This window comes from Streptomyces sp. NPDC059248 (assembly GCF_042753905.1).
Lineage (GTDB): Bacteria > Actinomycetota > Actinomycetes > Streptomycetales > Streptomycetaceae > Streptomyces.
The window spans coordinates 57,672-114,960 of the sequence record NZ_JBHYZV010000007.1 but is presented as its reverse complement, the minus strand read 5'-3'; the positions used below and the strand labels follow the sequence as shown (position 1 = coordinate 114,960).

Below are 57,289 nucleotides of genomic sequence, written 5' to 3'. Positions count from 1 at the left end.
CCAGGAGTCAACGTGCCGCGATCCCCCCTTTCCCTCCTTTCCTCCCCTTCCCCCCTTTTGGCCCACCCCCGCGCCGCCGCCCTGATACGGCGCGCGGCGGCCGGCGCCGTTTCGGCGGCGCTCGCCGCGGGCCTGGTGGCGACCGCTCCTCCGGCCGCCGCCGCGGACGGCGCGCCCGCCACCCCCGCCGGGACCCCGGGCCTGGACGTGCTCACGTACAACGCGTTCCTCTTCAGCAAGGCCCTGTACCCCAACTGGGGTCAGGACCACCGCGCCCGGGAGATCGCAGCGGCGCCGTTCTTCCGGGGCCAGGACGTGGTCGTGGTCCAGGAGGCGTTCGACAACGCGTCGTCGGATCTGCTGCGGAACCGGGCGGCGGCGGAGTATCCGTACCAGACCCCGGTCCTGGGCCGGAGCCGCGCCGGCTGGGACGCGACGGGCGGCGCCTACTCCGCCACCACACCCGAGGACGGCGGAGTCACGGTCCTCAGCAAGTGGCCGGTCGTCCGCAAGGAGCAGTACGTCTACCGGGACGCATGCGGCGGGGACTGGTTCTCCAACAAAGGCTTCGTCTATACGGTCCTGGACGTGAACGGCTCCCGGGTCCATGTGGTGGGCACCCACGCCCAGTCCACGGACCCGGGGTGCGCCTCCGGCGAGGCGGCGACGGTACGGGCCCGGCAGTTCCGGGAGCTGGACGCCTTCCTCGACGCCAAGGGCATTCCCGCGTCGGAGCAGGTCCTGGTCGCGGGCGACCTGAACGTGGACCGGCACTCCGCCGAGTACGCCGCGATGCTCACCGACGCGGGCCTGGTGGCGGAGGACCGAAGGACCGGCCACCGGTACTCCTTCGACACCCGGGAGAACTCGATCGCGGCGGAGCGCTACCCGTCCGACCCGCGCGAGGATCTCGACCATGTACTGCACCGGGCCGGACACGCCCGGCCCGCCGAGTGGACCAACGAGGTCGTCGCGGAGCGCACCGCGCCGTGGAACGTCCGGAGCTGGGGGCGGACGTACACGTACACCCATCTGTCGGACCACTATCCGGTGATCGGCTCCGGACGTTAGAGGCACGTCCGGGCGGCTCGTCGCCCGCGTCCGGGCCGCCCGCGCGGGCGACGGACCGTCAGCACCCCGGCGCCCGCGGCTTCCCGCGAGCCCCATCCGCACCTCCACGCGCCCTTGTCGACATGACAGGACCATGTCACATTGATCCGGCGGCCCGGGCCGGGTCCGGTCCACACTGCTCTTCGCAAACCCCCACATTTCATCCGAGGACCACTGCGAAGGAGACTCCCCCATGAGACGCACTCTCGGCGCGCGGATCGTTCTGTCCCTCCTGCTGGCGCTGCCCGCCGCGGGCGTCGGAGCCGGTTCCGCCGCCGCGGAACCCGTACCGTCGCCGGGCCCCGGAGTCGCCGCCGGGGCCGCCGTCTACGCCCTCGACGCCCGGCTGGAGGGGGCGTTGGGCGACCGCGGCGCGGGTTCGTACCTCGACAGGAGTACGGGAGAGCTGGTCGTCGCCGTGACAGACGGCGCCGCCGCCGACGAGGTCCGCGCCTCGGGTGCGCGGGCCCGGATCGTCGAGCGGTCCACGGCGCAGCTGGAGGACGCGATGGGCGTCCTGGAGGCGCGGGCGAAGATCCCCGGCACGTCGTGGGGTATCGATCCCTCGGCCAATCAGGTCGTCGTGGAGGCCGATCAGTCGCTCGGCGTCCGGTCGCTGAACCGGCTGAAGGCGGTCGCGGCGAGCCTCGGCGACGCCGTGCGCGTCGAGCGCGTCCCCGGGGTGTTCACCCAGGAGGTCACCGGCGGGGACGCGATCTACGGCGGCGGCTACCGCTGTTCGGCGGCGTTCAACGTGGTCGCGGGGAACACCCGCTACTTCCTCACCGCGGGCCACTGCACCAATGTGGCCGGCTCGTGGTCCGCGTCCTCGGGCGGGGCGCAGATCGGGGTGCGCGAGGGCACCAGCTTCCCCACCAACGACTACGGGATCGTCCGGTACACCGGTTCCGACGTCCCGCCGGGCACGGTCAACCTCTACAACGGCGGCTACCAGGACATCACCTCGGCCGCCGACGCCATCGTGGGCCAGTCCCTCCAGAAGAGCGGCTCCACGACCCGGGTGACCAGCGGGACCGTCACGGCCGTGAATGTGACCGTCAACTACAGCGACGGCCCGGTGTACAACATGGTCCGTACGACCGCGTGCTCCGCGGGCGGCGACAGCGGCGGGGCGCACTTCGCCGGCGCGACGGCGCTGGGCATCCACTCGGGCAGCTCGGGCTGCTCGGGCACGAGCGGCTCCGCCATCCACCAGCCGGTGAAGGAGGCGCTGTCCGTCTACGGGGTCGCCGTCTACTGACCCGGCAGCCGGTGGCCGAGCCTTGAGCGCCGTACACATGGCCCTTGAGTGTCGGCTACCGGCCGCACGCGGCCGTCCAGTCCTGCGATACGAGGAGCCCCGCACCCTTGCCGATTCGGGCGGGCAGTGCGGGGCTCTCTCTGTTCAGCGCAAGGTGAAGCTCAGCCGTCCAGTACGTTCATCAGGCGTGCGCCGCCCTACCCGCCGAGTACGGCGATGCCGCGAAAGAACTCGATGCGGGTCCGGTATACGGGCTTGTCGTGCGCCTCGCCAAGGTCGGTTGCCCGCATGCCGCCGTTCGTGAGGCCGGTGACCGCCACGTCGGCCTCGACGGTGCCCAAGCGGACGGCGTAGCGGTTGCTCCGACGGGCGCCTGTCCGTACGGCGGAGAACCCTCCAACTCGGGCTGACCCACTGAACGGGGAAGAACAATCACACGCTTCACATGTACTCGCCTTGCGTCGGCCACTGCGTCTCTCGGAGCGGGTCTGCTGCTGGGCTTGGTGGGCCCCGTTTCCGGGAAATGGGACAATTCTGTTTGCGTCGCCGTGAGTATCGTTTTCTCTAGTGGCTGGCCGTGGGCCTGCTACGCATTTATGGTGGGCTACTTACGTCGCTCTAAAATCGAGTCGACACTGCTCGCATCTTCAGGATTGGCCATTGCCGTAGTCGCGTACTACCTTTTCAAGGATATGAATCCCACCATTCCGGCCGGAATGGAACCCGCCACATCGATTCCGGATGGAATGGAGATGGAATCTGGCAGCTCCAGCGAGGGGCCGATCCTCTTGTGGGGGATGGCCGCTTTCGTTTTTGGCGCACCTTTGGGGCTCATTGGAAACGTGGCGCGAACGTCCGGAATCGCTGGTCTTCTATTCCGTCTGCTAGTTCCGTTGATTGCCTTCTTCGAGGCGACTCAGCGATTGAACGTCGAGGCGGAATCGGAGGGGCCGACTTTCAGTCTGACCTGGAACGTGATTCGCGTCGCAGCATGCGTCGCTGCCGTGGCTCTCATGGGGCATACGGTGTGGAGCTGGCGCGTTCGGCGTAGCCGAGTCGACGGGCGAACGGAACCTGCCGCGCCCGCACGGCGTCTCTGATCTCGTTCTCACGCTATCCACGGGCCCGAGCGTCCGCGCTGGTCCGGGCGCGGTGGCTACAGCTCGAAGTCCAGATGGACCACGTTGTCGATCTGTACTGGCTTTCGCATCTCAGGTGGAGGTCTTGCTCGGTCTGCTTGGCATCCTCGCCCGCCGCCGGGATCCGCTGGCCCGGCTGACCCCGCGGGAACGGGAGGTCCTCGCCCTGGTCGCGGAGGGCCGCTCGAACGCGGCGGTGGCGCGGGCCCTGTTCGTCACCGAGGCGGCGGTCGCCAAGCACATCGCGGGCATCCTGCAGAAGCTGGATCTGCCCCCGGCCCCGGACGACCACCGGCGGGTCCGGGCGGTCCTGGCGTATCTGCGGGACGCGGGCGGCGTCTGACGGTCCGGCGGGCCGGGTGCCGTGTCCGGGTCAGGATCTGGCGGGTCGCCGGGTGCGGGCGGACGCCGAGGTGCGGCGGGCCGGTGCCGGGGCGCGGTGGAGCAGGACGTCCGACGGCGGGTCGGCCGGTGAGCGGACGGACGCCCCGATGTGCTGGGCCATCAGCAGCGCGACCAGTTCGCGGCGGCTGCGTACCCCCGTCTTGGTGAAGACGGACTTCAGATGGTCCTGCACGGTCGCCGGGGTGAGATAGAGCGTGCGGGCGATCTCCTGGGTGCTGTGTCCCCGGACGGTGTGCAGCGCCACCTCCTGCTCGCGGGCGCTGAGCCGGTGCGCCATCAGCGTCAGCGGCATCACGTCGAGCGGGGAGGCGGGCTGGGCCACGACGGCGACCCGGCCGTCGGCGCGCCCGTCCAGCAGGGACGCGTGCAGCGAGATCCACCCCCCGGCCGGTCCGCGCAGCCGGGCGACGGCGGGCGCGACGGGCCGTCCGGCGGCGGCGTTGGCGCGGGCCCGCTGGACGACCGTGACGACGGCGGTGGGCACCCCGCCGATCCGGGTCATCTCCTCCGAGAGTCCGGCCAACAGCTCCTGCGCCTGCGGATCGGCGCTGACCAGCCGCCCGGAGGGTCCGACGACCAGGACGGCGGTGATCTGCGCGGGCCCGGTGAGGGTCCCGGGGTCGGTGACCGAGGCGTCCCGCAGGGTCTCGGCGACGGTCCGCGCCACCCGCTCGGCCAGTCTGATCTCCCGCGGCGCGTACGGCCGGGAGCCGTCGCCCCGCATCAACGCGGCGGCGCCCCACCGGCCCCCCTGCGCGTCCAGGTTCATCCGCAACTCGTCTGTATAGCCGAACTCCTGGAGGAGTTCGCGATAGCGGATGCTCTGCTCGGGCCGTCCGCCGGTGGCGCGGTGCACGGTGTCGGCGAGCCGCCCGGACTCCCGGATGCCGCTGAAGCGGGTGGGGTCGTCGGACCACACCTCCAGCACCACGGCCCGGTCGAAGCCCGCCGCCGGCAGATCGGTGGAGACGGTCGAGGTGATGAAGCCCGTGACGGGGTCCGCGCCGTGCCAGCAGCCCGCGTCGTAACCGAGGACCGGCCGCAGCAGATCGTGGACTTCCCGGAAGAACACGTCCAACGGCAGTCCGGAACGGCCGAGTTCGGCGACGGCGGCGAGCGTCCTGCGCTCGACATCACGGAACGAAGTCACCGAACTACCATACGAGTCCGGAGGTCAACCTCCCACATCGCTGGGATGTCTTCGGCCATCCGCCACCGACAGGATCGATCCCGGTTCCCCCGGCCCCAGGGGGAACCGAGGCCTCGTTCGTCGTCACGTACCACCGTCGTGATCGTCTCTCGGCCCGTCGCCGGGCCGTTCCGCCGTTTCGATCGCGTCGCCGCACCACTGGTTTCTCCGACTCCGACACACCTCACCGTTCCCCCCACTCACCCCCACTCACCCCCACTCACGCGAAGGAGCTGATGCCTCCCCCAGGGCCTCGCCCCGTCCTCCGGCAAGAGGACGCGGGCGCACCGCCCGGCCGCGCCGGACCCGGAACGCCGACACCACACCCGGGTCCGTTCGATTCGGCCACCCAGGGCCCGGCCCCGCCGCGGACGGGCCCGACCACCCCGGTCCGCCCGGAGCCGCGCCCCACCGGAGCCCCGCCCCTTCCGCGAGAGGGGTGGGGCTCCGTCATGCCCGGCCCCGTTCACCCCGTTCATCCCGTTCACCCCGCCGCGGTCGCCCGGTCCCTCACGGAACGGCCCGGCCGTGGTCGGGGGCTTTCAACAGTGCCGGTGAGACAGCAATACTGTTCCACCCGGGCTGTGGACGACGTCCGGGGAAGCGAGGCGCACGATGGCTGGTGGCACCACCGCGGTCCACGGCGGCGGCAGTGCGGACGCACCGACGCTGACGGTGGACGAGCTGGCCGCGCGCGCCGGGGTCACCGTGCGCACGATCCGGTTCTACGGGACCCGCGGGCTGCTGCCGCCGCCGGTGATCGGACCGCGCCGGGTGGGGCGGTACGGGGCCGGGCATCTGTCGCGGCTCGCCCTCATCGAGGAGTTGCAGCGGCAGGGGATGACGCTCGCCGCGATCGAGCGGTACCTGGGGCGGTTGCCGCCGGATGTCGGGGCCCACGATCTGGCGATCCACCGCGCGCTGGTGGCAAGCTGGATACCGGACTCCGCCGAGGTGGTGACCCGGGAGGGGCTGGCGCGACGGCTCGGGCGGACGCTCGACGACGGGGACGTGGAGCGGCTGGGCGCGATGGGGGCGGTGGCGCCGGGGGCCGAGCCGGGGACGTACCGCGTCGAGCCGGGGCTGCTGCCGCTCGCCGCGCGACTGCTCGACGTGCCGATCCCGTACGAGACCATCATCGCCGCCCGTACCGTCCTGGTCGAGCACACCCGGTCGGCGGCGCACGAGCTGGCCCGGCTGTTCCGGGACGAGGTGTGGCAGCCCTACCGGGACCGGGAGGCCGGGGTCGGCGAGGGCGACGGGGACGGCGACGGCGACGGCGACGGCGGACCGGTCCCGGGGAGCCCCGAGCGGGCCGCCGAGGCCATCCGGAGTCTGTCGGAGCCGATCCGGCCCCTGGTGGTGCAGGCGCTGGTCACGGCGTTCCAGCGGTCCCTCAAGGAGGAGCTGAGGACCGCCTTCGCCGAGGGGGCGCCTTCCGTCGAGGACGGGGAGGACAAAGACGACGGGGATCCCGGGGAGGACGGGCCGGGGTAGGCTCCCGGCCCGCCGTCCTCCCCCGCGCCGTTACTCCGTCCCGTCCGCGAAGCGTTCGCCGCGTTCCGCCTTGGCGACCAGCAGCGCCGGGGGTTCGAACCGCTCGCCGTACCGGGCGGCCAGTTCGCGCGCCCGGGCCACGAAGCCCGGCAGCCCGCCCCCGTACCCGTTGACGTACTGGAGGACACCACCGGTCCAGGCCGGGAAGCCGATCCCCATCACCGAGCCGATATTGGCGTCGGCGACCGAGGTGAGGACGTTCTCCTCCAGACAGCGCACCGCGTCCAGCGCCTCGGAGAACAACAGGCGTTCCCGCAGGTCGGCGAAGGGGACATCGACGGCGTCCGGCCGGGCGAAGTGCTCCCGCAGCCCCGGCCACAGGCCGGTCCTGGTGCCGTCGTCCGCGTAGTCGTAGAAGCCCGCTCCCCCGCTCCGCCCGGTCCGGCCGAACTCGTCCACCATCCGGTCGACCACCGCGTCCGCCGGGTGCGGGGCCCACTCCCCGCCGGCCTCCTCCACCGCGCGCCGGGTCTCGTCGCGGATCCGGCGCGGGAGGGTGAGGGTCAGTTCGTCCATCAGGGCGAGGACCTTCGCGGGGTATCCGGCCTGGGCGGCGGCCTGTTCGACGGAGGCGGGGGCGACCCCCTCTCCGATCATGGCGACGCCCTCGTTGATGAACCGTCCGATGACCCGGGAGGTGAAGAAGCCCCGGGAGTCATTGACCACGATGGGGGTCTTGTTGATCTGCCGGACCAGGTCGAACGCCCTGGCCAGCGCCTCGTCACCGGTCTTCCGGCCCTTGATGATCTCGACCAGCGGCATCTTGTCGACGGGGGAGAAGAAGTGCAGCCCGACGAAGTCCGCGGGCCGGTCGACGCCTTCGGCCAGCTCGGTGATGGGCAGGGTGGAGGTGTTGGAGCAGAGCAGCGCGTCCGGCGCGACGGCCTCCCGCACCTCCCGGAACACCCGGTGCTTGAGCGCCGTGTCCTCGAAGACGGCCTCGATGACGGCGTCGCAGCCCGCGAGGTCGGCGAGGTCGGCGGTCGGGGTGATCCGGGCGAGCAGCGCGTCCCGCTTCGCCTCCGTCGTCCGCCCCCGGGCGAGCGCCTTCTCCAGGAGTTTCACGGAGTACGCCCTGCCCCGCTCGGCGGCTTCGGCGTCGACGTCCTTGAGTACGACGTCGATCCCGGCGCGGGCGCAGGCGTAGGCGATCCCGGCGCCCATCATCCCCGCGCCCAGGACGGCGACCTTGGTGACCTTGCGCGGCTCGAAGCCCCGCGGCCTGGCGGCGCCCGCGTTCACGGCCTGGAGGTCGAAGAAGAACGCCTGGATCATGTTCTTGGCGGTCTGTCCCGTCACCAGCTCGGTGAAGTAGCGCGCCTCGATGATCTGCGCGGTCTCGAAGTCGACCTGGGAGCCCTCGACGGCGGCGGCGAGGATATTGCGCGGCGCCGGGTAGGGCGCGCCGCCGGTCTGCTTCTTCAGATGGGCCGGGTAGGCGGGCAGATCGGCGGCGAAGCGGGGGCTGGCGGGGGTGCCGCCGGGGATGCGGTAGCCCTTGACGTCCCAGGGCTGCCGCGAATCCGGGTGGGCGTCGACGAACGCGCGGGCCCGGGCGAGCATCTCGTCCGCCGTGTCGGCGACCTCGTGGACGAGGCCGTTCTCCAGGGCGCGCCGGGGCGGGTACTGGGTGCCCTGGAGGAGCACCTTCAGGAGTGCGTCGGCGATCCCGAGGAGCCGTACGGTCCTGGTCACACCGCCCGCGGCGGGCAGCAGCCCGAGGGTGACCTCGGGCAGTCCGATCCGGGAGCCGGGGGCGTCGAGCGCGATCCGGTGGTGGCAGGCGAGGGCGATCTCGTAACCGCCGCCGAGCGCCGTGCCGTTGATCGCGGCGACGACGGGCACGCCGAGGGTCTCGATCCGGCGCAGGGCGCGCTTGACGGTCATCCCGGTGTCGAACGCCACCCGGGCGTCGTCGGGGCCGAGCCGGATCATCTCCTTGAGGTCGCCGCCCGCGAAGAAGGTCTTCTTGGCGGAGGTGACGACGATGCCTCGGATGGAGTCGCGTTCGGCTTCGGCGCGGTCCGCGACGGCGGTGAGGGAGGCGACGAACGCCTGGTTCATGGTGTTGGCGGACCGGCCCGGGTCGTCGAGGACGAGGGTGACGACTCCGGTGTCGTCCGCTTCCCAGCGGATGGCGGTGCTCACAGGGTTCTCGGTCGGCTCGGTCGGCTCAGTGGGCTCGTTCGGCTCGGTCGGCTCGGTGGTCGCGGTGCTGGTGGTCATGGCTGCGGTCTCCGGGAGGGTGGCGGAAGGCGGAGGCGTACGGTCGGCCGTCGTACCCGTCGTACGGTTCAGGACGCGACGCGCTCGACGACGGTGGCGATGCCCATACCGCCGCCGACGCAGAGGGTCACCAGGCCGTAGCGCAGGTCACGGCGTTCCAGTTCGTCGACGAGGGTGCCGAGGATCATCGCCCCGGTGGCTCCGAGCGGATGCCCCAGGGCGATCGCCCCGCCGTTGACGTTGATCCGGTCGAGGGAGAGGCCCATATCGCGGGCGAACCGCAGCACGACGCCCGCGAACGCCTCGTTGATCTCGATCAGGTCCATGTCGTCGATGGTCAGTCCGGCCCGGCCGAGCGCCTTGCGGGTGGCGGGCGCGGGGCCGGTGAGCATGATGGTGGGCTCGGAGCCGGAGACGGCCGCGGAGACGATCCGGGCCCGGGGGCGCAGCCCGTACCGCTCGCCGATCTCCTTCGTGCCGACCGCGACGAGGGCGGCGCCGTCCACGATGCCGGAGGAGTTGCCCGCGTGGTGGACGTGTTCGATCTTCTCGATCCAGTGGTACTTCTGGAGTGCGACGGCGTCGAAGCCGCCGAGGTCGCCGATGGCCGCGAAGGAGGGCTTCAGGGCGGCGAGGGTGTCGGCGGTGGTGCCGGGGCGCAGATGTTCGTCGCGGTCGAGGACGACGAGGCCGTTGCGGTCGAGTACGGGGATCACGGAACGGTCGAAGCGGCCGTCCTTCCACGCGGCGGCGGCCCGTTCCTGGGAGAGCGCCGCGTATTCGTCGACGTCGCGGCGGCTGAAGCCCTCGATGGTGGCGATCAGGTCGGCGCCGATGCCCTGCGGGACGAAGCCGACGGTGTGGTTGGTCATGGGGTCGGCGAACCAGGCGCCGCCGTCGGAGGCCATCGGCACCCGGGACATGGACTCCACGCCCCCGGCGAGCACCAGGTCCTCCCAGCCGGAACGGACCTTCATCGCGGCCATGTTGACGGCTTCGAGACCGGAGGCGCAGAAGCGGTTCTCCTGTACTCCGGCGACGGTGTCGGGCAGTCCGGCGGCGATGGCGGAGATCCGGGCGATGTCGGAGCCCTGGTCGCCGACCGGGCCGACGACGCCGAGGACGATGTCGTCGACGGCGGCCGGGTCGAGTCCGGGGTGGCGGGCGAGCAACTCCCGGATGAGGCCGGTGACCAGGTCGATCGGCTTCGTTCCGTGCAGGGCGCCGTTGGCCTTGCCGCGCCCGCGCGGGGTGCGGATCGCGTCGTACACATACGCTTCGGTCGCTTCGGTCGCTTCGGTGCTCAAGACGACTGCCTTTCGGGGCGGGTCCTTCGGGCGGGTGGGTAGACGGGCGTCACCGGCGGTGCGGGTGGTACGGCGCCTCAGCGGTCGGCGGCGGGCGCTTCGCCGGCCGTGGGCAGCCCCCAGTCCCGGGCCACGGACACGGCGTCGGCACCGGGCAGCGCCGGGCCGGTCCTTACGGCGCCGGGGGTGGCGGAGAACCGGGGCGCGGGCGCGGGCTGGGTGATCCCGCCGTGCCGGACGAAGGTGCCGCGGGCGGCGAGATGGGGGTGTTCGGGGGCTTCGCGCAGGGAGAGCACGGGGGCGACACAGGCGTCCGAGCCCTCGAAGACCTCGGTCCACTCGGCGCGGGTGCGCTGCTTGAACCGGGCGGCGACGGCGGCGCGCAGCTCGGGCCACCGGTCGAAGTCCTTACGGGAGGGGACCTCGTCCGCGATGCCGAGGAGCCGGATGAACTCGGCGTAGAACCGCTGTTCCAGGGCGCCCACGGCCATGTACTGCCCGTCGGCGGTCTCGTAGCAGCCGTAGAAGGGGCAGCCGCCGTCGAGGAGGTTGGTGCCGCGCCGGTCCTGCCAGCCGCCCGCGGCCATCATCGCGTGGATCATCGTGGTGAGATGGGCGGCGCCGTCGACGACGGCCGCGTCCACGACCTGGCCGGTGCCGCCTTCGGTTCCGGCGTGCCGGAGGGCGGCGAGGATGCCGATGACGAGGTAGAGGGAGCCGCCCGCGTAGTCCCCGACGAGATTGGCGGGGACGGCCGGGGCCTCGTCGGCCCGGCCGATCATGCCGAGCGTGCCGGTGACGGCGATGTATCCGATGTCGTGCCCCGCCCGGTCGGCGAGGGGCCCCTCCTGGCCCCAGCCGGTCATCCGGCCGTAGACGAGACGGGGGTTGCGGGCGAGGCAGTCGTCGGGCCCGATCCCGAGCCGCTCGGCGACTCCGGGGCGGTAGCCCTCGACGAGGACGTCGGCCCGCTCGACGAGGTCGAGCACGGCCGCGGGTCCGTCGTCGGCCTTGAGGTCGATCAGGACGGAGCGCTTGTTGCGGTTGGTGAGGTCGTACGCGGAGTCGATCCCGAGCCCGGCACCGCCGGGCCGGTCCACCCGGACGACGTCGGCGCCGAGGTCGGCGAGGACCATCGCGGCGAACGGGCCGGGCCCGATCCCGGCGAGTTCCACGACGCGGACTCCGGCGAGCGGCCCGCCTCCCGGGGTCGGACGGGATGTCGGCGGCGGCGTCATCGGGGCTCCTGGCGTAGATATGACACAACTGATGTAACACCAGTGATGGTAAGAACGTGTTCCACCGCGGACAAGGGTTTCCCCGGAGCGGCCGGCCGGATTCGCCCGCGCGGACGGGGCGTACGGGCTCCCGCCGGGTCCGGGGCCGCCGTACGGTGAAGGGCGCGGGTCCCGGACCGGCCGGGCACCCCGGACCCCCGGGCCCCGGAGGCGGTGGCCGCCGGCGCGTCCGCGTCGCCCCCCGCCCGTCAGAGCGCCGCGAAGAGGTCGTTCAGCGGGGCCGGTACGCGGTCGGGGTCGAGGGCCTCCACGAGGGCGCGGCCGTAGTGGATCTTGCGGCCCTTCTTGGTGCCGAGGAAGCGGCGCAGTTGCCGGCCCGCGTCGCGGCCCTGTTGCGCGGGCTGGCGCAGAAAGATCTCCAGGGCGCGGGCCTCGCCCTCCGCGCGGACGATCTCCGTGACGCGTTCGGCGCCGAGCGCGCGGATCAGTTCGTCCTCCAAGTCCGCCGCGCAGACGAAGAACTCCTCCCGGGTCGCGCCGGCCTTCGCCCAGCCGCGCGCGTAGTAGGCACGCTCCGCCTCGTCGCACAGGCCCGTCAGCCGGAGCCCGAGACCGGCCGGTCCGAGGAGCGCGGCGAAGCGGCCGACGTTCATGGCACCGCCCATCGACAGGACGCAGACCCCCTCGGCCGCCGGGTCGCGGCCGTGGCGCACGGCGAGGGCGTCGACCGCCGCGGCGTCGCTCGGCCCTTCGAGCAGGACGACCGTCCGGACCCGCAGCCGTTCGGCGAGTTCGCGCACGGGCTCCGCGGGTCCCCCGGCCGCCCACGACCGAACCGCGTCCCGGAACGGCTCCATTGCGTTCATGGGACCGAGTCTCCGCCCTTTCCGGCCTCCGGTGACACGAGTTTTCGCGGGTAGAGTCCTCGCGGGCCGGTGCGAGTACGAGGGGTGCTGAGCATGGACGAGGCAAGGACCCGGGTCTCGGCGTACGCCGTGGTCGTACGGGAGGGCCGGCTGCTCCTGGCCCGGCTGTCCGAGGCGTCCCCCGTCTTCACACCGGGACTGTGGCATCTGCCGGGTGGCGGAATCGACCCGGGCGAGCAGCCGGTGGAGGCGCTGGCCAGGGAGCTGCGCGAGGAGACCGGACTCGAACTGACCGCCGCCCGTCTGCTCGACGCACGGACCTACGCGGTGAGCCGCCTCGGCGTCGACTGGAACCTGACCGGGCTCTTCTACGCGGTCGATGTCGCGGCGGGCACTTCGGCGAGGGCCGAGGCCGACGGGTCGACGGACGCGGCGGTCTGGGTTCCCCTGCCGGACCTGCGGGACACCCCGCTGTCACCGGCCGCCGCCGACGCGCTCCGGCTTCTGCGGTCCGGACATCACGAGGAGGCCGCGCCGGAGACGAGCGCGGCCGCGGCCTCCTGAGGCGTTTCCGGTGGGGTCACGGGCCGTCACCGGCCCGCGGCCAGCGCCTCCGCGAGGGCGTCACGGCAGAGGCGGTCCGCGTGCCGCGTGGTCTCCGGGACCCGGTAGCGGGGCGAGAGACGCAGGGTGTGGGCGCAGGCCGCGTCGAGGGTGACGCGATGGCCCACGGAGACGTACACCGGCTTCACTCCGCTCCGGGTCCGCAGCGCGCGGCCGACCTCCGTACCGTCGTCGGCGGTCAGGGGGCTGGTCGCGCCGCGCTCGGCGCCCGGTTCGGCGGCGGTGAAGACGAAGGGGTTCTTGGCGACCCCGATCGTGGGCAGCCCGGTGATGACGCCCAGATGGCTGGCGAGCCCGAAGCGGCGGGGATGGGCCAGACCGTAGCCGTCGCAGACGACGAGACCCGGGTCGGTGCCCAGGGCCTCCAGCGCCGCCAGCACGACAGGTATCTCCCGGAAGGCCAGCAGACCGGGGACGTACGGGAAGGGGACCCGGCCCACCGCGGTCTCCCGCGCCACCACGTCGAGGGTGGCGGCGTCGAGGGTGACCGCCGCGGCGGCGACGAGATCGCGCTCGTCGTCGTAGGCCACGTCCACCCCGGTCACCGTGCCGGTGCCGACGGGCGGGCCGGGTTCGTCGGTGACCACCCGGTGGCGCAGCTCGTCCTGGACGGCCCGAGCCGTCGCCTCGTCGCGCGGCCAGCTGTCGGGGATGCAGATCGGCGTCATGGTGGGGACCCTATGCGCCACCGGCTTCCGGGCCCGTGGGCGCCCTTGTCCGCGCGGGCCCGGCACCGCTTCTCCCGTACGTCCCCGGAGCGGCCCTGACCTCGGGGAACCGATGCTTCCTGCCGTAGCCTGGCGGGCATGTTCGTACTGGAATTGACGTACACCGGGTCCGTGGAGCGCGCGGACGCGCTGATGGACGCCCATATCGCCTGGGTGGACCGGCTGTTCGCGGAGGGTGTGTTCATCGCGTCGGGGCGGAAGAACCCCCGTGACGGCGGGGTGATCCTCGCCGTCGGGGACGACCGTGCGCGGATCGAGGAGCTCGTCGCGGGCGACCCCTTCACGGCCGGCGGTGTCTGCGTCTACCGGATCACCGAGTTCACGGTGGCGCGTACGGCGCCGGAGTTGGCGCGCTACCGGCAGCAGCCGGTGGGCTGACCGGCCGCATCGCGGGAACGTCGTGGGAGCGGCGGCCCGGCTCCGGCCGTCGAGCCCCGCCCGACGGCAGTGACGCAGCTCACGCACCCGGACAGTGCACCCCTGACCCGGGTCCCCACGTCCTTCCCTGTGTCAGGAAGGCGTACACGGGCCGAGCGCGTGCACCAGCAGGGGGGACCCATGTCCACAGTCACCGTCGTCGAGCAGACCGTACGCGCCAGGATCGTCGCATCGGCCCCCCGGGTCGAGCCGGTGCGGGCCGTGCTCCGGTACGAGACCCATGACCCCTTCGCCGTCCGGATGGGCTTCCCGGCCGACGCGACGCTGGAGGGCAACGAACTGGCCTGGGCCTTCGCCCGCGAGCTGCTGGCCGCGGGGATGGAGCGGCCCGCGGGGGACGGCGACGTACGCATACGGCCGTACGGCTACGACCGCACGGTCGTCGAGTTCCACGCGCCCGAGGGTGTCGCCGTGGTGCATATCCGCACCTCGGAGGTGCGGCGCTTCCTCGACCGGGTGCAGCGTCTGGTCCCGGCCGGGGACGAGGGCCGCCATCTCGACCTGGACCACGATCTGGCCGAGTTGCTGCGCGACGCCCGCTGACCGGGCCCGCCGACCCGCCGACCTTCCGCACGGCGGTCCCGGCACGATCCAACCGTCCTTCGGTATAGGTGCCCCTCCGCCTAACCGCCCTTCCGCAGCAGGGCGTTGACGTCCGCGTACGCGTAGCCGTCGGCCGCTCCCCGTACGGTCCCCTCGGTCAGCAGTTCATGGGTCAGATCACGCATCCGCGCATACGTGGCGAGCGCGACGGACGAGCCGGTACTGATCCGGGCCGCGCCCGCCGCGGCGAGTTCGGCGACCGGCGGGGCTCCGGCGCCGACGAGCACGTTGAGCGGGGCCCGTACCCCGGCGGCCAGCTCACGGACCGTGGCCGGATCCGATACACCGGGGACGAAGACGCCGTCCGCGCCCGCGTCCACACACGCGGCGGCCCGCCTGAGGCTCTCCGCGAGCCGGTCGTCGGGGGCCGCGAGCCCCGCCAGATACACATCGATCCGGGCGTTGACGAAGAGCCGTACCCCGGCCGTGTCCGCGGCGGCGCGGGCGGCGGCGATCCGCCGGACGTGCTCGTCGTGCGGGCGGGTACCGTCCTCGATGTTGACGCCGACCGCCCCGATGGCGAGCACCCGCCGGATCGTGTCGCCGACCCCGGCCGCGTCCGGCGCGTAGCCGCCCTCGATGTCGACGGTCACCGGCAGTCCGGGGACGGCCGCCACGATCCGCGCGGCCGCCTCCAGCGCGATCCCGGTGTCCACCAGGTCGCCGTCCGGGGCGCCGAGCGTCCAGGCGACCCCGGCGCTGGTGGTGGCGATCGCCCGGGCCCCCTCGGCGGCGGCGATCCGGGCGCTCAGCGCGTCCCAGGCATTGGCGAGCAGGAGCGGGCGACCGGGGGTGTGCAGGGCGTGGAAGTCCTCGGCGAGCCGGGGCAGGGACGGGTCTTGGGCCTGCGCCTGGGCGGACGACTGGGGCTGGGGCTGGGGCTGGGGCTGGGGCGTCATGGGGCCAGCCAAGCACGCGCCGCGACCGGGATCCGGCAGATTCGCGACATCACCGATCACACGGACCACGGACCACGGCGAGGGGGGGCGGGGTGCGGGGTGCGCGGTGCGGAAACAGGACGCCGGATAATCCGTTGCCCCGCCCCGACCGGCGGCGTTACGCTCGTCGTGTTCCTGTTGCCGCCGAATGGAGAAGGACGTTGCTCGTCTGAGGTCCGAGACACCGTGCGCCACCGTCGTATCCGACGTGTGTGTGCCGTGTGTGCGATCTCGGGCTCCGAGCCGTTCCTCCGGGCCGGGAATCCCTTCCCCGCCGAGCGCTTCGAACGCTCCGGTCGTCCCGCCGGGCGCGCCCTTGCGGCCCGTCCGCCGCGACGGTGCCCCGTCGGCCACCACGGCTCTCCCCCGCTGACGTACCCACCCGGTGTCTCCTCCGTTGCCCCGACCTTCCTCGCGACAGGAGACCTGTATGTCAACCGTTTCCACCCATGTCAGCTGTACCGATCTCGCCTTCTCGTGGCCCGACGGCACGGAGGTGTTCAACGACTTCCAGCTCGCCGTCGGCCCCGGCCGTACCGGGCTGATCGGCCGCAACGGTTCCGGCAAGTCGACCCTGCTGAAGCTGATCGCGGGCGAGCTGACCCCGGCGGACGGCATGGTCCGCGCCGCCGGCGAGATCGGGTATCTGCCGCAGAACCTGGTCCTGGACACCCGGCTGCCGGTGGACCGGGTGCTGGGGATCGCCGAGACCCGGGCCGCGCTCCACGCCATCGAGGGCGGCGACGCCGACGAACGGCACTTCGCCGTCGTCGGCGACGACTGGGACGTCGAGGAGCGGGCCCGGGCCGCCCTGGACCAGCTCGGTCTCGGCCGGATCGGGCTCGACCGGACCATCGGGGAGGTGTCCGGCGGCGAGGGCGTCCTGCTGCGGCTGGCCGCCCTCCTGCTGGCGCGGCCCGGGGTCCTGCTGCTGGACGAGCCGACCAACAATCTGGACCGGTCCGCCCGGCGGCGGCTGTACGACGCGGTCGACGCCTGGTCCGGGGTGATGGTCGTGGTCAGCCATGACCGCGAACTGCTGGAGCTGGTCGACCAGATCGCGGATCTCCGGGACGGCCGGGTCACCTGGTACGGCGGGAACTACTCCGCCTACGAGGAGGCGCTCGCCGTCGAACAGGAGGCCGCCGAACGGATGGTGCGGGTGGCCGAGGCCGATGTGAAGCGCCAGAAGCGGGAGCTGGTCGACGCCCAGACGAAGCTCGCGAGACGGCGTTCGTACGCGAAGAAGGCACAGATCGAGAAGCGGGTACCGAAGGTCGTGGCGAACACCCGCAAGAGCGAGGCGCAGCAGTCGGCCGCCAAGTACCGGGCCGTCCACGCCGAGCGGCTCACCGGGGCGAAAGAGCGGCTCGGCGAGGCACTGGAGGCGGTGCGGGACGACGACGAGATCCGGATCGAACTGCCGTATACGACGGTCCATCCGGGCCGTGGCGTGCTGCTCCTCTCGGATCTGCGGCTGCGGTACGGGGCCGAGGTGCGCGGCACCCTCGACGTCCGGGGGCCCGAGCGGATCGCCCTGGTGGGCCGCAACGGCGCGGGCAAGACCACCTTGCTGCGGACGATCGCGGGCGAGCTGGCCCCGGTGTCGGGCGAGGCGGAGGCGCTGGTACCGCTGGGTTTCCTGCCGCAGCGGCTCGATGTGCTCGACGACGAGCTGAGTGTCGTCGGGAACGTCGCCCGGGTCGCGCCGACGGCGACGGTCAACCGGATCCGGGCCCGGCTGGCACGCTTCCTCTTCAAGGGGGCGAAGGCGGACCAGCTCGCCGGGACGCTCTCCGGCGGGGAACGGTTCAGGGCGGCGCTGGCGTCCCTGCTGCTGGCCGAGCCCGCGCCGCAGTTGCTGCTGCTGGACGAGCCGACCAACAATCTGGACCTGGCGAGCGTGCGCAGGCTGACCGGCGCGCTGGAGTCGTACGAGGGCGCGCTGATCGTGGCGAGCCACGACGTGCCGTTCCTGGAGTCGATCGGTATCACCCGGTGGCTCCTGCTCGACGGCGGTCTGTACGACACCGACCCGGAAGCCGTCCGGGACGGTGTCCTGCGAGCACCGGAGGAGGCCCGGGAGCCGGCCGGCGGGTAGCCGGTACGGCCGTACCGGCTGACGGCGAGGCGCCCTCACCGCCCGGGTTCCGGGTTCAGGGACCCGGAACCCGGGGCGCGATCTTCGCCGGAATCCCGACAGAAGGTGTCGGGATTCCGGCCTAGCGTCGGCCGTATGCCTGAGCAGAACAGCATCGTCATCACCGGGGCACGGGAGAACAATCTGCGCGATGTCTCCCTCACCCTCCCCAAGAACAAGATCACCGTCTTCACCGGCGTCTCGGGCTCCGGAAAGTCCTCCGTCGTCTTCGACACCATCGCCGTGGAGTCGCAGCGGCAGCTCAACGAGACTTTCACGTCCTTCGTCCGCAACCGGCTGCCCAAGTACGAGCGGCCGCACGCCGACGCCATCGACGACCTGTCCGTGGCGATCGTGGTCGACCAGAAACCGGTGGGCGGCAACGTCCGCTCCACCGTCGGGACCATGACCGATATCCACTCCTTCCTGCGGGTGCTCTTCTCCCGGCACGGCACCCCGCCCGCGGGACCGGCCACCGCCTACTCCTTCAACGACCCCACGGGCATGTGCCCCGGCTGCGACGGGATCGGCAGGACCGTCGAGCTCGACACCGACCGGGCCGTCGACCCGGCCCGGTCGCTGGCGCAGGGCGCGCTGCTGCTGCCGGGCCTCTCCGTCGGCGCCTGGGAGTGGAAGCTGTACGCCGAATCCGGCCACTTCGACATCGACAAACCCCTCGTCGACTACACCCCCGAGGAGCGGGAGCTCCTGCTCCACGGCAGCGGCTTCTCGGTCCGGCTGAACCTGAAGTCGGGCTCGGCCGATATGAAGTTCGAGGGGATCGTCAACCGCTTCACCCGGCTCTATCTCAAGCGCGACACGGCCGGCATGTCCGAGAAGCGCCAGGAGGCGATCGAACGGTTCACCGTCCGGCGGCCGTGCCGGGAGTGCGGTGGGGAACGGCTCAACGCGGCCGCCCGCGCGAGCCGGATCGACGGGCTGACGATCACCGACTGGAGCCGGATGGAGGTGGCCGACCTGGTCGGGGTACTCGGGCGGATCGACGACCCGGTGGCCGCGCCGGTCGCCGCCGCCGCACGGCAGCGGCTGGAGCGGCTGGTGGGGATCGGGCTCGGCTATCTCTCCCTCGACCGCGAGACCACCACCCTCTCCGGCGGCGAGGGCCAGCGGCTGAAGATGGTGCGCCATCTGGGCAGCTCCCTCACCGGGCTGACGTTCGTCTTCGACGAGCCGAGCGTCGGACTGCACCCCAGGGACGTGGGGCGGCTGAACGATCTGCTGGTCCGGCTGCGGGACCGGGGCAATACGGTCCTGGTCGTGGAGCACGACCCCGATGTGATCGCGATCGCGGACCACATCGTCGACATGGGGCCCGGCGCGGGCACCGAAGGCGGCCGGGTGGTGTACGAGGGGCCGGTGGCCGCGCTGCGGGACGCCGACACCCTCACGGGCCGGTGCCTTCGCCGCCGTACCCCCTTGAAGGAGGCGTTCCGGACACCCACCGGCTGGCTGCCCGTGACGGCGGCGGACCGGCACAACCTCAAGAGCGTCGACGTACTGTTCCCGGCCGGGGTGCTCACCGCGGTCACCGGGGTCGCGGGCTCCGGGAAGTCGACCCTGGTGTCCGAGGTGTTCACGGCCGCGTACCCGGATTCCATCGTGATCGACCAGGGCGCGATCACCGCGTCGGTACGCTCCACCCCGGCGTCGTATCTGGGACTGATGGACACCATCCGCGCGGTCTTCGCCCGGACCTGCGGGGTGAAGCCGGGGCTGTTCAGCTTCAACTCGACGGGCGCGTGCCCGGAGTGCTCGGGCCGGGGCGAGATCCATACCGATCTGGCGTTCATGGATCCGGTGACCACGGTGTGCCCGGTCTGCGAGGGGCGGCGGTTCCAGGACGGGGTACTGGCGCACCGGGTCCGGGGGCGGTCGATCGTCGACGTCCTCGGACTGACGGCGGCCGGGGCGATCGACTTCTTCGGCGACGAGCCCGGGATGCTGCCCCGGCTGACGGCGCTCGACCGGGTCGGCCTGCCGTATCTGACGCTCGGCCAGCCGCTGAGCACCCTCTCCGGCGGTGAGCGGCAGCGGCTGAAACTGGCCACCCAGCTGCACCGTACGGGCAGTGTGTACGTACTCGACGAGCCGACGACCGGACTCCATATGGCGGATGTCGACACCCTCGTCGGGCTGCTGGACGGGCTGGTGGACGCCGGGAACTCGGTGATCTGCGTGGAGCACGACATGGATGTGGTCAAGCGCGCCGACTGGGTCGTGGACCTCGGCCCCGAGGGCGGGAAGCACGGCGGCGAGCTGGTCTTCGAGGGGACCCCGGCCCAGCTGCTGGCGCATCCGAAGTCATGGACGGCCGAATACCTGCGCCGCGATCTCGGTATCGGTATCGGATAGCGGCACCGTACGCACACCGAGACCGGCACCCACCTGCGAGTATCACGGAGTGTGAGCAACGCGTTCCGGGCCCGGCTTGGAGGAGGGCTTACCTCGCCCTTAACCTACGGTCTCGTAACCTACGGATTCGTAGGTATCGTCTGCCCGGGCAGTAGCCTGTCTCTCCCGTCCCCTGGAGCCACCCGTGACCATCACCTCTCCCCACCTCGGCAGTTCGGAAGCGTGGACCGATGCCCGGCTGCTGTTCGCGCTCGAAGAGGTGGTCGAGAAGGAGCTGAACCGCCATCTCAAGGTGGCGAAGGACTGGATGCCGCACGAGTACGTGCCGTTCACCGACGGGCGGAACTTCCCGGGCCAGTTCGACGACGGGGTCGCCTGGGAGAAGGAGCAGTCCAAGGTCACCGACATAGGCCGTATCGCGCTCGTGGTGAACCTGCTGACCGAGGACAACCTCCCCAGCTACCACCACGAGATCGCCAGCCTCTTCGGCCGGGACGGCGCCTGGGGTACCTGGGTGCACCGCTGGACCGCCGAGGAGGGGCGGCACGGCATCGTGATGCGGGACTATCTGCTGACCTCCCGCGCCGTCGACCCGGACCAGCTGGAGCAGTTCCGGATGGCGCACATGGCGGAGGGCTTCGAGTCCGACAACCGGCATTCGATGCTGCACTCGGTGGCGTACGTGGCCTTCCAGGAGCTGGCCACCCGGGTCTCCCACCGCAACACCGGACACCAGTCGGGCGACCCCGTCTGCGACCGGATGCTGGCCAGGATCGCCACCGACGAGAACCTCCACATGGTGTTCTACCGGAATCTGCTGGGCGCGGCCTTCGAGCTGGCACCCGATCTGACGATGCAGGCCGTCCGGGACGTGGTGGTCGGCTTCCGGATGCCCGGCCACGGCATGCCCGGCTTCGAGCGGGCGGCGGCGCAGATGGCGATCGGCGGGATCTACAACATGCGGATCCACCACGACGACGTCCTCGCGCCGGTGCTCCGCTTCCTGAAGGTCCTGGAGATCGGCGACCTGGGCCCCGAGGGGCTCAAGGCCCAGGAGGAGCTGGGGCTGTACATGGACGGGCTGAACGCGGAGGCGCTGAAGTTCGACGAGCGCCTCGCCGCCCGCCGCGCCCGCCTGGAGGCCCGCGCCACTCGTTGAGACCGACCGCTGAGGCCGGGCGCGCGGGTCGGGCGCGGCTTGTCGCCCCCGGCCGGGGAAGCTCCTACGGATCCGTCAGGCGGCGCGGCGGTTCTTGAGGAGATGGCGTTCCTTCTCGGAGAGCCCGCCCCAGACGCCGAACTTCTCGTCGTTCTCCAGCGCGTACTCCAGGCACGCGACCCGGCCCTCGCAGGAGCGGCAGAGGCGCTTGGCCTCCCGGGTCGAGGAGCCGGGGGCCGGGAAGAAGAACTCGGGCCCCGTCTGGGCGCAGAGGGCCGTCTCCTGCCAGGTGAGGTCCTCGGTGATGGCGGTGGTGTTCTGCTGCATGGCCACCACGGTGGCCCATCGCGATAAACACCTCATCAATGACACATCAACACGGCTCGCCGGTCGGTGCCGATGTCCCGGACCCGTCCCGGACAGCGGCGCCCGCGCCGTCTCCCGGATTCGGGGTCACGAATCCCGGGGCGAGGGCGTCATCAGGAAGAACCGTGCCCCTGTCGTGTCGTCGACCATGGCGAACCGGCCGACGCCGGGCATGTCGACGGGCTCCAGGGAGATCGTTCCGCCGGCGTCCCGGGCCTTGGCCGCGGTGGCGTCGCAGTCCTCGGTGAGGAAGTACGGCAGCCAGGACGACCGGTGCAGCGGGCCCCCGTCGCCCAGCGGCGCGATACCGCCGAACATCTCCTCGGGGCTCTGCCCTTCGGGATGGATCATCGTGTAGGCGGCCCCGTCGCCGCCGGGCATGGGCATGGTCGTGGTGCCCCAGCCGAACACCGCGGAGTAGAACGCGAGCGCGGCCGGTACGTCGGCGGTGTTCAGCTCGGTCCAGAACAGGGCGCCGGGGGCGTTGACCAGGTCGAGTCCCTTGTTGGTGCCGGGTTGCCAGACGGCGAAGAAGGCGCCCTGGGGGTCCGCGAAGACCGCCATCCGGCCGAGGTCCATCACATCCATGGGTTCGGCGACGACGGTGCCGCCGCCGGTCCGTACGGTCGCGGCGGTGCCGTCGGCGTCGGGGGTCTGGAAGTAGAGGTTCCACGAGGTGGGGGCCTGGTCGGCCGGGATGGTCATACCGCCGGCGACGGTCTTGCCGTCGAGCTGGAAGAGGCCGTATCCGCCGACCTCGGGCCCGCCGGGCACATGGGTCCAGCCGAAGACCTCGCGATAGAAGCGGGCCGCGGCGTCGAGGTCGGGGGTGCTGATGTCCATCCAGATCGGTGAGCCGGGGACGTATCGCGTGGTGAGCATGGTGGCAGGCGCCTCTCGCTTCGACCTCCCCCACCCGTCCAGTCTCGCGCAGCCCCCGGGCCCCCGCATCCGGATCGCGGGGGCCCGGGACCCCGGGGAAGCCGGTGGATCCGAGGGCCGCACGCGGCCCGTGACCGGCCGGTCACCGGTCAGTGGTGGCCGCCCGGTTCACCCGGGTCGTACCCCGGGATCGTGCCGTCGGGCTTGGCCACCAGGAAGAGGCCCGCCATACCCATGTCCGAGTGGCTCTGCACATGGCAGTGGTACATCCAGGCCCCGGGGCCCACGCCCTCCCCGGCGATGATCTGGAAGCCGAAGGAGTCCGCCGGGCCGGTGATCTTGTTGTCGATGACCTGGCTCGGATCGTTCGGCCCTGTCAGCACGCCGGTCCGGTTGTCGGCCCAGCGATGACCGTGCATATGGAAGGTGTGGTAGTACTCGCCGTGCGTGATCATGACGATCTCGACCCGGTCGCCCACGGTCGCCGCGAAGTTCGGACTGGCGTGGCCCGGCTTGTTGTTGATCGTCATATCGTTGAACACGATGGTGAACTGCTTGTCGGGGAGGACGTCCCCCTTGCGCCGGACCACGAGCGGACCGTAGAGGCCCTTGCGGATGCCGCCGGTGCCGTGATCCGTACCGACGACATGGTCGTGGTAGTGCCAGTATCCGGCGCTGCCCGCCCGCCAGGTGCCGTCGGCGCGGCGGCCGGGGGCATGGGTCCGCCAGGTATAGGTACGGGTCGCGCCCGGCTCCACATGGCTGCGGTTGAGCTTGGTGCCGTCGTTCGCGATGTCGAAGTCGACGCCGTGCACATGCAGGCTGACCGCGACGTCCATCAGATTCTCGAACTCGATATGGAGGGTGTCGCCCTCATTGAGTTCGATCATCGGGCCGGGGATGGTGGCCTTGCCCTTCTCCAGCCCGTAGCCCATCTGACCGTCCGCCAGCTTCTCGGCGTACAGCTTCATATGGCGGACCTTGCCCCCGGCCGGGGCGGTCCTCGGCACGGTCGCCGCCAGGGGCCGGGCCTGGGCGGGCACACCGGTCGCGGCCAGTGAGACCGCGGTGACCCCGGTGGCCGCGACCGCGCCGCCCGCCAGCACCCTTCGGTTGAAGCTCCGTCTGTCCACGGCGAACTCTCCACTCCGCTCAAGCGACTGACGGGGCGCGCGCCACCCCGGGGACGGCCATACCGTAGCCCGGGGATCATTGTTTATCCACACTCAGGACAAAGTTTGTTCCTTCGCGGTCATACCTATTGGCGAACCGCGAAAAGAGGTCTAGCTTCCTTTGCTGTCGTCGGCTGCTGTCGGCTGGTGCCATGACCACCAACGAACGGATGACCCATGCAGCGCGCACCACACCACCGGTCCAGATCTCGAACCGGCGCCCCCAGGGGCGTCTGCGCGGCGGCCCTGGGGGTCGCCGCGCTCACCGCGTCCCTGCTCTCCGGGGTGTCGCCCGCCGCCGCGGGCACACCACCGCCCGAACCCCGGGCGACAACGATGTCCCTCCCCTCTCCGCCGGGCGGCAAGAATGTCCGGGTCCTGGTCTTCCACGGCTCGTCGACCGCCGAGTCCCCGCTGGTCAACGCCGGGATCCAGGCGGTGGAGTCGATCGGTCTCAGCGGTCCGGCGGCAGGCAGGTTCGCCACCGAGGCCACCGACGACCCGGCCGTGTTCATCAACGCCGCCAAGCTCGGCATGTACAACGCGGTCGTCTTTCTGACCGGCGGCGGCGATGTGCTCGACCCGGAGCAGGAGGCGGGCCTCGAAACCTATATGGAGGCCGGCGGCGGCTTCCTCGGCGTCCATGACGCGGCGCGTACGGAGCCGTACTCCGACTGGTTCACCGGTCTCGTCGGGGCCCGGCCGACGGGTGCGCCCAGCCCCGTCCAGCGGGCCGTGATCGAGGTCGGGGACCGCGCGCACCCGGCCACCAAGTCCCTTCCGCTCCAGTGGAAGCGGCCGGACAAATGGTTCAACTGGTCGGTAAATCCTTCGGGTTCGGTCCATACCGTGGCCCGGCTGAAGGAGAGCTCGATCACCCCGGCCGCCAAGCCCAACGGCTGGGACCACCCGGTGTCGTGGTGCCGCGACTACGACGGCGGGCGATCCTTCTACACCGGGATGGGCGGTACGGTCGACAGCTTCTCGGAGACCGACTTCCGCGACCATCTGCGCGGGGCGCTGGCCTGGACGACCCGGCTGTCACGCGCCGACTGCAAGGCCACGATCAACGCCAACTACACGGCGGAGCGGGTCACCCGGCCCAACCAGCCGGGACAGAACGACCAGATCGGCGAGCCGCACGGACTGGTCACGGCCCCCGACGGCAAGGTGTTCTACATCGGCCGCGGCGGCGCGGACAACACCAAGCCGGTGATCACCGACTGGAACAACCCGGACATCGGCAAGGGCGCCGGCGAGATCCATGTCTACGATCCGGCGACCAAGCGGGTCAGCCTCGCGGGAGCGCTCTCGGTCTTCGGCAACAAGGGCGGCGGCGATGAGCTGATCAAGAACGAGGAGGGGCTGCTCGGGATCGAGCTGGACCCGGCGTTCACCTCGAACGGCTGGGTGTACCTCCACTACACACCGCATGCGGAGATCGACCGCGACAAACGCGTGGCGGACCGCCGGGTCTCCCGTTTCGTCTACGACTTCACCACCGGCAAGCTCGATCTCGCCAGTGAGCGGACACTGCTGAGCTGGCCGGTGCAGATCCACAGCTGCTGCCACTCCGGCGGCGGTCTCGCCTGGGACTCCAAGGGCAATCTGTACATCGCCACCGGGGACAACAACTCCTCCCGGTTCAGCGACGGCTACGCGGGCAACAACCCGCAGCCGAACTTCAAGGGCCTGTCCTTCGCCGACGCCCGGCGCACCTCGGGCAACACCAACAACCTCAACGGCAAGATCCTGCGGATCAAGCCGAAACCCGACGGTACGTACACCATCCCCGAAGGCAATCTCTTCACCGGCGACGAGTCGGCCGAGGGCGGTGGCAAGACCCGCGGCGAGATCTATGTGATGGGTGTCCGCAATCCCTCCCGGATCTTCGTCGACAAGAAGACCGACATCCTCTACGCGGGCTGGGTCGGCCCGGACGCCGGGGCCCCGTCCCCGACCTGGGGCCCGGCCAAGTACGACACCTTCGCCGCGATCACCAAGGCGGGCAACCACGGCTGGCCGTTCTGTATGGGCAACAACCAGCCCTACCGGGACCGCGGGCTCACCGATCCCACCAAGCCGCTGGGCTGGTACGACTGCTGGGCGCCGAAGAACGAGTCGCCGAACAACGACGGTCTGGTGAATGTGCCGCCGGTCACCCCCAACACGATCTGGTACGCGCCGCAGGGCGGCGGCCCCGACTTCCCGCGGAACGCCGATGGCGTCCCCAGCTACAAGCTGGAGGAGCAGAAGCTGCTGCTGCCGTGGCTCAAGGGCGGGGCGCAGGCCACGATGACGGGTCCGGTCTACCGGTACGACACGGCGAGCACCTCCTCCGTCAAATGGCCCTCCTACTGGGACGGCAAGTGGTTCGTCGGCGACTTCTACGACGGCGACCAGCCGCGCCACGCGGTACTGACCGACCCGAAGACGGTCGGCAAGGGCGGCCTCCCGGTGCACGCAGAGTCGCTGAAGAAGATCATTCCGGTGGGGGCGGACGGTATCCGCAACCTCATGGACTGGAAGTTCGCGCCGGACGGGTCGCTGTACGTCCTCGACTACGGCCGCGGCTTCTTCACCTCCGACGCGCGCTCGGCGCTGTGGCGGATCACCTACAAGGGCGGCGAGGCGACCCCGTCGGCGGACCGGCTGGCACGGAAGGCGGCACGGTGAGACTGATGCGGAACGGCGGACGGAAGAACACCCGAAGAGCAGGGACCGTGCCCAGTCCGTGGACGGCCCTGGTGGCGGCGGTGGTGATGGTCGTCGGACTGCTGTCGGCCGTGGCATTCGGCCAGGACGGCCAAGCCGGCCCGGCAGCCCGCGGCGCGCTCGGCGAGACCCGGGCGGTACGGGCCGAGCAGGCGGCGGACCCGGCCCGGCAGAACGGGCAGAACGGGCAGGCCGGGCAGGTCCGGTCGGACCAGCGGCCCGCGTCGGCCGCGGCGCAGACCCTGACCTGGACGGCGGGCGATCCGATCGACCGCTATCTCACCTTCCCGACCACCGCGGTGGCGGGCCGGACGACGATCGTCTTCGAGAACAGCCGGGCGGCGGGGAACACCACCGGGATGCCGCACACCCTGACGTTCGACGTCTCGGACCCGGAGTACAACAACGACGTACCGCTGAACATCCTGGCCAACCCCAACGACGACCAGGGCGGCAAGCACACCGCCGAGGTCACCCTCACCCCGGGCCGCTACCGCTTCTTCTGCACCATCCCGGGGCACGGCCAGATGCAGGGCATCCTGACGGTCTCCGACCCGGCGGGCGAGGACACCACCGCGCCCGCCACCGAGGCGAAGGTGACCGGCGACCGCAACGCCGACGGCGCGTACGTCGGGGCCGCCACGGTCGCCGTGACGGCGACGGACGAGGGGTCGGGCGTCGACCGGATCGAGTACGCCACCGGGGCCGAAGGACCCTGGCAGGCGTACACCGCGCCGGTGGTCGTGAACACCGTCGGGGAGCACCGGGTCCGCTACCGGGCCACCGACCGGGCCGGCAACACGGCGGCCGAGAAGACGGTGGACTTCCGGGTGGCGGCCCCGCCGACCGGTGACCGGACACCGCCGGAGACCTCGGCGACGGTCAGCGGTGAACGCGACGGCCAGGGCCGCTATCTCGATATGGCGACGGTGACCGTGACGGCGTCCGACACCGGCTCGGGCGTCAACACCATCGAGTACGCGCTGGGCGCGGACGGCGCCTGGCTGCCGTACACCGCCCCCGTGATGGTCCACCAGGTGGGGACGCATACGGTCCGCTACCGGGCCACGGACCGGGCGGGCAACGCGGCCGCCCCGAAGTCCGTCGAGTTCACGGTGGTCACCCCGCCGCAGCCGGACACCACTCCGCCCGTGACGGGCGCCGAGGTGACGGGGGTACGGAACTCCGACGGGGCGTACATCACCAGCGCCAAGGTGGCGGTAAGCGCCACGGATCACGGCGGTACCGGTGTGGAGCGGATCGAGTACTCCCTCGACGGCGGCCCCTATCTCGCCTACACCGCGCCGGTGGTCGTCGACCGGGTCGGCTACCACGCGCTCCGGTACCGGGCGACGGACAAGGCGGGCAACACCTCGGCGGCGCTGAGCGCGACCTTCACGGTCGCCGAGGGCGGCGGGGTCCCGGCCCCGAACTGTCCCGAGTGGGACGAACGGCTCACCGTGATCGTGGGTACCGCCGACAGCGGGGTGCCCAACCGGATGACCCGGTCCAGGTGCACGGTGAACGAGCTGATCGAGGACGAGAAGGCGTGGTCGTCGCACGCGCTCTTCCTCAAGCACGTCGACCAGGTGCTGGACCGGCTGCTGGAGGAGAACGTGGTCGACGCGCGCGAGCACCGCAAGGTGTACGCGGCGGCCAGGCAGTCGGGCATCGGGAAGCCGGGACAGAACACCGGCTACCAGGACCTGTTCGACGGCACGAAGAAGTCGTTCGACCGCTGGCAGCACGTGGGCGGCGGCTCCTTCGCGCTCAACGAGGACGGTTCGATGACCAGCGGCACCACCCGGGGCGGACTGGGCATGCTGTGGTTCCCGCAGCGGCAGTTCGGGGACTTCTCCCTCAAGCTCCAGTGGCGGGACGACGCCCCCGGCGCGGGCAACGCCAACAGCGGGGTCTTCGTCCGCTTCCCGTACGTCCACGAGAACCCGGAGGAACCGCGTCCGGAGTGGGTGGCCATCAAGTACGGGCACGAGGTGCAGATCCTGGACCGGCCGGACGGCGATATGTACAAGACCGGTTCCGTCTACGGGTTCGACCGGGTCGGTCTCGCCGGGGCCGGGGTGACGCCCAAGGGCAGCTGGAACGACTACGAGATCCGGGTCGTCGGCCAGTCGTACTCCGTCTACCGCGACGGCGTCCTGATCAACCGGTTCGAGAACACGGCGGGCCAGGCCTTCACCCCGCCGCGCGCGGACGACGTCGGGACGGACGGCCGCAGATACGCGCTCGGGTATCTCGGCCTCCAGGTGCACGGTACGACCGACGTGGTCTCGTACCGCAACATCCGGATCCAGGAGCTGTGACACCCGGCTGCTGACCGGACGACGGCCCCCTCTCCGGAGGGGGCCGTCTGCCGTGCGCGCCCCGGTGACGCCGGCTGCTCCTGCTGCTCGGGCCGCCCCGGTTACTTCGGCTGCTCGGGCTTCTCCGACTTCTCCGGCTGCTCCGGCTGCTTCGCCCGGCTGGGCTGGACGCGCTTCGGCTCACCGGGCATCTTCGGATACTCCGGCGGATAGGGCAGGTCCCCGAGCCCGTGGTCGGCCTCGTCCTTGCGGGCCACCTCCAGCAGCTCTTCGAGACCGAACCGGTGGTCGTCCATATCGGCGTGGACGTCGCCGAGACCGGCGTACCGTCCCGGCATCGTCGTGATGTCGAAGTCCTCGGGCCTGGCGTCGTCGACCTCGTCCCAGCGCAGCGGCGCGGAGACCGGCGCGTGCGGACGCGGGCGTACGGAGTAGGCCGAGGCGATCGTGCGGTCGCGGGCGGTCTGGTTGTAGTCGACGAAGATCCGCGCGCCGCGCTCCTCCTTCCACCACTTGATGGTCACCCGGTCCGGCATCCGCCGCTCCAGCAGCCGGCCGCAGGCGATGGCGGCCCGCCGGACCTGGACGAAGGTCCAGTCGGGGGTGATGGGGACGAAGACGTGCAGCCCGCGCCCGCCGGAGGTCTTGGGCCAGCCGCGCAGTCCGACGCCGTCGAGGACGTCGCGCAGCTCGTGGGCGGCCCGGACGGCGTCCTCGTAGTCGGTACCCGGCTGGGGGTCGAGGTCGATCCGGAGTTCGTCGGGGTGGTCGGTGTCGTCGCGCCGTACCGGCCACGGGTGGAAGGTGACGGCGCCCAGATTGGCGGCCCAGACGACGGCGGCGGGTTCGGTGGGGCACATCTCGTCGGCGGACCGGCCGCTGGGGAAGGTGATGTGGGCCGTGGGGATCCAGTCGGGCAGGTACTTGGGGGCCCGCTTCTGGAAGAAGGACTCCCCGGTCACTCCGTCGGGGTAACGCTCCAGGGTCGTGGGACGGTCGCGCAGGGCGCGGGTGATGCCGTCGCCGACGGCCAGGTAGTAGCGGACCATGTCCAGCTTGGTGTATCCGCGCTCGGGAAAGTAGATCTTGTCGGGGTTGGAGACCCTGACGGTCCGCTCCCCCACTTCCAGTTCCATCGCTCGGCCGGCCATGTCCGTCAGGGTATGCCGAGCCGACTTCTGCCGCATGAGATGAGATACCGGACAATTCAGCTATGGATCTCCCGGTGATGCCGCCCGTCAAGCCGATGCTGGCCAAGTCCGTGAAGACCATCCCGCCCGATATGCAGTACGAGGCCAAATGGGACGGCTTCCGGGCCGTGGTCCACCGCGACGGGGACGAGATCGTCATCGGCTCCCGTACCGGAAAACCGCTGACCCGCTACTTCCCCGAACTGGTGACGGCGCTCGCCGGCAATCTGCCCGACCGCTGTGTGGTCGACGGCGAGATCGTGATCGTGCACGGCGGACGGCTCGACTTCGACCGGCTCACCGAGCGCATCCACCCCGCCGCGTCCCGGGTCGCTGCGCTCGCCGAACGGACCCCGGCCTCCTTCGTCGCCTTCGACCTGCTCGCCATCGGCGACGTATCGCATCTCGACACCCCGCTCGCCGAGCGCCGTACCCTGCTCGCCGACGCGCTCCGCACCGCCCGGCCACCGGTCCATCTGGCACCCGCCACCACGGACCGCGAGCTGGCCCTGACCTGGTTCGACCGCTACGAGGGCGCGGGGCTCGACGGGGTCGTCGCCAAGCCGCTCGATCTGCCGTACCGGCCCGACGCCCGCCTGATGTTCAAGATCAAGCACGAGCGGACCGCGGATGTCGTCGTCGCGGGCTACCGCTTCCACAAGAGCGGCCCTGTGGTGGGGTCACTGCTGCTCGGACTGTACGACGATTCGGGGGCGCTCCAGCACATCGGCGTCTGTGCCGCGTTCCCCATGAAGCGCCGGGCCGAGCTGGTGGCGGAGCTGGAGCCGCTGCGGATGGACCCGGCCGACGCGCATCCCTGGGCGGCCTGGGCACAGGCGAGCGCCCATGAGTCGTCACGGCTGCCGGGGGCGGTGAGCCGCTGGACCGGCAAGAAGGACCTGTCCTGGGTGGCGTTGCGCCCCGATCGGGTGGCGGAGGTGGCGTACGACCATATGGAGGGCACACGATTCCGCCATACGGCCCAGTTCCGCCGCTGGCGCCCCGACCGGACCCCGGCCGGCTGCACCTACGCCCAACTGGAGGAGCCGATGGGCTACGACCTCGCCGATGTGCTGTCGGCGCCGGACGGTTCGTGACGGGCCGTCAATGGCCGTCAACTCCCCGACGTCGTATGATGATCGATTCGGGTGTGCGGTGCACATTGTCGTAAGGTATGTCGCCGGTGCCGCCGGTGACACGAGCCCGGACGAGTCCCCGCGGTGCGCACCTCCCGTACGGCCCCGTCGCTCCGTACGATCCCGTCGCTCCGGTCGATCCCGACCGCCGGGCAAGAGAAGGACTGGACACCGTGACCGCGTCACCGCTCGTTCCCGTACCGATTCCCGACCGTGTCGCGGCGCTGATCGGCTCCTGTATGCCCGCCCACGTGCTGACGGCCGAGATGGAGGCGGACAGCGCCATGCGGGAGATCACCCTGCTGCGCGCGCCGCTGCCCGGCCGCGAATGGGCGGACCGGGAGCGGCTGCTGTCGGAGATGGCCCGGGCGAACAAGGTGCTGGCGGCCTACAATCCCCGGCTGATGGTGGGGAAGGGGACCGCGGCCCGCTGAGCCGGGCCGCGGGCAGGGGCGGACTCCCCTGCCCGCGGCCGTGGACTACCCGGTCAGCAGGGGAGGTTGGGGCCGGTCGGCACACCCAGGATCTGGGTGAAGTTCGTGTAGCGGTTGACGCGGCTCTGGACCTGGGCGGGGTGGCCGCCGTCGCATTCGAGCGCGCCGTTGATGGCACGGATGGTCTGGCCGAACCCGGCGCCGCTGATCATGGCGTCGTGGGCGGTCACCGGGCCGGGGCCGTCCTGGGTGTTCCAGTACCAGAGCGCCGTCATCATGGCGATGGCCGGGTCCTTCTCGACCAGGTCGGGGTCGTTGAGCAGATCGATGCCCAGCCAGTCGCCGACGGTCTTGTAGTTGAAGTTCCAGCTCAGCATGATCGGCCCGCGGCCGTAGTACTTGGCCTGGCCCGCGGGGCAGCCGTAGGGCTGGTCGCGGTCACAGTAGATCGGGTAGTTCCGCTCGTCGATCTCCTTGATGTAGAAGAGCCCGCCGGTCTCGTGGCTGATGTTGGCGAGGAAGGCCGCGGCCTCCTGCTTGCGCATCGTGTCGGTACCGGTGTGGGCGAACGCCGGGAACGCCTTCATGGCGTCGGTGAGGCCCTTGTAGGTGTAGAAGGGGTTCCGGCGCGGGAACATCTGGTTGAACTGCGCCTCGCTCACCACGAAGCTGTTCGGGTCGGGGTTGCCGCCCGTCCCACAGGTGTACGGGTCCCAGTAGTAGGTGCTGACCACCGGGTTGTACCCGGGGTTGGCCCGCTCGGCGATGTAGACGCTGCCGTCGTTGTACTTGACGATGTCGCCGGTACGGTAGTTCTGGCCCGCGGCCCAGGCGGGGGCTACGGCGCACTCGTCCACCGGGGTGGTGGAAGGGGCGGCGGTGGCGTTCGGCACCAGGGCCGTCGCGAGCAGCGAGCCCGCCGCGAGCACGGCGGCCATCACAGCTCTCATTCGGGTCTTGAGCACGGTCCAATGACCTTTCGCGCATACGTGGACATGCCTGACCGCCCCAGTGGGAGGCCGGGGCGACCAGACACACCGCGTTTGGGGGGTGGTTACGCATACCCAAGCGCCTCGGACAGGGCGCGGTCAAGGTATAGACCAATGCGTTTTATGAAACAACAGGCCCTATTTAAAGGCCCGTTGACGTGTACAGGAGGTGTCGCGGCTACTCGATGAAGGTGCCGTCGACGTAGACCCACCTACCACCGACCCGCCCGAAGGTGCTGCGCTCATGCAGCTCTCCGCGCTGTCCCCGGAGCCGGTAGCGGGCCCGGAAGGTGACCGTTCCGGTGGTGTGGAACGGGCTGCCCTCGGTGGTGTCGGTGATCTCCAGGCCCTCCCAGACCATCCGGGAGTCGAGGTCGAGGGTGGGCGGCCGGGTGTCCGGGTGCCAGGTCCGCAGCAGATACGCGGTGTCCTCGGCGACGAACGCGGTGTAGCGGGAGCGCATCAGCAGTTCGGCGCTGGAGGCCTGCGCCGCACCGGAGTGGAACCGCCCGCAGCACGCCCCGTAGGCGGCGGGCAGCCCGCAGGGGCAGGGTGTCTCAGCGGCGAGCTGCTCGGGAGCGGGCGCGCGCCGGGCGCGGGCGGATCGTGAAGCCATGCGTCCATTGTCGTGCGCGGGCGGTCGGCGGACTAATCGACGGGAGGCACGGGGGCGGGCGGGTTCTCGGCGAGGAAGCGGCGGGCCCGGTCGATGACACCAGGGGGCTCGTTCAAGGCTGGTTCATCGCGCAAGACCTCGGCGACGGCCCTACGAAGGTGTTGCCGACCGGCGATTCCCAGGGGCAGATCGCAGAGACCCACGAAGGCCGAGATGTGGTATTCCGCGAAGGCCTGGAGGCTGCTCACGATGTAGGCGTTGAACGCCTCGTCGTGGGTGTGGGCATCCGCCGCACGCAGCAAGAGCCGACACTCGTACGACGGATCACGAGTCAGCATGCCGAGGATCTCGATCAGGGAATCGGCGGCGAGTCTCCCCGCGTCGAACTCCAGTTGACGGAGGACAAGCACGTTCTGGCCGTACTCGTCGACCAGCGCCGTGATGCAGCTCTTGTACTCGTCCGCCAGGCGGACGCCGTCCCCGCCGATGGAGCTGAGCAGCCACAGTCTCGTCAACCGGTGGGCGACCGAACCGACCTCCCCGTCCCGGTCACTGCTGAACGTGGTCACCGCGTCCGGCATATAGGTGAGGAACGGATCCACCGCGTGCAGCACGATCGCGTCGTTGTTCCCGCCCGACACGACCATCTTGTGCCGGATCTGCTCGGGCCTGGAGCGGATCCACTCGGCGGTCCTCCCGGGCACGTTCTCCTGGAGCCGCCGCCCGTGCAGCCAGTTCAGCCGGATCGGCTCCCGGAGTATGCCGTCGAGCCCGGGGCTGATCTCCAGATCCTGGTACTCGCCGCGCCAGGTCTGCCGGACCGACAGGGCGAGGGCGAACTCCGTCCACTCCGACTCCCGGAACGCGGCCCGCCACAGCAGGGCCCGCCGGTGCCAGAGGGCGACGGGGTTGTCAGCGCCGGGGAAGAGCCGACTGCCCAGCAGCCGGCCGGTGACCATGACCGCGAGCAGGACGATATTGGCCGAGTACAGGCCGTGGCGGGAGGAGGTGGCGCGGACCTCGGGGCGGTAGTCGGCGTAGCGGTGCTCCGTCCGGGTGCGGTGGTCGGCGAGGACGGTGAGGAGCAGTTCGGCGAGGCGTTCCCGGTCGGCTTCGGGGATGCGGGCGATCCGGGCGGCGGCGAAGGGGAGGATCTGCCGGGAGGCGAGGGTGGCGAACGACAGGACGACATATAGCAGTTCGTCGTCGACCCGGGTCCTGCCGACGGTGAGCGCGGGACGCTGGTCGAGGAGGGATTCCAGCAGCTGGACGGCGAGCCGGGCGACGAGGTACTCGCCGAAGGTGGCGTGGAGGAACTCGTAGGTCGCCATCCGCTCGTTGTCGCGGAACGCCTGGGCCCGCTGGACGAAGAAGAACCGGCCGAGGGCGATCTCGCCCCGGCTCAGCGGGGCCTGGAAGTCGTCGCCGACGGTGGCGTCGCGGCCCAGGATCGCGGCCAGGTCGGCCTCGGCCTCCTGGGCGGTGATCCACTGGCGGCGGCGGTTGAGCATCCCGAAGGAGATCAGGGAGAGCCGCTGGAGTTCCTGCTCGGCGCGGGCCTCCAGCTCGCGCTGCGGCAGCCCCGGGTCGGACTTCATGATCTCGCGGGCGGCGAAGGAGGTCAGCAACTGCTCGTAGAGCGCGGCCTCGTCGAACTCGGCTCCGGGGGCCGTCGCCCGCTGGAGGGCGTTGTCGGTGCCGTCGTACAGGGCCAGCATCAGCAGGAGCAGCGGCTGGGAGGCGAGCGCGCCATGGCGTACGGCGACCTCGGCGGGGAGGGGGCGCAGCCCCCGCCCGGCCAGATAGGCGGCGTTGATCCGGTTCCACCAGCCGAGCCACAGTTCGACCTGGCCGGCGTTGAAGGGTTCGAGGCGGAGGGCGACCGTGCCCTCCGGGTAGCGGGGCCGGTCGGCGACGGCGGTGCGGCTGGTGACGACGGCGAAGACCGGGCGGCCCTGGTCGGCCTCGCGTTCCTGGAAGCGGGTGACGCGGGTGAGGAAGTCGGACTGGCTGACCCCGGTGGCCTGGAGGAGTTCGTCGTAGCCGTCGAAGAGGAGGACGGGGACGGCGTCCCCGGCGGCGCGGACGAGTTCGGGCCAGGTGACGCGTTCGCCGGTCGCGGCCCGGACCGCGTACTCGATCTGGTCCTGGACTTCGACGTCGGTGGGGACCTCGCGCAGCAGGATCCGTACCGGCAGATAGCCCGCCGCGGGCAGCCGGGCGGCGAGGATCTTGGTCAGGACGGACTTGCCGGCGCCGGGCTGGCCGAGGACGACGAGGGGGGTACGGGTGTACTCGGGCTGGGTGAGCAGTCCCGCGAGGCACTCGGTGAGGTCGGAGCGGACGTCCGACGAGGCCCACCAGTCCTCGTCGGCGGGTCCCGCGGCTCCCGGGGCGACCTCGCGGAGCCGGAAGTCGGGGTCGATATAGCCCTCGCCGAGGCTGGGCATGAGGACGCCCGCCGGGGCGTTGCCCTCGGCGAGGATCGCCCGGCCGAGGGCGGCCTGGTAGCCGGTGACCAGGGCCGCGGCGGCGTGGCGCGGCGGCTGGGCGGTGCTCAGGCCGGTGAGGGTCGCCTCGATTCCGGTGAGCGACTGGCGGACGGTGATCCGGGTGGCCTGGTGCTCGATCTGCCCGGACCAGAAGCCGAACTCGGGGACGTCCCCGGCGAGCTGGGTGTACAGCTCCTCGTAGCGGTCCACGGCCCGGTCGACGAGCGAGTCGTCCACCCGGGCCACCCAGGTGCGGGCGCCGTCGTCGAGGCTCTCGTAGAGCGCGAGCCCCCGGACGAAGTCGGCGAGCCCGCGCCAGAACAGCCCGTAGCGGGAGCGGACGAGCCCGAGGTTCTCCTCGTACGGCCGATGGGGCGCGGGCGGGCTGACGGCGAAGTCGACCAGGGCGCCGAAGAAGTCGGTACCCGGCGTCCAGCCGCCGCCGGTGATCGCCACCTGCTCCCGTCCCGTCAGCTCCAGGTCCTGGAGGCGGAAGGGGAGTTCGGCCTCGCCGAGCGCCTCGAACCACGCGGTGATCACGAGGACGGTGTGGGCGGCGGCGATCCGGTCCGTCCGGGTGGCCCGGTCGGCGTCGGTCAGTCCGCCGCGCAGATTGGCCGTCAGCTCCCGGCCGAGCCGGAGCACCCGCCCCTGTGCGTCGAGCAGATTGAGCACGGCGTCGCTGACACCGCCGGTCGCGACCGAGAGCACTCCCCCGAGCGCCCGGTCGGCGGCGGCGAGCCCGGCGCTGTCCCCGGTCAGGATCGCCACGGCGTCCCGGTAGTTGAGCTGTCGTCGTCCCCGCACCCCGAACCCCCGTCTTCCTCCCGCCGGTTCACCACGGCGGCACTGTCCGCGTCCGGTCTACCACGGGACCGGAACGGTCACCGGGGAGATCCTCCGGAATCGATATGATCACCGTCACCCCGGCCGGATCACCGACGCTCTCGGTACTCCGGGCCCCGAGTCCCGAGTCCCGAGTCCCCGTACGATGCGCGGCCCGTGCCCCCGCGGGGATGGCCCGCACCGTTCCGGCGGGTGGCCGATGATCCTGTATCCGCGACGGCCGTCGCGGGGCTACGCCGTCTCCCCCGCCGCCGCCCCGGGTCTCGTGAACGTCACCGCGTCCGCCGTCGTCACGAACTCGGGGTCGGAGCCGAGCGCGTGTTCCGCGACGCGGGAGACCACGGACGGCGGGATGTCGTCGAGGCCGTAGGTCGTGTGGGTGTCATGGGGCAGGACGACCCGCAGGCCGTGCTCCACCGCGCCCGCGGCCGTCGCGCTCACGCACATCTCCGACAGCACGCCCGCTATCACGACGCTCCGCACACCGTGGCGGTCGAGCAGATCGCCGAGGCCCGTGCCGTCGAATCCGTCGTCGGTGGCCTTGGCGAGCACCACTTCCCGGGGCGATTCGCGCACCGGCAGATACAGCTCCCAGCCCGGCTTCCCGGGCTCGTCGACGGCGCCCGGCTCGCCGTCGTTGCGCAGATGGACCACGAGCGCGTCCGCCGCGCGGGCCCGGGCCAGCAGCGGAGTCAGCCGGGCGAGCAGCTTCCCGGCGTCGGGGACGGCTTCCGGCCCCGAGAGGAAGGCGGTCTGCGCGTCCACCAGGATCAGGGCGTCGACGGGGGCGCCGGGCACGGCTCTACGGGGGACCGAGTGCCACACCCCGTCGCGGACGAACCCGCCGCCGGAGGGCTTGGGCGCGGACGGTTCCACCATGGGCTCACACCACCTCGTCTCGAAGGTGATCTCACCGTACGTGATCCCGCGGAGCCGGTCCCCGGCCTGTGGACAACTCCGCGTCCGGGCAGAAAACCGTCACCCGGCCCACTGGTCGAACGCCAGCTTCGCCACCAGGCCGATGACCACCGTCAGCAGAACGCCCCGGACGAAGCCGCTGCCCTTGCTGAGCGCCATCCGCGCCCCGACGGTCGCACCGGCGAGGTTGAACACGGCGAGGACGGCCGCGAGTTGCCAGAGCACCGAGCCCTGGTAGGCGAACATCGCCAGCGCGCCCGCGTTGGTGCAGACGTTCACGACCTTCGCCGTCGCGGACGCGGCCACCAGGTCGAGATGGAGTACGGCGGTCAGCGCGAGCACGAGGAACGTTCCGGTACCCGGTCCGAAGAGTCCGTCGTAGAAGCCGATTCCGCCGCCGACCAGGACGATCGCGGTGACGACCCGGGCCCGGGCGGGGGTCGTCGGGCCCTCCGCGGCGCCGGTGCCGAACCCGGGGCGCAGCAGCACGAACACGGCCACGGCCACCAGGGCGACCATGATGACGGGCCGCAGGACGGCGCTGCTGATGCCCGCCGCGAAGAAGGCGCCCAGCGTCGAACCGGCGAGCGCGGCCAGTCCGATCCGTACCGCCGTACGGACGTCGATGGCGGCCCGGCGCAGATAGGTGACGGCCGCGCCCGTGGTGCCCACGATCGCCACGGCCTTGTTCGTGCCGAGGATCTGGGCGGCCGGGGCCTGGGGCAGACCGAGCAGGAGCGCCGGGAGCAGCAGCAGTCCGCCGCCGCCCACGACGGCGTCGATCCAGCCCGCGGCCGCAGCGGCGAGCGCGAGGGCGATCAGGGTGGTCATCGATATGTCGGGCACTCGGTCGACCCTAGATCGTGTACATGCCGGTGATCACCGGGGGGATCGTCCGCGGGTACGCGACCGGCTCGTATCCGCGCGCGCGGGCCCCCTCGCGCGCCGGTGCGGACCACCTGCGCCGGTCGATACGGTGGCCTCCATGGACGACGAGCAGCACCGCGAGATGTCCGACCGGATCCTGAACGCCGCCGCCGCTCTGCTGGAGGACGTGGCCTGCGAGGATCTGGGGATACCGCGGATCGCCGCCGGGGCGGATGTGCCCGAGGAGACGGTACGGGAGCTGTTTCCGGATCGGAACGCGATCGTCGTCGCACTCGTCCGCCGCTGGCTCCGCCACGATGTGGAGATCGCGGAGCGGATTCTCGCCGGGCCGATGCCCGAACGGCCGCGGGAGCTGATGACCCTGCTGCTCGACGCGTACGCGGACCGTTTCCGGGCGCATCCGGGCTATCACCGGATCTGGTACGTGGGGCCCCGGCTGGCCGTGCTCAAGGACGACGCCCGCCTGGCGGACACGACGATCACGCGGCTCGCGCACCGGGTGCTGGTACGGGAGTACGGGGTGCCGGACGACGACGAGTCGCTCCGCCGGGTCGGGCTCGCCGTCCAGGTCGGCAGCAATCTGCTCGATCTGGCCTTCCGGGAGGACCCGGCGGGCGATCCGGGGGTGCTCGCCGACGCGGGGATCATGCTCGACCGGTATCTCTTCACACCGGACGACGACCGGGACTGAACCGCCGCCGCCCGGGTCCGGCGCCCCGCGGGTCCCGGGACCCGGGAAATGACGAACGGCGTGCGGGGCTCGGGCCCGCACGCCGTTTCTTCCGCGGTGGCAGCGGCCACCACGAGGCTTTCCGGTCCGGTCGCCGGTCGGGCGACGGCCGGGTAGCCGGGGACGGTCTGGTCGACGAGGGTAAACAGCCGTCGGACGAGGATCGGTCGGACATCAACACCATCAATATCGGTATCGGTATCGGGTAATCGGTGAGCGGAACGGAACCGGGCGGGGATCACGGGCGGGAGCGGCGGCGGAGTCGGGGTGCCCCGTGGCCGCGCCGGCCGGTGGCATCCGCTCAGGTGAGCAGGAAGTCCGCCTTGCCGGACTTGGCGCCCTGGATGAACGCGGCGATCTCACCCGGGGTGTAGATCAGGGCGGGGCCTTCGGGATCGGCGGACTGTCTCACGGCCACCCGGCCGTCGGCCAGCTTCATCGTCTCGAAGCAGTTGCCGCCGTTCCCGCCGCTCCACGGCTTGTGCCAGCCCGCGTCGCCCAGCTCGGTGGCCGGCATCCCGTTGTATATGTGATCCATTCACAGCTCCTTGCGGAGATCGTTGAGGATCTCCTTCGTGCGTTGTGCAGTCGCGGCCTGGGCCGCCATGCGGTCCAGAACCTCAAGGTGCGAGGCGACCTCGGGGCGGGCGTCGAGATAGACGGCCCCGCTGAGGTATTCGCTGTACACCATGTCCGGGAGCTCGGGGACCGCGAACCGGAACAGCACGAACGGCCCATAGGTGCCGGGGTGGTGTCCGGACGCGAACTCCGCGATCTGCAGGGTGACATGGGGCAGCTCGGCGCCTTCGAGCAGTCTGTCGATCTGCTCGCGCATCACGCCGGGGCCGCCGACGGGCCTGCGGAACACCGTCTCGTCCATGATCACCCACAGTCTGGGTGCGTCGGGCTGGAGCAGCAGCGACTGCCGCTCCATCCGGAGCGCCACATGGCGCTCGATGTCATCGGGATCGGTCTGCCCGATGGCCCCGCTGAGCATGATCGCGCGGGCGTAGTCCTCGCTCTGCAGCAGTCCGGGGACGAAATGCGGCTCGTACGCCCTGATCAGGCTGGCGGCGCCCTCCAGGCTGACGTACATGCTGAACCAGCCGGGGAGGACGTCGTGGAAGCGCTGCCACCAGCCGGGCTTGTTGGCCTCCTCGGCGAGCTCGATGAAGCCGCGCGCCTCCTCGTCGCCGATGCCGTAGGCGTCCAGCAGAAGCTGTACGTACGGGATCTTCAACGCGACCTCGGCGGTCTCCATCCGGCGAATGGTGCCCGCGGCGACGCGGAGGACCTTGGCGGCCTCCTCGCGCTTGAGTCCGGCGCGCTCGCGCAGATCCTGCAGGCGCTTGCCGAGGACGACCTGCCCCACGGTGGGGGCGGACCGCGGTTCACTCACTTCGAAGACCTCCCCACGTGCTGATGCGTGCAGTCTGCCACGCACCCAGTGTCGCTGAATATGCCCACTCTGAAAAATTCACAGTGACCCTTGCCAAAATGTCGATTGCAGCGCGACAGTGTTGGTTGTGAACCACGACACGCGCCACGCCCCACTCCTGGATCCGTGCTCGGAGGCCGACCACCATCGGTACGGCTTCGAGCTCCCGGCGCGCGTCGAATACGTTTCGAGAGCCCGCCAGCTCACCGGGGACCGGCTGCGCTGCTGGGGTATCGGCGGTGACACGCACGACACCGCCATGCTGGTGATATCCGAACTGGTGACCAATGCCGTGGTGCACAGCGGCAGCCATCTGGTCGCCTGCGAACTGCTCAACGGGGTGGAGCACCTGCGGATCAGCGTGCGGGACCAGGGCTGCGCGCCCTCGGGCCCGCAGGTGTGCCACTCGCGCGAGGCCGAGGAACGCGGCCGGGGACTGCTGCTCGTGGAGGCGGTCTCCCACGCGTGGGGCGCGCACTCGGCCCTGCACGGCAGCGGCCGTACGGTATGGGCCGAACTGGCGCATACGCACATTCCGTACGGGGTCTCCTTCCCCCGGGGAACGGAGGGCCCGTGCTGAGGCAGGAAGCGACCCTCCACCGGCCCGACGACAACAGTCCCTACACACCATCCCTTCCCCGCCATCCGCCGGCCTGCCGGCTCACCGGTATCGCGCCCCTGTGGGGCGACGCCGGTGGGCGGGGCTAGCCGGAACCGGCCGTGATCACCGCGGATCCGGTCACCGAGCCTCCCGCCGAAGGGCGGACGGATAGGCTTTCGCGCATGTCGGAAGCCAATTCGGTCCCCGAACGACAGGGGCTCACACCACGCCAGGCTCGCCGGGTACGGGTCGTCCTCTCCACCGTGATCATGGTCGCGGTGGGGGCGGTTCTCGCCCTGCGGCTCGGCAGCACGCACTCGGTACTGACGATGGGCTTCTACGGTGTCGCGCTGATCATGTCGGGCAGCGCGCTGGTGCTCAGCAAGGCCGGACGGACCAGAGTCGCCACGGCGGTCCTCGGCGCCGGGGTCGCCCTGGTGCTCGCCGCGGAATGGGCCGTGGCTTCGTTCCGGTGACCCGGTCCGGGCGACGATGTCGCCCGCGACAGCACGGGACACCGGGGCGAAGGGGGAAAACGGGGGAAATGGGGAAGGGGGAGAGGTCCGGGCCTCTGCTTGGGGAAGACAGGGGCCCGGGCCTCCACAAAGTCGGCCGTACCGCGCCCCCGGGGCGCCGGGAGCCGACGGCGCTACGGGCGGGCGGACCGGGACGGCCGGGGCGGCCCGGACGACGACAGGGACGGCCGGGAAAGCCGGGACGGCAGGCACTGCCGGGAAAGCCGCTCTGTACGGCTCCTCGGACGAGCCCGACCCGTCCCGGTCCCGCACCGGGGAACCGGACGCCGAGCGGCGGCCGCGGGCACGGGCACTCACCGCTGCGGTACGGGCGTGGCACACGCCGCGCGGCCGGTCCCGCCGGCGGCCCGGCCGGCGGTCACGGGGAAGAAGGCCGCGCTCATGGGCGCGGGTTCGCGGCGGGTACCGCCGGAACCGGCCGGATCGTCCGCCGCCGCGGCGGGACATCGCTGGGACATGCGGTCATGTTGGTGGCAGCGCCCCGGCCTGACAAGGCCCGCACTTCTCGGAACGTCCAATTCCGGATATTTTCGGCCTCGGTGACGTACCGTGACCGATCCCGGGGCGTCGGGCGGGGGCCGGGCAACGGGCCGAAGGGCCGGGGCCCGTCAGGCGCCGCCCACCGCGCGCAGATGCGTCTTGGACTTCTTCCGGCGGGCGTCCGGCGCGCCCGGCGCGCGGTACTCCCGCATCACCAGGGTCATCCGGGTGAACCCGCAGTCCTCCAGGGTCGCCGGTGTCTCGTCCACGATGCGGCACTCCGCCCGGCCCCAGCGGGGGTCGGGGTGGTGGACCGTACGGACGGCGCCGTCGTGATGGACGGCGGCGGCGCCGGTCGCGCGCACCCAGTGCGGCAGTCCGCTGCGGAAGGCCGCGTCCATGATGGGGTCGTCCTCGATGTCCCGGCGAATGGCCTGAAGCACACCGTCGTCGGCGTACTGCTCCAGCGCCGTCTCCAGCTGGGCGAGCAGCGGCAGGCACCAGCTGGTCTCGCGGTCGCCCAGCACGGCCCCGGCGTCCGGGTGGAAGAGCACGAACCGCAGGAAGTTCTGGTCCGGCATCGCCGTCGGGTGTTCCCCGACCCCGCGGAACAGCTCCTGGAAGGCGGGGTTGGCGTGCGCCACGTCCCAGCGCCGGTCGAAGAGGACCGAAGGCAGCGGGACCGCGTCCATCATCGCCGCGTAGTCCCGCAGATATGCCTGGGTCGCGGGGTCGGCGGGCGGGGTCGGCACCGATCGCGGCGGCGGGGACGTGATCGGCGGGAAGGGCAGCAGCGGTCCGACCGGTGTACGCCGCGGAAAGGCGGCGCCCGAGGGGCGCGCGGGCCCCAGCGGCAGGACGTCCTTACGGGCCGGCGGCTGGGTCGGGGCCGGCATCTCGCGGTCGACGGCCAGCCGGAACAGCCAGCCGCCCTGCTGGTCCGTCATCTCCAGCGCCTTGACCAGCGCGTGGAGCCGCTCCTCGGTCCACTCGTGGGCCGGAGTGCGCTCCCAGGTGCCGTAGGTGCCGGTGCTGATGTCCAGCCTGGCCGCCACATCGGCCTCGCTCAGGCCCAGTTCCTCGCGGCGTCCCCGGACCAGATCGGCGAATCTCCGCGACCGCAGACTGCCCCGGCCGCTCCCGGACCCCGTGCATCCCCGACGCCCGTGGACACCAGGACGGTTGCCCCCCGTCTCATGTGTCATCGAGAACGCCACCCTTCTCGAACTTCCCGCTGCGGCGGCGTCATCGATCTTCGCCCCGCCCCTGCGATCCTGCTCCTGCCCAGCAGAGCATGTCAACTATCGTGGCATTCCGCGCCCCCGACCGCTCGAATCTCGCCACAGCTGTGGCAAAAGCTGGTTGCCCGCCCGCGAAACCGTTAATCTCCGGGCAGCCAACTGTGTGCGGAGCCCTCTCGCGTGATCTAGGAGACCTACTGGTGACAGACGGCTTCTCGGTTCCGGGTCCGGCAGCCGCCGACACTCTGGCGGCTTCCGTCTCCCGGGTCGCCGAACTCGCGGACCGACTCGGACTGAGCCACGGCGAGGTCTTCGACGTCCATCAGCTCTCGGAGGCCTCCGGTGTCCCCGCCGACACGGCCGCCGCCCTCCTCGAAGGGCGCCCGGCCGGGGAGGCCGATCTTCAGGCACGCTTCCTCCAGCGGTTCGACCTGCTCCGCCGCACCCGGCTGAAGCCGAACGGACGCCGCTACACCCAGCAGGAGATCGCCGACGGCGCGGGGATGTCACGACAGCAGGCCGGTGCCCTCATCAACGGCGACCGCCGTCCGACGATGGAGCACTGCGACGCGATCCAGCGGTTCTTCGGGGTCCATGCCGGATTCCTCACCGCCGACGACACCCAGGCGCTCAACGACGCCCTCCTCAGAACCGAGCAGCGGCTGCTGACGGACTTCGCCGGGGAGGGCGATCCGCTGGAGCGGCTGCTGCTCGACCACGGGGTGCGCGGGATCGCCTGGCGGGCCGCGCAACTCCCCACGGACAAGCACCGCGACAAGGTCACCGAGTGGCTCGACATGCTGTTGGAGAGCGTCAAGCCGACCGGGCGGAGCGAATCGGCCGGATCCGGCGCATCCGGCGGCCCGAACCAGACGGAAACCTGACTTCAGCACCGGCCCGGTTCGCGCGAGGATGCGAGGGGCGACCGGCGACCGGCCGGTACCCCGTGTGAGCGCGGCGCAGCCGACGGCACGCGGCACCCGGCAAGCGGCAAGCGGTAAGCGGTACACGACACGCGGCACACGACACGCGGGCACGACGACGAGGATCGACCGGCAACGACAGGCGCCGAGGAGGAGAGGAGCACGATGGGCATTGCCAAGCAGATGCGTCGGCTCTGCGGCGAACTGGTGGCCGCGATCGACCTGCCCGCGCCCGCGGAACCCGCCGACCTCTACGCGGCCCTGTGCGCGGGGATGAGCACCCACCGGGGCCGCCCGGTCCTGGTCCGTACGGCCGCCTTCCCGTCCGGGACCGCGAGCGGGCTCTGGCTCGACATGACCGACCGGGATCTGATCGTGATCGAGGAACGGACCGCGCCCGATCATCAACTCGTCATCCTCGGTCATGAGTTGTGGCATATGAAAGCGGACCACCGTTCGCACCACGTCGAGGGCGCCGCGGTCGCCGCCCGGCTGCTCTCCGGGGACACGGATCTGCGGGACACGGTCCTCTCGGTCGCCGCGCGGACCCGCTTCGACCAGTGCGAGGAGAACGAGGCGGAGAGCTTCGGCCTGCTCCTCGGCAGCCGCTGCCGCCCCTGGCTCGCCGGCCGCGGTTCCACCGGACGCGGCTCCCACCGGCGCGACGGGCTCGCGGGCCGTATCGAGGCGTCGCTGGGCTACCGCGGATCCCAGGGCTGACGCCGTATGGACAGAGCCGCGCGGCCCGCGCGGACCGGCCACCCGGGAGCGCGTCCGGCCGAACTCCCGGCGCCCTCCTCCCCCCGGCCGCCCGCCGTCCCGGTTCCGGGGGCACCCGTCCCCGTATCCCCGTCCGCCGGGGGTCCCGCCGACCGGGGCGACCGGGGCGGGTCCGCCGGGAACCGCCCTTCGCCCGGTACGGCCGGGCGGCCCGGCCGTGATCCGCTGGAGCCCAAGGCGGGGCGCGACACCGTACGCCGCCACAATCTGAGCCTCGTCCTGCGCGCGGTGCGCGACGCCGGGGAGACCACCCGCGCCGGGGTCTCCGCCCGTTCCGGCCTCACCAGGGCCGCGATCTCGTCCCTGGTCGAGCAGTTGCTGGAGGCGGGTTTCCTCTCCGAGTCGGGCAAGACCTTCAGCGGTCAGGCGGGGCGGCCGGGGACCGTACTGAAGGTGGCCAGGACCGGCTTCGCGGGACTCGGTGTCGAGATCAACGTCGACTACGTCTCCGTCTGCGTGGTCGATCTCGCGGGCACGGACCGGGTCCGGCTGGTGGAGCACCTCGACAACCGCGGCGCCGCGCCGGCCCGGGTCCTGGCCCGTGCGGCCCGGATCGCCGCCCGCGCCCTGGCCTCCGCCGCCGAACAGGATCTGCACCCGGTCGGCGCGGCGCTCGCCCTCCCCGGACTCGTCGCCTCCGGTACGGTCCGCTCGGCGCCCAATCTCGGCTGGAACCGGGTCCCCGCCGAGAGCTTGTTCGCCGACGCCCTGGCCACCCAGCGCCCCCGGCTGCCCGTGCTCCCGGTGCGCGCCGAGAACGAGGCCAATCTGGCGGCGCTCGCCGAGCTGTGGTTCGGGGGGCTCGGGGACGCCCGGACGTTCCTCTATCTCAGCGGGGAGATCGGGGTCGGCGGCGCCCTGGTCCTCGGCGGCGAACTGCTGCGCGGCGCGCACGGTTTCGCCGGGGAGATCGGGCATGCCGTGGTGGCGCCGGACGGCCCCGAGTGCCGCTGCGGCTCCCGGGGCTGTCTCGAACAGTACGCGGGCCAGTCGGCGCTGCTGCGGGCCGCCGGTCTCGACGAGTCCGACGGTGCCACGGCCGTCGCCGAACTGGCGCACCGCGCCCGGGCGGGCGACGAGCGGGCCCTGACCGCCCTGGCCAGGGCGGGCACCATGCTGGGCCGGGTGGTCGCGGGCGCGGTCAATCTCTTCGACCCGGACGCGGTGGTGCTCGGCGGCATCTACCGCCCGCTGAGTCCCTGGCTCGGCCCGCCCGCGGGCCGTGAGCTGGCGGGCCGGGTGGTCTCCGGTCTGTGGCCGGTGGCCGCCGCGCGGCTGCGGGCCTCCTCGCCGTCGACGGACGCGGTCCGGGGCGCGGCCGGTCTGGTCGTCCAGGACGTTCTGACGGATCCGCTGGCGTACTCGGGCCGCGCCCCCGTCGGCTGACCGCCCGAGGGCCGGGCCTGATGCGGGCCCGGCCCCGGGAGCCCGGAGGCGTTCGGCGGCCTCAGGCCGCGCCGATGAGGTGGTCGAGGGCCAGTTGGTCCAGCTCCTCGAAGGCCATGCCGCGTTCCGCCGCCGCGTCCACGTCGAAGAGGTCGTACGCGGACGGGTCCGCCAGCAGCTCGTCGAGTCCGTCGGCGGCGGTGGGAACGGCGAGTTCGTCCAGTCGCGCGGCGCGCAGCGCGTCCCGGACCCGGGGGTCGGCCCGGAAGGCGGCGGCCCGGTCCTTGAGGATCAGATAGTTCCGCATGCATCCGGCGGCGGAGGCCCACACACCGTCCGCGTCCTCGGTGCGCGGCGGTTTGAAGTCGAAGTGGCGCGGGCCTTCGTAGCCCGCCGTCTCCAGCAGGTCGACCAGCCAGAAGGCGGAGCGGAGGTCGCCTGCGCCGAAGCGGAGGTCCTGGTCGTATTTGACGCCGCTCTGGCCGTTGAGATCGATATGGAACAGTTTGCCCGCCCACAGGGCCTGGGCGACGCCGTGCGGGACGTTCAGTCCGGCCATCTGTTCGTGTCCGACCTCGGGGTTCACCCCGAAGAGGCCGGGGCGCTCCAGCCGTTCGATGAAGGCGAGGGCGTGGCCGACGGTGGGCAGGAAGAGGTCGCCGCGGGGTTCGTTGGGCTTGGGCTCGACGGCGAACCGCAGGGGCAGGCCCTGTTCGGTGACGTACTCGGCGAGCAGGTCGAACGCCTCCTTCAGCCGGTCGAGGGCGGCGCCGGCGTCCTTGGCGGCGCCGGACTCGGCGCCCTCGCGCCCGCCCCAGGCGACATAGACCCGGGCCCCGAGTTCGGCGGCGAGGTCGATATTGCGGATCGTCTTGCGGAGCGCGTACCGCCGGATGTCGCGGTCATTGGCGGTGAAGGCGCCGTCCTTGAAGACGGGGTGGGTGAAGAGGTTGGTGGTGGCCATGGGGACGATGAGGCCGGTGTCGTCCAGGGCCGTGCGGAAGCGTTTGACCCGGCGTTCCCGCTGGAGGTCGGAGGCGCCGAAGGGGATGAGGTCGTCGTCGTGGAAGGTGACGCCGTAGGCGCCCAGGTCGGCGAGGCGGTGCACGGTGTCGACCGGGTCGAGGGAGGGCCGGGTGGCGTCGCCGAAGGGATCCCGGCCCTGCCAGCCGACCGTCCACAGGCCGAAGCTGAACCGGTCGGCCGGGGTCGGGGCGTACCCTCCGCCGGCTGCTGTCCTGGCTGGTGTCATGGCTCTGGCCGCCTTCGATCGCGAGAGTGAAGGGATGTTTGTTCAGTTCATTGACTAATGATGCACAGGGGCCGCCGCACGCGATAGGGGTACAACATCTGTCGCTCAGCCGGAGATTGGCGTAATTTGTTCGCCGAAAATTCAAATAGATCGCATGCGGAGAGGTGGAGCGATGCCCGCTCAGCCCGTGGTCATCGGTGTGGACAGCTCGACCCAGTCGGCGAAGGCGGTGATCACGGCCGCGGCGAGCGGTGAGGTACTGGCGGTCGGTCGGGCCGCGCACGAGGTCACCGGCGGCGCGGGCGCCCGGGAGAGCGACCCGGAGGGGTGGTGGCGGGCCCTGCGGGACGCCGTCGCGCAGGGCCTCGCGGAGTCGGGTGTCCGGGCGTCGGCGGTGACCGGTATCGGCGTGGCGGGCCAGCAGCACGGGCTGGTCGTCCTCGATGGCGCGGGACGTCCGGTACGTCCGGCCCTGCTGTGGAACGACACCCGGTCCGCCCCGCAGGCGGCGGCGCTGGCCGGGGCCTTCGACGGTGGGGCGGACGGCTGGGCCGGGCGGACCGGGTCCGCTCCGGTGGCGGCGCTCACCGCCGCGAAGTGGCGCTGGCTGGCGGAGCACGAACCGGCATCGGTGGCCGCGGCGGCGGCCGTACGGCTCCCCCACGACTTCCTCACCGAGCGGCTGTGCGGCGCCGCGGTCACGGATCCCGGCGACGCGTCGGGCACCGGCTGGTACGCGACCGGCACGGGCACGTACGACCCGGAACTCCTCGCCCTCATCGGCCTCGACCCGGCCCTGCTGCCCGAGGTCGCGCCGACCGGCGGCACCCGGGCGGGCTCCCTCACCACCGCCGCCGCGGAGTTCCTCGGGCTGCCCCGGGGGATCGCCGTCGCGGCGGGCACCGGGGACAACATGGCGGCGGCGGTCGGGCTCGGGCTCGGGAACGCCGGGCTCCTCGACCGTCCCGTCCTGAGCCTCGGGACGTCCGGCACGGTGTACGCGGCCACCCGCGTCAGGCCCGTGACCCCGGCGCTCTCCGGCTTCGCGGCGACGGACGGTACGTATCTCCCGCTGGCCTGCACCCTGAACTGCACCCTCGCCGTGGACCGGATCGCGACCCTGCTCGGTCTGGGCCGGGAAGCGGCCGAGGCGGGCGGCGACCTGGTCCTGCTGCCGTACCTCGACGGCGAAAGGACCCCCGATCTGCCCGGTGCCTCGGGGCTGCTGACCGGCCTGCGCCACGCCACGACCCGTCAGCAGATCCTGGGCGCCGCGTACGAGGGCGCGGTGGTGACGGTCCTGCGCGCCCTGGACGAGGTCCTCACGGCCTGCGGCCTCGACCCGTCCGCCCCGGACACGGCGGCCCTCCCCCTCCGCCTGATCGGCGGCGGCGCCCGGGGCCGGCACTGGCGGGAGACGGTACGCCGGCTCTCCGGCCGTCCCCTGATCGTGCCCGCCGCTGCGGACCTGACGGCCCTGGGCGCGGCGGCCCTCGCCCACTCGGCCGCGTCCGGCGCCGACCCGGTCGCGATCTCCCGCGCCTGGGCCGCCGACGGCCCCGCCCCGGCGGAACTCCCGCCACTGGAACGCGACAAGGAGACCTGGGACCGCGTCTCGGCGGCGATCGACGCGCTGCCGCCGGGGGGCCGCGCCTGACGGGGCCGGCCCTCCGCCGCGGGGCGCGCGCCGCCGCCCGGGCCCGCGCCCCGCGACGGGCCGCCCGCACCGCACGAAACGCCCGGGAGCGCCCGGCGCCCGAGCCATGACGGCGGTCCGCGGACCGTGCGTGGCTTGTCGCGCGGTTCCCCGCGCCCCTGGAGCACGGGGCCGTGTCCGGCGCGGCGGACGGGGGGACCGCCGTGCCCGAGTTCGGCAGCCTCCCGTACATGTCCCGGACGACCTGTTCGCCGGACCGTCACACCGGCGCCCGGCGCGCCGGACCGCGTACACCGTAAAATGCGTTCGTTCAGCACACTTTTCGGCCGCTCGACGGTCCCGCGTGTAGCGCGCGGCGGCCCGCGGGCGGCTCTGTCACGCCCCGGGAGGCGACCATGGGCACCCGTCGGACCTCATTGCCGGGAGTCGGTACGCAATACGACTTCACGACCGAGGCGGGTCGGCACATCTCCGTCGTCGTACATCACGACGGCCGCCGGTTCCTGGGTTTCTACAAGTCGGACGATCCCGACGCCTGTGTGGTGGAGGTCCCCCTCTCCGCCGCCGAGGCCACGGCGGTCGCGCACCTGATCGACCCGGCGCCGATCGACGCCGTCCGTACCGACGGCATCGACCTGGTGACCGAGCACATCCAGATCGGTACCCGCTCGCCCTACATCGGCGAAGTACTCGCCGAAACCCGGGCCCGGGCGCGTACCGGCGCTTCGATCGTCGCCGTCCTGCGCCGTACGGGGGCCCACCCGTCGCCCGGTCCCGACTTCCGTTTCGCCCTCGGGGACACCCTGGTCGCCGTGGGCACCCGCGAGGGCGTCGACGCCCTCGCCGAGATCATCGCGGAAGGCTGAGCCGTGCACCACACCACGACACTGCTGATCGAACTCGGGGCCATCATCCTCGGGCTCGGGCTCATAGGCCGGTTCGCGGGCCGGATCGGGCTCTCCCCGATCCCGCTGTATCTGCTGGTGGGGCTGGCGTTCGGGACCGGCGGGCTGCTGCCGATGAGCGCGAGTGAGGACTTCGTCGCCGTCGGCGCCGAGATCGGCGTGATCCTGCTGCTCCTGCTGCTCGGTCTGGAGTACAGCGCCTCCGAACTCGTCGGCAGTCTGAAGACGCAGTACCCCTCGGGCCTGGTGGACTTCGCCCTGAACGCGATCCCCGGCGCGGCGGCGGCGCTGCTGCTCGGCTGGGGTCCTGTCGCGGCGGTCGCCCTGGCGGGCGTCACCTGGATCTCCTCGTCCGGTGTGATCGCCAAGGTGCTCACGGACCTGGAGCGGCTCGGCAACCGGGAGACCCCGGTCGTCCTGGGCATCCTCGTCATGGAGGACCTGGCGATGGCGGTCTATCTGCCGCTGCTGACGGCCCTCCTCGCGGGTGTCGGTCTCGCGGGCGGCAGCGTCACCCTGCTGATCGCGCTCGGAACGGTCGGCATCGTGCTGTATCTGGCGCTCCGCCACGGCCGGGTCATCAGCCGGGCCGTGAACTCCGACAACCCGGAGATGCTGCTCCTGGTGGTGCTGGGGCTGACGCTGCTGGTCGCCGGTATCGCGCAGGAGCTCCAGGTGTCGGCGGCCGTCGGCGCGTTCCTCGTCGGTATCGCGCTCTCGGGCGAGGTCGCCGAGGGCGCCCGCAAGCTGCTGACCCCGCTCCGGGACCTGTTCGCCGCGGTGTTCTTCGTCTTCTTCGGTCTGTCGACCGATCCGACCGAGATCCCGCCGGTCCTGCTGCCCGCCCTGCTGCTGGCGGTCGTCACGGCCGCCACCAAGATCGGCACCGGCTGGTACGCGGCGCGCCGCGCGGGCATCGGCCCCAAGGGACGGCTGCGGGCGGGCGGCGCGCTGGTGGCGCGCGGCGAGTTCTCCATCGTGATCGCGGGTCTCGCGGTGGCGTCGGAGCCGAGGATCGGCCCGATCGCGACCGCCTACGTCCTCATCCTGGTGATCCTGGGCCCGCTGGCCGCGCGCTGGACGGAGCCGTTTCTGCTGCGGTTCGTGGACAATGCGCCCGCGCCCGTTCCGGTGCCCGCGCCGGCTTCGGAGGAGTGCGACCCGCTCGCGAAGGAGCCGGTCACCGTCGAGGACCCGGTCGCGGCCGAGGATCCCGTCGTCCGGGGCGCCGCGGAGGGACCCTCGTGAGTCCGGAGCCGTACCGCCTGGTCGCGGGAGCGCCGGACTCGCCGGTGCTGCTACACGTCCCCCACTCGTCCCGGACGATCCCGCCGGACGCCCGCGCGTCCGTCCTGCTGGACGACGCGGCGCTGGCCCGTGAACTCGACCACATCACGGACGCCCATACGGCCCCGCTCGCCGAGGCCGCCGCCGGGCGCGGCGCGGGCCGGGCTCCGTGGCTGTTCGTCAACGGTCTTTCCCGGCTGGTGGTCGACCCCGAGCGGTTCCCGGACGAGCGGGAGGAGATGCTGGCGGTCGGGATGGGCGCGGTCTACACCCGTACCACCCACCGCGAGCCGCTGCGCCCCGCCGACACGGACCCGGGCCCGCTGGTGCGCCGGTACTTCGAGCCGTACGCCCGCGCCATGACCGGCGCGGTCACGGCCCGGATCGCGGCGGCCGGGCACGCGGTGGTGATCGACGTCCACTCGTACCCGAGCGCCCGCCTCCCGTACGAACTCCACGGCGACGGCCCCCGCCCGCCCGTCTGTCTGGGCACGGACCCGCGGCACTCCCCGCCGTGGCTGGTCGCCGCCGCGGAGCGGGCGTTCGACGGCTTCGGCGGTACGGCTCCGAACACGCCCTTCGCCGGGACGTATGTGCCCCTGGAGTACTACGGCGACCCGAGGGTGACCGGTCTGATGATCGAGATCCGCCGCGACCTCTATATGACCGAACCGGGCGGCCCCCCGAACGACGGCTTCGACGCCCTGGCCGACGCGCTCGCCGCCCTGGTGGACGCGATCGGCTCGGGACAACGGGACTGAGCCGGGCGAACCGAGTCCTACCGTGAGGGCTTGGCTGCCTTCGTGAAGTGAGGGCCGGGCATGACCGAGGGCGCGGGGCCTGTGTGGAACATCCCTCTGGCCGGGAGGCGCGTGGAGATCCCGTCGAGCAGAGGGGGCGTCCGCGCGGTCCTGGGCGGCGAGAAGCTGGTGGAGTTCGAGGCCGCGATGGCCAGGACGCCGGCCCGCGACCCGTATGGGCACGGATCCAGCCCGGCCGACTCCCCCGAGGAGAAGGACCGGAGGCCAGCCACCATCGGGGCGCGATCGTGCGCTACGACGTCGCCGGACCGCCCGTTCTCATTGTCACGACCGTCAAAATCGTCCACGGCTGACGCAGGGACCGGAGTTCCCCGGGGCTCGGGTATCCCGGCTGTGTTCAGGGCTGCCGGGCCAGGAGGGCGGCTGCGCGTTCGGCGAGGTTTTGTGCGTCCGTGTCGTCGGGATAGCGGGCGAGGCGGACGCGCAGGTCCTCGGCGGAGTCCCGTACGCGGGTGGACTGAACGCCCTCGGCGGCGTCCAGGAACTGGGTCCAGACGGTGAGCGCACTGTCGAGATCGCCTTGGCGAAGGTGGAGTGCACCGAGTTGGCCGAGGACGTTGGCGCGGCTGCGGCGGCTGTCCAGGCCATGGACATCGAGGGCCTGGTGGAGCTGGGTCCGGGCACTGGTCAGGTCTCCCATATGGGCGAGGATCATGCCGGAGACGTGGGACCAGCGGCCGATGGTGAAGTGGGAGGCCCAGGAGGTGCCGGAGGGCGCGTCGGGGTTGTGTTCGATGTGCGTCTGGGATGAGGCCAGGGTGCGGGTGGCGAGGCGGTGGTCACCGTCGAGGGCGGCGGCCTCGGCGAGGGTGATTTCGTAGTAGGCCCGTGCCCGCAGGTCGTTGATCCCCTTGGCCCGCGCGACGCATCCCTCCGCCAGGGCCAGGGCCCTGGCACGGTGGCGGGGACCGAGTTCCATGGCCTGTGCGGTGAGACCGCGCAGGGCGGTAGCGGCGAGTTCTTCCTCGCCGGCCTCGTCGGCGAGCCGGTAGGCGTGGACGTAGTAGTCGCGGGCGGCGGCTTCATCGTCTTGGTCCTGGCTCATCCAGCCGATGAGGTGCGCGAGTCGTGAGGTGGCCGCGTACAGTGCACGGCCGGTGGCTTCGGTGTAACGGCCCTGAAGCCAGGGGCCGACGTTGTGAATGAGGTAGCTGACCGCCAGGTGACGGACGTGGCCACCGCCGTACTCAGCGGAGTTGGCTCCCAGAACCTGGGCCATCTGCCAGACAGCCTCAACCTCGCCGTGGCCGACTTTGACGCCGTTCCTGGCGGCGTGGACGCGGCGGGTGATGGCTTCGGCGTCGGGGACGCCGAGGAAGGATAGGGCCCCGCCGCTTGAGACGGTGAAGAACCTGCGACGGTCCACGCTTTCGTTCCTCCCCAGGGCCAGGATCGAATCCACGGTATCGACGGAATGGGGAATCCGGGCCGAGGTTTCGGCCTGTTGATCCAGTTGTAAGACCTGGAGGACGTACGGCCTCCAGTGCTCTCCGGGAGTACGGTCACCGCTCAGCAGCTTCCGCGCGTACTGACGGCTCATGCCGTCCGGGCCCTGGCCTGCCGCGATGCCCAGCTCTCTGGCCAGTTTGGAAGGGCCCCACCCACGCTCCTCGCATGCGTCGCGGATGAGATGGTCGATGCGACGATTTCCGTCATGTGCCATGGCCGTCCGGCCCTCTCGCCTGTGGGTTACGCAGGACTACGCGGGGTTACATCGTGGGGCCTCCCGTGTCCGGAGGCCGGGCAGTTGAGTGGATTTCCGTCGACCGGTACCCCGCAGGAACGGGCGTGGGCACCGGGCGTCCCCACGGCAGCGGAACCGTTGACGGGTCGCTGCGCCACTCCTGCGAGGAGACGGAGGCACCGGTGACCACGAGAGGAAATCAGGGCGGCGGGCAGCCCCGGGGGCACCGCCCGGGACCAGGCCGCATCAATCGGGGCATGGGCGTCCGCCGTCCTCGCCGTGCTCGGTTTGGCCGCTCCCGCCCGGGACCTGCGAGCTGAGGCCGCCGAAGCGCTCGACACCGGCCACCCGACACCGATATCGGCCCCCGATATCGGCCCCGAGTCCCGCTGAACCCCAACCGTCCTCCCCTTCGTTGAAGGAGTGTGCTGTGCCCACCTCTGTTCCGGCTCCGGCCGATGTCATGACCTACGCCGGCGACTGGATCGAGCACACCGCCGTCGGCCTGTGGCCGGGGGCGACCATCCACTTCGGCCCGCACATCCCGTCCGTGACCGCCTACGTCCACCGCATCGAGGTGGACGACCGACCGCTGTTCGCGAAGGTGTCCCTGCTGGGCGTCTCGCTCGTCTCCGTGCTGCGCGGCGCGTGCGGCGACTGGGCCGAGGTCAAGGCCCGACAGGCCGCCTACACCGCCTCCCCGGGCGGGCTGCTGGAGCGGGAGACGATCCAGTACAGCATCCTGCACACCGCCCGCCTGGGGGCTCCGAGGGTCGCCGGCTATGCGGGCGGCGTGCTGTTCACCGAGCCGGTGAACGGGCCCACGCTGGCCGACCTGGTCGTCAAGCAGCCGCACCGAACCGCCGAACTCCTGGCCACGGTCGTACGTGAACTGGACGCACTGGACCGGCCGGACACCAGGGCCCTGGCGACGGCGGCGGCCATCCCGGAACGCTCGGTTCAGGCGACCTTCGCCCGCAAGTTCAACGGCATCAGCTCCGCCTCCTACATCGCCCTGGCGGGCGACGTCGCTCCCGTCCTCCAGGCGGTGATCTCTCGGCTGCTGAAGCTGCGGGGAGTCCTCACGGGTTCCCACAGGGATGTGATCTTCGGAGACCTGAAGCCCGAGCACGCCCTTCTCCCCGACGGCGGCGACGGCCGTCCGGCGTTTCTCGACCCGGGCCTGTCGCTGGGGCATCCGGCCATGGACCTGGGCAAATTGATCTCCCGGCTCGTCCTCCATCTGGTGGCCGTGCCGCCCCACGAGGCCGGGTCACGTGCGGTGGTGGGCGGGATCGGCCAGTTCACCGACAGCGCCACCGGCAGCATGACCCGCACTGAACGCGCCGACTGGCTGCGTCAGCTGGTGGTCCTGTGGCTGATGGACACCGTGAACATCCTCACCACCTACCTCACCGCCCCCCAGGGGCTGCCGCTGCCCGAGCACGCCCGAGCGGTCATCGGGCGGGCGGACGCGGTCTGCGCGATGCTGGAGCGGACCTCCGCGGCCCTGGAGACGAAGACCGACGGCCCGGCTCTGTGGCGGCTCACCCTGGACCACGCGGCGACGGCGGCCGGCCGGTGAACCGCCGTATCGGGACGGTGGGGATCATCGGCGCCGGGGCCGTCGGCCACACGGTCGCCACCCTGATTACTGCGGCCGGATGGTGCGAGAAGCTGCTGATCGCCTCCGGCAGCGACCGCTCCGCCGAAGCGCTCGTCACCGACCTGGACGACATGGCCCAGGTCATCGCCTCCCCCGTCCGGGTCGAGACCACCGACGTGTCCGCCATGCGCGGCTGCGACGCGTTGGTGATCTGTCCGAGGGCGAAGTTCACCAACACCGCCGAACGCGACGTCCGCATGGCCGGGCTCACGGCGAACGCGCCCTTGATCGCCTCGTTGGGTCGCCGGCTCACCGGATACACCGGGGCGGCGATCGTTGTCACCAACCCCGTCGACGTGATGACCCGGCTGTTTGCCGAAGCCTCCGGCGCAGCCCGCGTCTACGGCGTCGGCTCCGGCACCGACAGCGCCCGCTACCGCCTCGCCCTCGCCAACCTTCTCGCCGTGCCCGTCACGTCGGTGGAAGGCCGGGTGGTCGGCGAGCACGGCGACCACGCGGTGGTGTGCGCCACCGCCACCCGCGTCGGCGGCCTTCCGGCCGCCATCCCCCTGCGGAACATCCACGAGGAACTGACCGCCCGCCCCCGCCGGATCAACGCGGGGCTCGGCCGGGCCCGCTCCGGCCCCGCAGGGGCGGTCCTCACCGCGCTCACCGCGGCCCTGGGCCTGGTGGACACAGTGGTGGAACTCTCCGTCGTCAATCCCGACGGCTCCTGCCTGGGAACCCCGTTGCGGTTCACCGGGGGCAGGCCCACCGTGATCCCGGCCGGTCTCGATCCCGTCGAGACGCGTCTGCTGGCGGACGCCGACCGCAAGACCCGCACCGCCTACCAGAAGATCCAGCACTGCATCGAAGGAGACACCGCCCCGTGAACCCGTACGCCACCCGGATCACCACGGCCGATCGCGCCGTGACCGTGACCAGCGACGTCCTGTCCATCCCGGCCTGGTCCCAGCGGTACTTCGGCTCCTGGTGGAACGCCGCCGAGTTCAGCGGCCCCGCCACCGGGCCGGTCGTGGCCGCAGACGTGGACGCGGCAGAACTCTCCCAGTTGACCCGTGACGTACTCGACCACCCGCACGAGAGTGCCGAGTACGCCGGAGCGGCCATGGTCCACCGGCGCGGGAGCGACGGCACGGTGACAGCCGCCCAGCCCGGCCACGATCTCGCCTTCCGCTACCAGCCCGGCGAACGCCGAATGCGGATCGCCGGAGGCGAGGACACCCCAGTGGCCACCGCCGCCGCCCGCCTCGCCCGCGAGCTCCTGCGCTCCCAGCTCCTGGCCGACGGCTGGACGATCCTCCATGCCTCCGCCGCCGTGAAGGACGACCACACCGTGCTCGCCCTCGGCGGGAAGGGAGCGGGCAAGACCACCACGGCCCTGCTGCTGGCCCGAGCCGGATGGCGGCTCCTGGCCAACGACCGGGTGTTCGTACGCCCCGAGGAAGGCGGCGTGAGGGTGTTGCCCTGGCCCGCCGCCGCCGCCGTCGGGCTCGGTCTCCTGGACGCGCTCGGCCTCTACGACGCCGTTCGGGGCCGCGTCCTCGCGGGCGAACGACTGCATCCCACTCAGCACCAGCGTGTCACCGACGCCCTCACCTCCGACGCCCGCGAACCCCTGTGGAACGAGAAGGGCAAGGAACTCAAGCCCCAGTTCTTCCCCGACCAGATC

At 71.7% G+C, this 57,289-nt stretch carries 49 protein-coding genes and 1 pseudogene (1 of these 50 running past the window's edge); 27 read left to right on the top strand and 23 right to left on the bottom strand.

The features are described 5' to 3' along the window. The first annotated feature begins 57 nt into the window (after positions 1-57). Both sph and ACFXG1_RS05150 read left to right on the top strand, forming a co-directional pair. Complete coding sequence (gene sph / locus ACFXG1_RS05155) at positions 58-1,071, top strand: sphingomyelin phosphodiesterase (protein ID WP_384723699.1); 1,014 nt, start codon at positions 58-60, stop codon at positions 1,069-1,071. A gap of 232 nt (positions 1,072-1,303) precedes the next feature. After that, on the top strand, positions 1,304-2,371 hold the full coding sequence (locus ACFXG1_RS05150; protein WP_384716576.1) for a S1 family peptidase: 1,068 nt from the start codon (positions 1,304-1,306) through the stop codon (positions 2,369-2,371). Positions 2,372-2,568: 197 nt separating this feature from the next. Here ACFXG1_RS05150 and ACFXG1_RS05145 read toward each other — a convergent pair whose 3' ends face one another. Next, on the bottom strand, positions 2,569-2,712 hold the full coding sequence (locus ACFXG1_RS05145) for a hypothetical protein (protein ID WP_384716579.1): 144 nt from the start codon (positions 2,710-2,712) through the stop codon (positions 2,569-2,571). 901 nt (positions 2,713-3,613) lie between these two features. Here ACFXG1_RS05145 and ACFXG1_RS05140 point away from each other — a divergent pair. Continuing rightward, a pseudogene (locus tag ACFXG1_RS05140) lies at positions 3,614-3,853 on the top strand (LuxR C-terminal-related transcriptional regulator); the annotation flags it as partial. Positions 3,854-3,883: 30 nt separating this feature from the next. Here the strand turns inward: ACFXG1_RS05140 and ACFXG1_RS05135 are convergent. After that, the gene (locus tag ACFXG1_RS05135) at positions 3,884-5,065 is read right to left on the bottom strand and encodes a response regulator transcription factor (protein ID WP_384716582.1); all 1,182 of its coding nucleotides are present in this window, start codon (positions 5,063-5,065) and stop codon (positions 3,884-3,886) included. A gap of 654 nt (positions 5,066-5,719) precedes the next feature. Between ACFXG1_RS05135 and ACFXG1_RS05130 the strand changes: the two genes are divergently transcribed. Beyond that, positions 5,720-6,601 carry a MerR family transcriptional regulator gene (locus ACFXG1_RS05130; protein ID WP_384716585.1) on the top strand — a complete coding sequence of 294 codons (882 nt, stop codon included), beginning with the start codon at positions 5,720-5,722 and terminating at the stop codon, positions 6,599-6,601. A 30-nt stretch (positions 6,602-6,631) separates the two neighbouring features. Here ACFXG1_RS05130 and ACFXG1_RS05125 read toward each other — a convergent pair whose 3' ends face one another. The 4 genes from ACFXG1_RS05125 to ACFXG1_RS05110 form a co-directional block, all read right to left on the bottom strand. Next, the gene (locus tag ACFXG1_RS05125) at positions 6,632-8,887 is read right to left on the bottom strand and encodes a 3-hydroxyacyl-CoA dehydrogenase NAD-binding domain-containing protein (RefSeq protein WP_384741102.1); all 2,256 of its coding nucleotides are present in this window, start codon (positions 8,885-8,887) and stop codon (positions 6,632-6,634) included. Positions 8,888-8,955: 68 nt separating this feature from the next. Then, complete coding sequence (locus tag ACFXG1_RS05120) at positions 8,956-10,194, bottom strand: acetyl-CoA C-acetyltransferase (protein ID WP_384716333.1); 1,239 nt, start codon at positions 10,192-10,194, stop codon at positions 8,956-8,958. 77 nt (positions 10,195-10,271) lie between these two features. Beyond that, positions 10,272-11,432, bottom strand: coding sequence for a CaiB/BaiF CoA transferase family protein (locus ACFXG1_RS05115; protein WP_384741098.1), 1,161 nt, complete (start codon positions 11,430-11,432; stop codon positions 10,272-10,274). Between the two features lie 248 nt (positions 11,433-11,680). Beyond that, positions 11,681-12,298, bottom strand: coding sequence for a TOPRIM nucleotidyl transferase/hydrolase domain-containing protein (locus ACFXG1_RS05110; protein ID WP_384716339.1), 618 nt, complete (start codon positions 12,296-12,298; stop codon positions 11,681-11,683). A 93-nt stretch (positions 12,299-12,391) separates the two neighbouring features. Between ACFXG1_RS05110 and ACFXG1_RS05105 the strand changes: the two genes are divergently transcribed. After that, positions 12,392-12,862 carry an NUDIX hydrolase gene (locus ACFXG1_RS05105; protein ID WP_384716342.1) on the top strand — a complete coding sequence of 157 codons (471 nt, stop codon included), beginning with the start codon at positions 12,392-12,394 and terminating at the stop codon, positions 12,860-12,862. 26 nt (positions 12,863-12,888) lie between these two features. Here ACFXG1_RS05105 and ACFXG1_RS05100 read toward each other — a convergent pair whose 3' ends face one another. Further along, positions 12,889-13,590, bottom strand: a complete 702-nt coding sequence (locus ACFXG1_RS05100) for an endonuclease V (RefSeq protein ID WP_384716345.1) — start codon at positions 13,588-13,590, stop codon at positions 12,889-12,891. Positions 13,591-13,728: 138 nt separating this feature from the next. Between ACFXG1_RS05100 and ACFXG1_RS05095 the strand changes: the two genes are divergently transcribed. Continuing rightward, entirely contained in the window at positions 13,729-14,028 is a 300-nt protein-coding gene (locus tag ACFXG1_RS05095; RefSeq protein WP_384716347.1) for a YciI family protein, read from the top strand. A gap of 180 nt (positions 14,029-14,208) precedes the next feature. Continuing rightward, complete coding sequence (locus tag ACFXG1_RS05090; RefSeq protein WP_384716350.1) at positions 14,209-14,631, top strand: SsgA family sporulation/cell division regulator; 423 nt, start codon at positions 14,209-14,211, stop codon at positions 14,629-14,631. 80 nt (positions 14,632-14,711) lie between these two features. On the opposite strand, the gene ACFXG1_RS05085 is transcribed toward ACFXG1_RS05090, so the two are convergent. Continuing rightward, on the bottom strand, positions 14,712-15,590 hold the full coding sequence (locus ACFXG1_RS05085; protein ID WP_384716352.1) for an isocitrate lyase/phosphoenolpyruvate mutase family protein: 879 nt from the start codon (positions 15,588-15,590) through the stop codon (positions 14,712-14,714). A gap of 469 nt (positions 15,591-16,059) precedes the next feature. On the opposite strand from ACFXG1_RS05085, the gene ACFXG1_RS05080 reads away from it, so the two are divergent. The 3 genes from ACFXG1_RS05080 (at position 16,060) to ACFXG1_RS05070 (ending at position 21,301) form a co-directional block, all read left to right on the top strand. Next, complete coding sequence (locus tag ACFXG1_RS05080) at positions 16,060-17,730, top strand: ABC-F family ATP-binding cassette domain-containing protein (protein ID WP_384741091.1); 1,671 nt, start codon at positions 16,060-16,062, stop codon at positions 17,728-17,730. Positions 17,731-17,865: 135 nt separating this feature from the next. After that, complete coding sequence (locus ACFXG1_RS05075) at positions 17,866-20,142, top strand: ATP-binding cassette domain-containing protein (protein WP_384709083.1); 2,277 nt, start codon at positions 17,866-17,868, stop codon at positions 20,140-20,142. Positions 20,143-20,326: 184 nt separating this feature from the next. Further along, positions 20,327-21,301, top strand: coding sequence for an acyl-ACP desaturase (locus ACFXG1_RS05070; RefSeq protein ID WP_384709086.1), 975 nt, complete (start codon positions 20,327-20,329; stop codon positions 21,299-21,301). A 75-nt stretch (positions 21,302-21,376) separates the two neighbouring features. Here ACFXG1_RS05070 and ACFXG1_RS05065 read toward each other — a convergent pair whose 3' ends face one another. The 3 genes from ACFXG1_RS05065 to ACFXG1_RS05055 all read right to left on the bottom strand — a co-directional run bounded on the left by ACFXG1_RS05065 (position 21,377) and on the right by ACFXG1_RS05055 (position 23,682). Further along, on the bottom strand, positions 21,377-21,628 hold the full coding sequence (locus ACFXG1_RS05065; RefSeq protein WP_384709089.1) for a WhiB family transcriptional regulator: 252 nt from the start codon (positions 21,626-21,628) through the stop codon (positions 21,377-21,379). Between the two features lie 126 nt (positions 21,629-21,754). Further along, a complete protein-coding gene (locus ACFXG1_RS05060; RefSeq protein ID WP_384709092.1) occupies positions 21,755-22,549 on the bottom strand; it encodes a VOC family protein in 795 nt (264 codons plus the stop codon). A 149-nt stretch (positions 22,550-22,698) separates the two neighbouring features. After that, entirely contained in the window at positions 22,699-23,682 is a 984-nt protein-coding gene (locus ACFXG1_RS05055) for a multicopper oxidase domain-containing protein (protein WP_384709095.1), read from the bottom strand. Between the two features lie 285 nt (positions 23,683-23,967). Here ACFXG1_RS05055 and ACFXG1_RS05050 point away from each other — a divergent pair, with 285 nt between their 5' ends. Beyond that, positions 23,968-26,397, top strand: coding sequence for a ThuA domain-containing protein (locus ACFXG1_RS05050; protein WP_384709128.1), 2,430 nt, complete (start codon positions 23,968-23,970; stop codon positions 26,395-26,397). An 86-nt stretch (positions 26,398-26,483) separates the two neighbouring features. Further along, positions 26,484-28,760 (top strand): OmpL47-type beta-barrel domain-containing protein, encoded by a 2,277-nt coding sequence (locus tag ACFXG1_RS05045; RefSeq protein WP_384741136.1) that lies wholly within the window; start codon positions 26,484-26,486, stop codon positions 28,758-28,760. Positions 28,761-28,861: 101 nt separating this feature from the next. Here the strand turns inward: ACFXG1_RS05045 and ligD are convergent, their stop codons facing one another. Further along, positions 28,862-29,911 carry a non-homologous end-joining DNA ligase gene (gene ligD / locus ACFXG1_RS05040; RefSeq protein WP_384709101.1) on the bottom strand — a complete coding sequence of 350 codons (1,050 nt, stop codon included), beginning with the start codon at positions 29,909-29,911 and terminating at the stop codon, positions 28,862-28,864. Positions 29,912-29,973: 62 nt separating this feature from the next. Here ligD and ACFXG1_RS05035 point away from each other — a divergent pair, with 62 nt between their 5' ends. Together ACFXG1_RS05035 and ACFXG1_RS05030 are read left to right on the top strand one after the other, a co-directional pair. After that, positions 29,974-31,047, top strand: a complete 1,074-nt coding sequence (locus ACFXG1_RS05035) for an ATP-dependent DNA ligase (protein ID WP_384709104.1) — start codon at positions 29,974-29,976, stop codon at positions 31,045-31,047. A gap of 212 nt (positions 31,048-31,259) precedes the next feature. After that, a complete protein-coding gene (locus tag ACFXG1_RS05030; protein ID WP_384709107.1) occupies positions 31,260-31,520 on the top strand; it encodes a hypothetical protein in 261 nt (86 codons plus the stop codon). Positions 31,521-31,573: 53 nt separating this feature from the next. On the opposite strand, the gene ACFXG1_RS05025 is transcribed toward ACFXG1_RS05030, so the two are convergent. The 5 genes from ACFXG1_RS05025 to ACFXG1_RS05005 form a co-directional block, all read right to left on the bottom strand. Continuing rightward, positions 31,574-32,485: a glycoside hydrolase family 19 protein gene (locus tag ACFXG1_RS05025; RefSeq protein WP_384741080.1), complete on the bottom strand. Its 912-nt coding sequence runs from the start codon at positions 32,483-32,485 to the stop codon at positions 31,574-31,576. 202 nt (positions 32,486-32,687) lie between these two features. Next, the gene (locus ACFXG1_RS05020; protein ID WP_384709113.1) at positions 32,688-33,125 is read right to left on the bottom strand and encodes a YchJ family protein; all 438 of its coding nucleotides are present in this window, start codon (positions 33,123-33,125) and stop codon (positions 32,688-32,690) included. A gap of 32 nt (positions 33,126-33,157) precedes the next feature. Next, the gene (locus ACFXG1_RS05015; RefSeq protein WP_384709116.1) at positions 33,158-36,424 is read right to left on the bottom strand and encodes an NACHT domain-containing protein; all 3,267 of its coding nucleotides are present in this window, start codon (positions 36,422-36,424) and stop codon (positions 33,158-33,160) included. Positions 36,425-36,694: 270 nt separating this feature from the next. Then, positions 36,695-37,342 carry an isochorismatase family protein gene (locus ACFXG1_RS05010; protein ID WP_384709119.1) on the bottom strand — a complete coding sequence of 216 codons (648 nt, stop codon included), beginning with the start codon at positions 37,340-37,342 and terminating at the stop codon, positions 36,695-36,697. 99 nt (positions 37,343-37,441) lie between these two features. Further along, on the bottom strand, positions 37,442-38,227 hold the full coding sequence (locus ACFXG1_RS05005) for a sulfite exporter TauE/SafE family protein (protein ID WP_384709122.1): 786 nt from the start codon (positions 38,225-38,227) through the stop codon (positions 37,442-37,444). 139 nt (positions 38,228-38,366) lie between these two features. Between ACFXG1_RS05005 and ACFXG1_RS05000 the strand changes: the two genes are divergently transcribed. After that, on the top strand, positions 38,367-38,960 hold the full coding sequence (locus ACFXG1_RS05000; protein ID WP_384709125.1) for a hypothetical protein: 594 nt from the start codon (positions 38,367-38,369) through the stop codon (positions 38,958-38,960). Positions 38,961-39,300: 340 nt separating this feature from the next. Here the strand turns inward: ACFXG1_RS05000 and ACFXG1_RS04995 are convergent, their stop codons facing one another. After that, complete coding sequence (locus tag ACFXG1_RS04995) at positions 39,301-39,537, bottom strand: DUF397 domain-containing protein (RefSeq protein ID WP_384721780.1); 237 nt, start codon at positions 39,535-39,537, stop codon at positions 39,301-39,303. Beyond that, positions 39,538-40,398 carry a helix-turn-helix domain-containing protein gene (locus tag ACFXG1_RS04990; protein ID WP_384721783.1) on the bottom strand — a complete coding sequence of 287 codons (861 nt, stop codon included), beginning with the start codon at positions 40,396-40,398 and terminating at the stop codon, positions 39,538-39,540. 127 nt (positions 40,399-40,525) lie between these two features. On the opposite strand from ACFXG1_RS04990, the gene ACFXG1_RS04985 reads away from it, so the two are divergent. Beyond that, on the top strand, positions 40,526-41,017 hold the full coding sequence (locus ACFXG1_RS04985) for an ATP-binding protein (protein ID WP_384721786.1): 492 nt from the start codon (positions 40,526-40,528) through the stop codon (positions 41,015-41,017). Positions 41,018-41,220: 203 nt separating this feature from the next. Further along, positions 41,221-41,514, top strand: coding sequence for a hypothetical protein (locus ACFXG1_RS04980; RefSeq protein ID WP_384721792.1), 294 nt, complete (start codon positions 41,221-41,223; stop codon positions 41,512-41,514). Between the two features lie 353 nt (positions 41,515-41,867). On the opposite strand, the gene ACFXG1_RS04975 is transcribed toward ACFXG1_RS04980, so the two are convergent. Beyond that, complete coding sequence (locus tag ACFXG1_RS04975) at positions 41,868-42,032, bottom strand: hypothetical protein (RefSeq protein ID WP_384741072.1); 165 nt, start codon at positions 42,030-42,032, stop codon at positions 41,868-41,870. 150 nt (positions 42,033-42,182) lie between these two features. Then, entirely contained in the window at positions 42,183-43,259 is a 1,077-nt protein-coding gene (locus tag ACFXG1_RS04970; RefSeq protein ID WP_384741070.1) for a transcriptional regulator, read from the bottom strand. A gap of 236 nt (positions 43,260-43,495) precedes the next feature. Here ACFXG1_RS04970 and ACFXG1_RS04965 point away from each other — a divergent pair, with 236 nt between their 5' ends. From ACFXG1_RS04965 to ACFXG1_RS04955, 3 genes are all read left to right on the top strand, one after another. After that, positions 43,496-44,179 carry a helix-turn-helix domain-containing protein gene (locus ACFXG1_RS04965; protein WP_384741067.1) on the top strand — a complete coding sequence of 228 codons (684 nt, stop codon included), beginning with the start codon at positions 43,496-43,498 and terminating at the stop codon, positions 44,177-44,179. Between the two features lie 222 nt (positions 44,180-44,401). Beyond that, the gene (locus ACFXG1_RS04960) at positions 44,402-44,938 is read left to right on the top strand and encodes a toxin-antitoxin system, toxin component (protein WP_384741133.1); all 537 of its coding nucleotides are present in this window, start codon (positions 44,402-44,404) and stop codon (positions 44,936-44,938) included. Positions 44,939-44,944: 6 nt separating this feature from the next. Then, positions 44,945-46,384 (top strand): ROK family protein, encoded by a 1,440-nt coding sequence (locus ACFXG1_RS04955; RefSeq protein WP_384741064.1) that lies wholly within the window; start codon positions 44,945-44,947, stop codon positions 46,382-46,384. Between the two features lie 61 nt (positions 46,385-46,445). Here ACFXG1_RS04955 and xylA read toward each other — a convergent pair whose 3' ends face one another. Further along, positions 46,446-47,636: a xylose isomerase gene (gene xylA, locus ACFXG1_RS04950; RefSeq protein ID WP_384741061.1), complete on the bottom strand. Its 1,191-nt coding sequence runs from the start codon at positions 47,634-47,636 to the stop codon at positions 46,446-46,448. A gap of 172 nt (positions 47,637-47,808) precedes the next feature. Here xylA and xylB point away from each other — a divergent pair, with 172 nt between their 5' ends. The 4 genes from xylB to ACFXG1_RS04930 all read left to right on the top strand — a co-directional run bounded on the left by xylB (position 47,809) and on the right by ACFXG1_RS04930 (position 52,246). Continuing rightward, positions 47,809-49,293, top strand: a complete 1,485-nt coding sequence (gene xylB / locus ACFXG1_RS04945) for a xylulokinase (RefSeq protein WP_384741058.1) — start codon at positions 47,809-47,811, stop codon at positions 49,291-49,293. 395 nt (positions 49,294-49,688) lie between these two features. After that, complete coding sequence (locus ACFXG1_RS04940) at positions 49,689-50,159, top strand: cation:proton antiporter regulatory subunit (protein ID WP_384741055.1); 471 nt, start codon at positions 49,689-49,691, stop codon at positions 50,157-50,159. A 3-nt stretch (positions 50,160-50,162) separates the two neighbouring features. Next, the gene (locus tag ACFXG1_RS04935; RefSeq protein ID WP_384714721.1) at positions 50,163-51,446 is read left to right on the top strand and encodes a cation:proton antiporter; all 1,284 of its coding nucleotides are present in this window, start codon (positions 50,163-50,165) and stop codon (positions 51,444-51,446) included. Further along, entirely contained in the window at positions 51,443-52,246 is an 804-nt protein-coding gene (locus tag ACFXG1_RS04930) for an N-formylglutamate amidohydrolase (RefSeq protein ID WP_384714718.1), read from the top strand. The genes ACFXG1_RS04935 and ACFXG1_RS04930 overlap by 4 nt, the downstream gene beginning before the upstream one ends. Positions 52,247-52,643: 397 nt before the next feature. Here the strand turns inward: ACFXG1_RS04930 and ACFXG1_RS04925 are convergent, their stop codons facing one another. Then, entirely contained in the window at positions 52,644-53,672 is a 1,029-nt protein-coding gene (locus ACFXG1_RS04925) for a tetratricopeptide repeat protein (RefSeq protein ID WP_384741051.1), read from the bottom strand. 748 nt (positions 53,673-54,420) lie between these two features. Here ACFXG1_RS04925 and ACFXG1_RS04920 point away from each other — a divergent pair. The 3 genes in view from ACFXG1_RS04920 to ACFXG1_RS04910 are tightly spaced (each overlapping or abutting the next) and all read left to right on the top strand, a layout consistent with a single transcriptional unit that may run on beyond the window. After that, a complete protein-coding gene (locus ACFXG1_RS04920) occupies positions 54,421-55,575 on the top strand; it encodes a hypothetical protein (protein ID WP_384714712.1) in 1,155 nt (384 codons plus the stop codon). After that, positions 55,572-56,489, top strand: coding sequence for an NAD(P)-binding domain-containing protein (locus tag ACFXG1_RS04915; RefSeq protein ID WP_384741048.1), 918 nt, complete (start codon positions 55,572-55,574; stop codon positions 56,487-56,489). Before ACFXG1_RS04920 ends, ACFXG1_RS04915 begins: the two co-directional genes overlap by 4 nt. Then, positions 56,486-57,289: the 5' portion of a hypothetical protein gene (locus tag ACFXG1_RS04910; protein WP_384741045.1), read on the top strand. It continues 336 nt past the right edge of the window; 804 of the gene's 1,140 nt are visible here — the first part of the coding sequence; the start codon lies at positions 56,486-56,488; the stop codon falls past the right edge of the window. The genes ACFXG1_RS04915 and ACFXG1_RS04910 overlap by 4 nt, the downstream gene beginning before the upstream one ends.

Bases quoted from the DNA above. Each gene is read 5' to 3' on its own strand.
- ACFXG1_RS05130 (WP_384716585.1), top strand. From the start codon at position 5,720: ATGGCTGGTGGCACCACCGCGGTCCACGGCGGCGGCAGTGCGGACGCA.
- ACFXG1_RS05045 (WP_384741136.1), top strand. From the start codon at position 26,484: ATGGTCGTCGGACTGCTGTCGGCCGTGGCATTCGGCCAGGACGGCCAA.
- ACFXG1_RS05010 (WP_384709119.1), bottom strand. From the start codon at position 37,342: ATGGTGGAACCGTCCGCGCCCAAGCCCTCCGGCGGCGGGTTCGTCCGC.
- ACFXG1_RS05000 (WP_384709125.1), top strand. From the start codon at position 38,367: ATGGACGACGAGCAGCACCGCGAGATGTCCGACCGGATCCTGAACGCC.
- xylB (WP_384741058.1), top strand. From the start codon at position 47,809: ATGCCCGCTCAGCCCGTGGTCATCGGTGTGGACAGCTCGACCCAGTCG.
- ACFXG1_RS05085 (WP_384716352.1), bottom strand. From the start codon at position 15,590: ATGACGCCCCAGCCCCAGCCCCAGCCCCAGCCCCAGTCGTCCGCCCAG.
- ACFXG1_RS05075 (WP_384709083.1), top strand. From the start codon at position 17,866: ATGCCTGAGCAGAACAGCATCGTCATCACCGGGGCACGGGAGAACAAT.
- ACFXG1_RS04980 (WP_384721792.1), top strand. From the start codon at position 41,221: ATGTCGGAAGCCAATTCGGTCCCCGAACGACAGGGGCTCACACCACGC.
- ACFXG1_RS05035 (WP_384709104.1), top strand. From the start codon at position 29,974: ATGGATCTCCCGGTGATGCCGCCCGTCAAGCCGATGCTGGCCAAGTCC.
- ACFXG1_RS05095 (WP_384716347.1), top strand. From the start codon at position 13,729: ATGTTCGTACTGGAATTGACGTACACCGGGTCCGTGGAGCGCGCGGAC.
- ACFXG1_RS04995 (WP_384721780.1), bottom strand. From the start codon at position 39,537: ATGGATCACATATACAACGGGATGCCGGCCACCGAGCTGGGCGACGCG.
- ACFXG1_RS05105 (WP_384716342.1), top strand. From the start codon at position 12,392: ATGGACGAGGCAAGGACCCGGGTCTCGGCGTACGCCGTGGTCGTACGG.
- ACFXG1_RS04970 (WP_384741070.1), bottom strand. From the start codon at position 43,259: ATGACACATGAGACGGGGGGCAACCGTCCTGGTGTCCACGGGCGTCGG.
- ACFXG1_RS05125 (WP_384741102.1), bottom strand. From the start codon at position 8,887: ATGACCACCAGCACCGCGACCACCGAGCCGACCGAGCCGAACGAGCCC.
- ACFXG1_RS05020 (WP_384709113.1), bottom strand. From the start codon at position 33,125: ATGGCTTCACGATCCGCCCGCGCCCGGCGCGCGCCCGCTCCCGAGCAG.
- ACFXG1_RS04940 (WP_384741055.1), top strand. From the start codon at position 49,689: ATGGGCACCCGTCGGACCTCATTGCCGGGAGTCGGTACGCAATACGAC.
- ACFXG1_RS05115 (WP_384741098.1), bottom strand. From the start codon at position 11,432: ATGACGCCGCCGCCGACATCCCGTCCGACCCCGGGAGGCGGGCCGCTC.
- ACFXG1_RS04955 (WP_384741064.1), top strand. From the start codon at position 44,945: ATGGACAGAGCCGCGCGGCCCGCGCGGACCGGCCACCCGGGAGCGCGT.
- ACFXG1_RS05150 (WP_384716576.1), top strand. From the start codon at position 1,304: ATGAGACGCACTCTCGGCGCGCGGATCGTTCTGTCCCTCCTGCTGGCG.
- xylA (WP_384741061.1), bottom strand. From the start codon at position 47,636: ATGACACCAGCCAGGACAGCAGCCGGCGGAGGGTACGCCCCGACCCCG.
- ACFXG1_RS05060 (WP_384709092.1), bottom strand. From the start codon at position 22,549: ATGCTCACCACGCGATACGTCCCCGGCTCACCGATCTGGATGGACATC.
- ACFXG1_RS04960 (WP_384741133.1), top strand. From the start codon at position 44,402: ATGCGTCGGCTCTGCGGCGAACTGGTGGCCGCGATCGACCTGCCCGCG.
- ACFXG1_RS05065 (WP_384709089.1), bottom strand. From the start codon at position 21,628: ATGCAGCAGAACACCACCGCCATCACCGAGGACCTCACCTGGCAGGAG.
- ACFXG1_RS05110 (WP_384716339.1), bottom strand. From the start codon at position 12,298: ATGAACGCAATGGAGCCGTTCCGGGACGCGGTTCGGTCGTGGGCGGCC.
- ACFXG1_RS05080 (WP_384741091.1), top strand. From the start codon at position 16,060: ATGTCAACCGTTTCCACCCATGTCAGCTGTACCGATCTCGCCTTCTCG.
- ACFXG1_RS05100 (WP_384716345.1), bottom strand. From the start codon at position 13,590: ATGACGCCGATCTGCATCCCCGACAGCTGGCCGCGCGACGAGGCGACG.
- ACFXG1_RS05090 (WP_384716350.1), top strand. From the start codon at position 14,209: ATGTCCACAGTCACCGTCGTCGAGCAGACCGTACGCGCCAGGATCGTC.
- ACFXG1_RS04975 (WP_384741072.1), bottom strand. From the start codon at position 42,032: ATGTCCCAGCGATGTCCCGCCGCGGCGGCGGACGATCCGGCCGGTTCC.
- ligD (WP_384709101.1), bottom strand. From the start codon at position 29,911: ATGGCCGGCCGAGCGATGGAACTGGAAGTGGGGGAGCGGACCGTCAGG.